Consider the following 57,671-nt stretch of genomic DNA (forward strand, 5'->3'; position numbering starts at 1 on the left):
GGAATTGGTAGACGCGCTAGCTTCAGGTGTTAGTGTCCTTACGGACGTGGGGGTTCAAGTCCCCCCCCTCGCACCAATTATCTTTACTTCCTTTCTTGTTTCTTCCTTGTTTTTTCATCCCTGATTCCAGTTCATTATCATCAGCATGACACCAGCAATAAGCGCCAGGCACGATGGTAGCAAAATGTAATGCCGTAACTGTTTGTGATACAGCATTACCGGCGTCAATACTAATCCCATCAGAATGACAATCCGCCACTGATCCGGCGATAAATCCGCATACATCAGCCCTGCAATCAGCAATCCCGGCAGCAACACTCCCCAACCACTGCCCAGCATACGTTGCAACATGGTTTCATCTCTTTCATTGATAATGATAACCAATATCATATGATAATTTTTATCATTTGCAAGCCAGAGAAATCCCTTGCTATCGGGTAAGCCTATCGCTAGGATTAGCAATCATTATCATTTAGATTACTATCCCGATTATGGCCTATCGTTCCGCACCGCTCTATGAAGATGTTATCTGGCGAACGCATCTCCAGCCGCAGGATGCTGGGCTTGCACAAGCAGTACGTGCGACGATCGCCGAACATCGTGAACATTTGCTCGAGTTTATCCGTCTGGATGAACCCGCCCCGCTTAACGCCATGACGCTGGCGCAATGGTCATCACCGAATGCGTTAAGTTCTCTGTTAGCTGTTTATTCCGATCATATCTACCGCAATCAACCAACGATGATCCGCGAGAATAAGCCGCTGATCTCCCTGTGGGCGCAATGGTACATCGGCCTGATGGTGCCGCCATTAATGCTGGCCCTGTTAACGCAGGAAAAAGCATTAGATGTGACGCCGGAACATTTCCACGTTGAGTTTCACGAAACCGGACGCGCCGCCTGTTTCTGGGTCGATGTGTATGAAGATAAAAACGCAACACCACATTCACCGCAGCAGCGAATGGAAACGTTAATTAGCAAGGCGCTTGTTCCGGTTGTGCAAGCATTAGAAGCGACTGGAGAAATTAACGGTAAACTTATCTGGAGTAATACCGGTTATTTGATCAACTGGTACCTCACTGAGATGAAGCAGCTGCTCGGCGAGGCGACAGTTGAATCGCTGCGCCATGCCCTCTTTTTTGAGAAAACGCTCACTACCGGTGAAGATAATCCACTCTGGCGTACCGTGGTGCTGCGCGACGGCCTGCTGGTGCGCCGCACTTGCTGCCAGCGTTATCGCTTACCGGATGTGCAGCAATGTGGTGACTGTACGCTGAAATAGAAAAATTTGCCGGGGAAGTAAACCCGGCATTAAGCGTATTAATAGGGGTGCAACACGTTACTTGCTTCGCAATGACGCATACATAACAGAATGTCTGCGGCCTCCAACAACCCTGCATCAGAACTGACGCCCAGTTTCGACATTACATTAAATTTATGCGCGCGGATCGTTTTGATATTGCGTTTAAGCTGCTCGGCAATTTGTGTCATTGAGTAGCCACGCGACATAAAGCGCAATATTTCTCTCTCCGTCGGGCTTAGCGTCCGGCTTTGGTTAATATACCACTGATTGTTCAATCGGTCGGTCGCCTGACGCACACCATTTAATGACAAAAAGAGTTCTTGATGAAAAATCTCCAGCGTCGACGCTTTACTTAATACACCGTCCAGCGGTGATGGCGACAATGAACCAATCAGCCGAGCTTCAATATCATCATCCGCAATAACTAAACGGCGGGTACGCGGAAACTTAATCGCCAGGTCAGTCAGGCTAGATAATCCCTCTCTGCGCTCATTTCTCATGGCAGAAAAAGAAAAAATGACTGCCGCAAATGAGATCCGCGACATGGCATCCTGAAATGACTCCTGACTGGTATAGGTATAGAGCTTATAAGGGTTACCCGCAAATTTTCTGAATAAACTCTCAATACCGATACTGCTCATGACGCATTTTTCTATGAGTGCGACATTTCTCTTCTTAATTCGGCTGTGTTCCATTCTGCGGCATCTCCATAAACAGAAGGCAAGTTAAGTTCTCTTGCACCCTGCGCGCTATTTATCCATGCATACATTTCAGCGTTGCTGTGAATTGCCAGTCGACGCATCGCACTGTTTTTTTGGGCGCTGATAGTTTTATTACTTTTCTTAAGCAATGAAGCTATCTGGTTGATGCCCCATCCTTTACCTAATAGCCGCAGTACTTTACGCTCTGAAAGAGTGAGAATAACGGAGCGATAGCTAAAATCATGCGTTTCAGTCATTGCCGGAGAGGTCAGCATGGCACTGATACGCTCTGCGTGCGTATTGCCAGAACGCACGGTCTTGACCAGATTCTCAATGGGTTCAACATCAGACAATAATGTCGCCGTAGGGCACATGAGCAGTTCTACCGCCTGGGAATACCAGGAGCGTGACACCATGAAAACCCAGTGAATTTCCCGATATTGTGAGATTAAAGAATAATAATGCTCACAAACAGAACGAGGATCTTCACTTTCACCGGCTAAATCTGCAATAACTAATCCGGAACGACGTAATTGTAATAAGGTAAGGTCCTCCGCAGAGGCGCTGGATATTATTTCATATTCAGGGAAGTGAGTCCTCATGACCTCTTTTAACCCTGCTTGCATAACAGGTATTTTACTGATAACAATTCCATTTTTGCAGCATCCTGGCAACATATTTCCTCCACATCCACTGTCTAAAAATCATGATGGTTTATTCAGGATATTCATTCCTTAAATGTTCCCAGCAAATTAATAGATTAAGCGAATAAATTATCCTTTGCATTCACTTTCATATCAGCATACTCCTGCTGCACAATAACTCCACTGCATGTGTCAGAAGGTTAGCATCAAATGATAACCTGGTGAAATAGCCTGGAGACATTTAAAATATCTACATTAAGTTGTTAGAAATACTTAATGAAAAACAGAATCCTCATTCATTTAATTTATAATTAAAAAATATTTCTTCTCGCAAAATAAAAAATCACACAATCAATATTTATTCAATAAAATCTGATAGTTTTATCTTTTTTAAACCCTAAAAAAGCACTCAGTTATCGATAATCCCGATTCGTAAAAACCAGACCATACATTCATTATACCGATAATATTCACGTTATAATTTGTTTACAGCTTGAGATTATTCGCTTTTTACCACCGAACCTCTCCCGATAACCAGGATTAATCAGCGCAATTTTGATCTTAACCTGCCGCAAAACAACCGCGCTTCATGATACAAATGGATTCTCATAATTTGAACAATACGCAGCGCGTCTATGACAAAGGGCGAGTTATGCAAACTGAGCAACAGCGAGCCGTGACACGGCTTTGTATCCAGTGCGGATTATTTCTTTTGCAACATGGTGCGGAAAGCGCGTTGGTCGATGAACTTTCCTCACGACTGGGTCGGGCGTTGGGAATGGACAGCGTCGAAAGTTCTATCTCTTCGAACGCCATCGTGCTGACAACCATTAAAGATGGGCAATGCCTGACATCGACACGTAAAAATCACGATCGCGGCATTAATATGCATGTGGTGACTGAAGTCCAGCACATTGTGATTCTGACGGAGCATCATCTGCTGGATTACAAAGGCGTAGAGAAAAGATTTAGCCAAATTCGGCCATTACGTTACCCGCGATGGCTGGTAGCCTTGATGGTCGGCCTTTCTTGCGCCTGTTTCTGTAAACTCAATAACGGTGGCTGGGACGGTGCCGTCATCACCTTCTTTGCCAGTACGGCCGCGATGTATATCCGCCAGCTGCTGGCACAACGTCATCTTCATCCACAGATCAACTTTTGCCTCACCGCTTTCGCCGCCACCACCATTTCCGGTTTGCTTTTGCAACTTCCCACTTTCAGTAATACCCCCACCATTGCGATGGCCGCCAGCGTTCTCTTGCTGGTGCCGGGCTTTCCGTTGATTAATGCCGTCGCCGATATGTTTAAAGGCCACATCAATACCGGACTGGCACGCTGGGCGATCGCCAGTCTGCTGACACTGGCTACCTGCGTCGGCGTGGTGATGGCACTGACAATTTGGGGGCTACGCGGATGGGTGTGATCGAATTTCTGTTAGCGTTGGCGCAGGATATGATCCTCGCCGCCATTCCAGCGGTCGGCTTTGCGATGGTGTTCAACGTTCCCGTTCGGGCGTTACGCTGGTGTGCGCTGCTTGGTGCGATAGGTCATGGTTCCCGAATGATCTTAATGACCAGCGGGCTGAATATTGAATGGTCAACCTTTATGGCCTCTATGCTGGTCGGCACCATTGGTATTCAATGGTCGCGCTGGTATCTGGCACATCCGAAAGTGTTTACCGTGGCGGCTGTTATCCCCATGTTTCCGGGCATCTCTGCTTATACTGCAATGATTTCGGCGGTAAAAATCAGCCAGCTAGGTTACAGCGAACCGTTGATGATTACCCTGTTAACCAACTTTCTTACAGCTTCATCGATTGTTGGTGCATTATCCATCGGCCTTTCCATTCCTGGATTATGGTTGTACCGCAAACGCCCTCGCGTATAAAATTGCCTCACTTAAAGCACGCGGATGAGAGACAGCCTCCTCTCCTCCGTGTGTTACTATAAAAGTTATCTCCCTTCTCGTTCATCGTTCCATATTTGAGAAACAGTATGTCTTCCAGAGTTTTGACCCCGGACGTCGTTGGTATTGACGCCCTGGTACACGATCACCAAACCGTTCTGGCAAAAGCTGAAGGCGGTGTGGTTGCCGTATTTGCTAACAATGCCCCGGCGTTTTATGCCGTCACGCCTGCGCGCCTGGCTGAACTGCTGGCGCTGGAAGAAAAGCTGGCGCGTCCAGGAAGCGATGTCGCTCTGGACGATCAACTCTATCAGGAACCGCAAGCCGCTCCCGTTGCTGTACCCATGGGGAAATTCGCCATGTATCCGGACTGGCAACCCGATGCCGACTTTATCCGCCTGGCGGCGCTATGGGGCGTGGCGCTAAAAGAGCCGGTGACCACCGAAGAACTGGCCTCATTCATTGCCTACTGGCAGGCGGAAGGTAAAGTCTTTCACCATGTACAGTGGCAACAAAAACTGGCGCGCAGCCTGCAAATCGGCCGTGCCAGCAACGGCGGACTGCCGAAACGAGATGTGAATACGGTCAGCGAACCTGACAGCCAAATTCCACCAGGATTCAGAGGGTAACGATGAAAAACGTTGGCGACCTGATGCAACGCCTGCAAAAAATGATGCCTGCCCATATCAAACCTGCGTTTAAAACGGGTGAAGAACTACTGGCCTGGCAGAAAGAACAAGGGGCAATCCGCTCCGCCGCTCTCGAACGTGAAAACCGGGCGATGAAAATGCAGCGCACCTTTAACCGCTCCGGTATTCGTCCACTGCATCAGAACTGCTCCTTTGAGAACTATCGCGTTGAGTGTGAAGGGCAGATGAATGCGTTAAGCAAAGCACGCCAGTATGTCGAAGAGTTTGACGGCAACATCGCCAGCTTCATCTTTTCTGGCAAGCCAGGAACCGGCAAAAACCATCTGGCGGCGGCAATCTGCAACGAGCTACTGCTACGCGGTAAATCCGTATTGATCATCACCGTGGCCGATATTATGTCGGCGATGAAAGATACCTTCAGGAATAGCGGTACCAGCGAAGAACAACTGCTTAACGATCTGAGCAACGTTGATCTGCTGGTGATCGATGAGATCGGTGTGCAGACCGAATCGAAATACGAAAAAGTGATCATCAACCAGATCGTCGATCGCCGCTCTTCTTCCAAACGCCCAACCGGGATGCTGACCAACAGTAATATGGAAGAGATGACCAAGTTGCTGGGCGAACGCGTGATGGACCGTATGCGCCTGGGCAACAGTTTGTGGGTGATCTTCAACTGGGATAGCTACCGTAGCCGGGTAACGGGTAAAGAGTATTAATCCCAATTTCTGGCGGTATACTGCGACACAATTCCACCTTGAGTAATGATGATGAAAACTGTTAAACATCTTCTGTGCTGTGCCATTGCTGCCAGCGCATTAATTTCCACCGGGGTGCATGCTGCGTCCTGGAAAGATGCGCTCTCCAGCGCCGCCAGCGAACTTGGCAACCAAAACAGCACGACACAAGAAGGCGGTTGGTCACTCGCTTCATTAACTAGCTTGCTTAGCAGCGGGAACCAGGCCTTAAGCGCAGATAACATGAACAATGCCGCAGGCATACTGCAATACTGCGCGAAGCAGAAGTTGGCTTCGGTAACCGATGCCGAAAACATCAAGAACCAGGTGCTGGAAAAGCTGGGCCTGAACAGTGAAGAGCAAAAAGAAGACACCAACTATCTGGATGGCATTCAGGGTTTGCTGAAAACCAAAGATGGTCAGCAACTCAATCTGGATAACATCGGAACGACTCCGCTGGCAGAAAAGGTGAAAACCAAGGCCTGTGATCTGGTGTTAAAGCAGGGGCTAAACTTCATTTCCTGATCCGCGAAACGCCGCGTTTTAGCTGTTACCCGGCTGACGCGGCTCTCTCCTGCCCTTTTCCCTGCTCCTGGACGGTTTTCCCCCTGTTACACGGGAAGCGACCGTAATCAAAAAAGTCTGTTTATAAACTAATTCCTAACAACATCGCATTTTTTTGACACTAGAATTGCAGCAATATGGCGACGCCATTACATTGTGCTTCTCAAAAAGCTTAAACGTTGGCTAAACGGCCCGGTTTAGTGAGGATCGCCCGTTGTCAGAACTACTCTCTTTCGCCCTTTTTCTCGCCTCTGTGCTGATTTACGCATGGAAAGCGGGACGTAACACCTGGTGGTTTGCAGCCACGTTAACGGTGCTGGGGCTATTTGTCGTTTTAAATATCACCCTGTTTGCCAGCGACTATTTTACTGGTGATGGTATTAACGACGCGGTTCTCTATACCTTAACCAACAGCCTGACCGGTGCTGGTGTCAGCAAATACATTCTGCCGGGTATCGGCATTGTGCTGGGGCTGACGGCGGTGTTCGGTGCTCTGGGCTGGATCCTGCGCCGTCGTCGTCATCATCCGCACCATTTTGGTTACAGCCTGCTGGCACTCTTACTGGCGCTGGGTTCAGTGGATGCCAGCCCGGCATTTCGTCAGATAACGGAACTGGTGAAATCCCAGTCACGCGACGGCGACCCGGACTTCGCGGCTTATTATAAAGAGCCGTCGAAAACTATCCCTGACCCGAAACTCAACCTGGTTTATATCTACGGCGAAAGCCTCGAGCGGACCTATTTTGATAACGAAGCTTTCCCGGATCTCACGCCTGAACTGGGCGCGTTGAAAAATGAAGGCCTGGATTTCAGCCATACGCAGCAGCTGCCGGGAACGGATTACACGATTGCAGGCATGGTGGCTTCTCAGTGCGGCATTCCGCTGTTTGCTCCCTTTGAAGGCAACGCCTCCGCTTCTGTTTCCAGCTTCTTCCCACAGAACATCTGCCTGGGCGATATCCTGAAGAACTCGGGTTATCAGAACTATTTCGTGCAGGGCGCGAATCTGCGTTTTGCCGGTAAAGATGTGTTCCTGAAGTCGCACGGCTTCGACCATTTATATGGCTCAGAAGAGCTGAAAAGCGTGGTGGCAGACCCACACTATCGCAACGACTGGGGATTCTACGACGATACCGTTCTCGATGAAGCGTGGAAAAAGTTTGAAGAGCTTTCCCGCTCTGGCCAGCGATTCTCACTGTTTACCCTGACAGTCGATACCCATCACCCGGATGGTTTTATCTCGCGTACCTGTAACCGCAAAAAATATGATTTTGACGGTAAGCCGAATCAGTCATTCAGTGCGGTAAGTTGCAGCCAGGAGAATATCGCGGCGTTTATCAACAAAATCAAAGCGTCACCGTGGTTTAAAGATACCGTTATCGTCGTCTCATCTGACCATTTAGCGATGAACAACACGGCGTGGAAATACCTCAATAAGCAAGATCGCAATAATCTGTTTTTCGTCATTCGTGGCGACAAGCCGCAGCAAGAAACGCTGGCGGTGAAGCGTAATACGATGGATAACGGCGCGACGGTGCTGGACATTCTCGGTGGCGATAACTATCTCGGACTTGGTCGTAGCAGTTTATCCGGGCAGTCAATGTCGGAAATCTTCCTCAATATCAAAGAGAAAACGTTGGCGTGGAAGCCGGATATCATCCGCCTGTGGAAATTCCCTAAAGAGATGAAAGAGTTCACCATCGACCAGCAGAAAAACATGATTGCCTTCTCAGGTAGCCATTTCCGTTTGCCGCTGCTGTTGCGGGTTTCAGACAAACGCGTGGAACCGCTGCCGGAAAGTGAATACTCAGCACCGCTGCGTTTCCAGTTGGCCGATTTTGCTCCACGCGACAATTTCGTCTGGGTTGACCGTTGCTATAAGATGGCACAACTCTGGGCTCCGGAACTGGCACTTTCCACCGACTGGTGTGTCTCGCAAGGGCAGCTTGGCGGTCAGCAAATTGTCCAGCATGTTGATAAAACAACATGGAAGGGCAAAACGGCATTTAAAGATACGGTCATCGACATGGCGCGTTACAAAGGCAATGTCGATACGCTGAAGATTGTTGATAACGATATTCGCTACAAAGCCGACAGTTTCATCTTTAACGTCGCCGGTGCGCCAGAAGAGGTGAAACAGTTTAGCGGGATTTCTCGTCCGGAGTCGTGGGGCCGCTGGTCCAACGCACAGTTGGGCGACGAAGTAAAAATCGAGTACAAGCATCCGCTGCCGAAGAAATTTGACCTGGTGATTACCGCCAAAGCATACGGCAATAATGCCAGCCGCCCTATTCCGGTACGCGTAGGCAATGAAGAACAAACCCTTGTGCTGGGCAATGAAGTAACCACCACTACGCTGCATTTCGATAACCCAACCGATGCTGACACGCTGGTGATTGTGCCACCTGAACCCGTCTCAACCAACGAAGGGAATATCCTCGGACACTCGCCGCGTAAGCTTGGTATCGGCATGGTGGAAATTAAAGTGGTGGAACGTGAAGGGTAATTCCTGACTGATTTGTAGGTCGCATAAGGTGCGACCTACACACCTTCTCCGGCTCACAACACATTATTAAGAAACAAAAAAAACAGCGCCCAACACTTCCCCGGACGCTGCATGGCAACTTTAATAATCTCGCCTTATAAGAAAGTAATTACACCCTTAATCAACTCACGGTTGTTAATCACATCGCGCTCATAGGTTTCTGCCAGCGTGGCGAACGGATAGCGATGGGTTAACATCATGTCGGCAGTGATTTTTCCTTCCGCCATCAGTCGACCGACTTTAGCGAAATCTTCCGGCGTGGCGTTGCGGCTGCCCATCATCGTCGTTTCTTTTTTATGGAATTCCGGATCGGAGAACTGCAACTCACCTTTAAACAGACCGACAAACACCACCGTGCCGCCGTGACGAATCAGATTCACGGTGTTATTCATTGCATGTTGATTACCTGTCGCGTCGATCACTTTCTGCGCCAGCGAACCACCAAACTGCGCCCGCAGCTGCGCGTCAAAATCTTCGGCTGACGGGTCCAGCACGGGCAACTCCAGACGCGTTGCCACATGTTCTCGGCGTGCCGGACTGGTATCCGCCACCACCACCTGTGCGCCATCAGCTTTAGCGATTGCCGCCGCGCCCAGACCAATTGGCCCCGCCCCGACCACCAGCACCTGCTCGCCGGGAGCAATAGCCGCACGACGCACCGCATGAGCGCTAATAGCGAAAGGTTCAATCAATGCTGCCGCCTGCGGGTCAATACCGTCTGCGGGCAAAATGTTCGCCACCGGCACGCTCAAATACTCACTAAAACCACCATCCTGATGCACACCAATAACTGAAATTTTTTCACAGCAATTGGTGCGACCGCTTTTACATGCCGGGCATTGCTGACAGGCAACATAAGGGATCACAGCAACTTGCTGACCATTTTTAAGATCAGCAATATTTTTACCCAGCCCAACAATCTCCCCACATATTTCATGGCCTAAAACGCGTGGATAACTAAAAAATGGTTGATTTCCACCCCAGGCATGAATATCGGTACCGCAAATCCCGACAGACTTAATTTTTATTAATGCTTCATTGTCACCCGGAATAGGTATCTCGCGTTGTTTCCAGACTAATTCTTTCGGCTGCTGGCAAATTAAAACATTCATCGTAGACATGATTCGGCTCTCCATTTTTTGTTGCCTTAGATATCAATGAAAATGAAAAATGGCAGCGGAACGGAAAATCTGTTTTGTGAAAACACACGCATAAAAATGTTTTAAATCGGGTTTTAATGGACTCACAAGGAGGAAAATATGAGTCGCTCACAAAATTTACGCCACAATGTGATTAACCAGGTCATTGATGATATGGCACGAGGTCATATCCCTTCGCCACTTCCATCGCAAAGTGCGCTGGCAGAAATGTACAACATCAGCCGCACCACAGTGCGTCATATTCTCAGCCACTTACGCGAATGCGGCGTCTTGACGCAGGTTGGAAACGACTATGTTATTGCGCGTAAACCTGACCATGATGACGGTTTCGCCTGTACTACCGCTTCAATGAGTGAACAAAACAAAGTGTTTGAGCAGGCTTTTTTTACGATGATAAACCAGCGCCAGTTACGCCCAGGAGAAACTTTTTCTGAACTGCAACTGGCTCGGGCCGCGGGTGTCAGCCCGGTTGTAGTAAGAGAATATCTTTTAAAATTCGGTCGTTATAATCTTATTCAGAGCGAAAAGCGCGGCCAGTGGAGCATGAAGCAATTCGATCAATCCTACGCCGAGCAGCTGTTTGAGCTACGCGAAATGCTCGAAACTCATTCACTTCAGCACTTTCTCAACCTGCCTGATCATGATCCCCGCTGGCTGCAGGCGAAAACCATGCTCGAACGTCATCGACTACTGCGTGACAACATCGGCAATAGCTTTCGCATGTTCTCGCAACTTGACAGAGATTTTCACTCCTTACTGCTTTCAGCTGCCGATAATATCTTTTTTGATCAATCGCTTGAGATCATCTCAGTCATCTTTCATTTTCACTATCAATGGGACGAAAGCGATCTTAAACAGCGCAATATCATTGCCGTCGATGAGCATATGACCATTCTCAGCGCTCTGATTTGCCGCAGTGACCTGGATGCCACCCTTGCGCTCCGTAACCATTTGAATTCAGCTAAACAATCAATGATTCGATCCATTAATGAGAACACGCGTTATGCTCATTAAGTACGGATTAAAAACAGCAAACTATTAGCGGGTGCACGGTTTTATCAAAAGATAAATACCGGAAAATTCCCGCTTACCTATGCTCACAATCAGTCGACTAAAAATGTTTTTGTGAGCGGTAGTAAAGTCCTAAAACTTTCACCTGCCGTTAATGTCAACCTTGCGTAATGCACAATTACGTAAACAATTAAAATTATAAATACAGGAGTCCGGCGTGGAAAAAGAAAATATCACCCTCGATCCGCGTTCTTCATTTACTCCATCTTCGTCGGCAGATATTCCCGTGCCACCAGATGGATTAGTTCAACGCAGTACCCGAATTAAACGCATTCAAACCACCGCCATGTTGTTATTATTTTTTGCGGCGGTAATCAATTATCTCGACCGCAGTTCACTGTCGGTAGCAAATTTAACGATTCGTGAAGAATTGGGATTAAGTGCCACCGAAATCGGCGCTTTGCTCTCCGTGTTTTCACTCGCTTACGGGATTGCGCAACTTCCTTGCGGCCCACTATTGGATCGTAAAGGCCCGCGCCTGATGCTGGGACTGGGGATGTTCTTCTGGTCACTGTTCCAGGCAATGTCTGGCATGGTGCACAGCTTTACGCAGTTCGTGTTGGTGCGTATCGGTATGGGAATTGGTGAAGCGCCGATGAACCCATGCGGTGTAAAAGTCATTAACGACTGGTTCAACATCAAAGAGCGCGGACGCCCGATGGGCTTCTTCAACGCAGCTTCTACCATTGGCGTTGCCGTAAGCCCACCGATTCTGGCGGCGATGATGCTGGTGATGGGCTGGCGCGGGATGTTTATTACCATTGGTGTACTGGGGATTTTTCTCGCCATTGGCTGGTATATGCTCTATCGCAACCGCGAGCACGTAGAACTGACTGCCGTTGAACAAGCTTATCTCAATGCAGGTAGCGTCAATGCCCGCCGTGATCCGCTCAGTTTTGCCGAATGGCGCAGCCTGTTCCGTAACCGCACAATGTGGGGAATGATGCTCGGATTCAGTGGCATCAACTACACTGCGTGGCTGTATCTGGCCTGGCTTCCTGGTTACCTGCAAACAGCCTATAACCTGGATTTAAAAAGCACAGGATTGATGGCGGCTATCCCTTTCCTGTTTGGGGCTGCCGGGATGCTGGTCAACGGTTACGTTACCGACTGGCTGGTCAAAGGGGGAATGGCTCCGATTAAAAGCCGTAAGATCTGCATTATTGCCGGGATGTTCTGTTCTGCCGCCTTTACGCTGGTCGTACCGCAAGCGACAACATCCATGACAGCGGTTCTGCTGATTGGCATGGCACTGTTCTGCATTCACTTTGCCGGAACATCCTGCTGGGGATTGATCCACGTCGCTGTCGCTTCTCGCATGACTGCATCGGTGGGCAGTATCCAGAACTTTGCCAGCTTCATCTGCGCTTCTTTCGCGCCGATCATTACTGGTTTTATTGTCGATACCACCCACTCATTCCGTCTGGCGCTAATCATCTGCGGTTGCGTCACCGCGGCGGGTGCACTGGCATACATCTTCCTGGTTCGTCAGCCGATCAACGACCCACGTAAAGATTAATTTCCCTATGCCCGATAACATTTTGCTTATCGGGCATTTTTATGGCGATTAAAACGTTTCCCAGTTCTCTCCGCTATCTGCCACTGCCACTTTGCGCGGCGCAGATGGCGTCACAGTTTTTACTACTGCCGATGCTTCGCGCTGGCGTTGCTGCTCTTGCTGAATCCGGAACACTGCCACAGCTTCGGTCAGGCGACTGGCCTGCTCCTCCAGCGCGGCGGCGGCAGCGGCAGATTCTTCCACCAGCGCAGCGTTCTGTTGGGTTACCCGGTCCATCTCAGCAACCGCTAAGCCAACCTGATCGATACCACGGCTCTGCTCATCAGAAGCAGAAGCAATTTCGCCCATAATGTCCGTCACGCGGGTCACAGCGCTGACAATCTCCGCCATTGTTTCCCCGGCGCTTTCGACCAGCGTAGAGCCAACATCCACTTTCCCCACCGAGTCTTCAATCAGGCTTTTAATTTCGCGAGCCGCCTGGGCGCTACGCTGGGCCAGATTACGCACTTCTCCCGCAACCACCGCAAAACCGCGCCCTTGCTCACCCGCACGCGCTGCTTCAACCGCCGCGTTCAAAGCCAGAATATTGGTCTGGAAGGCAATGCCGTCAATTACGCTGATAATATCGGCGATTTTCTGCGAGCTGGTGGAGATATCGCGCATGGTCTGCACCACGTTATCCACCACTTTGCCGCCACGTTGCGCCGTTTCGGAAGCACTTAACGCCAGGTGGCTGGCCTGACGCGCATTTTCGGCGTTCTGCTTCACCGTTGCGGTCAGTTGCTCCATGCTGGCTGCCGTCTCTTCCAGCGAAGCGGCCTGTTGCTCGGTGCGCGAAGAGAGATCGTTATTGCCGGTGGCGATTTCGCTGGCACCGCTATAGATAGCATTGGCCCCGTTGCGCACATCACCGACGGTACGCATCAGCTCTCCCTGCATATGGCGCAAACTCTCTGCCAGTTGCCCCATCTCATTAGAACCATCCACCTCAATCGGTTTCACCAGATCGCCACCTGCAATATGACGAATGCTGTCAATCAGGCGATTCATTGGCGCTACCAACGAGGCTTTAATACCGAACCAGACGGCGAAGATGACCGCCAGTACGACGATCATCACGCCCACCAGAATCCACATCGCCTGGCTGTAGGAGGCATTATTATCGCTGACGGCGATATCATAGAGCCGATCGTTTTGCTCCATGTAAGCCACATACTGCTTCTCGAAACCGTCCTGATATCCCTGAGTCGGCTGATCAAAGAATTCGTTGATTTTGCCTGCACCTAACAGTTGGATCAGTTCCGCCAGCGCATTGTGATAAATATCGTAATTACGTTTGATCTCTGCCGCTGCGGCGGTGCTCTGACGCGGGTCACGCGGCAATGCTTCGTAATCCGCCCAGTTTTTTTCCGCCTGTTTCAGCGAAATACTGGCACTCTGCATCAGCTCGGCAACGGTTGAACCGCTACCAATATTGTTCTGATCCATCATGTAGCGGATACCCGCGCGGTTGAGGGTGTTACGCGTCTGCAACAACGCGACCCAGCTGCCATTCAGCGTGGATTGCTGCTGGCGAATGGTTTGTAAAACAGTGAAATTTTCTTTGTCATTCTTTAAGGCATTAAAGAACAGACCGCCTGATGTCAGTTGTAAAAGGCCAAAAACGGCCAAAACCAGCAGTAAGCTGGTCACGATCTTGATACGTTTTAACATGGTTTCTCTTTCCACTAGACAGATACACTGGTTGTCGGCCTGGTGGTGGAAAACTTTATGCTGTGGAAAAGCGTCGGCACTGCTTTTGTTGCAGCAAACTTGCGTTTTTTGTGAGGGTCACACTCTATAGCGGCAGTTTATGGTACAAAGTATCAATCTTCTTCGAACCAGTGATACTCCTATGGCTTATAGCATCGATATCATCTCCTGCATTACCGAACGATTTATGGCGTTAACAGCCACTGAAAAGCGTATCGCACAATTTATTCTTGATGACGTCTCTGCCGCAGTAGAGTTGCCAATTGCTGAGCTGGCACGGTTAACGCAAACCAGTCAGGCGTCGGTGACGCGTTTTGCCCGTGCACTGGGGTGCAAAGATGTCCGCGAGTTGAAAGTCAAACTGGCGCAGTCACTGGCTGTCGGGCAGCGGTTTATTCTCGATGTACCGGATCTTGACGGTGTTCAGGGGATCTACGAAGCGATTATTAGCGTGCTGGAAACGCATCGTCGTTCGCTGGATATGAATGCCATCAGCCAGGCTGTAAGCTGGTTAAGTCAGGCGCGGCAAATTCTTGCGTTAGGAACTGGCGGCGGTTCCACTATCTGTTCACAGGAGATTCAGTACCGTTTATTCCGTCTGGGGCTACCGGTGGTCAGTCAGAATGATGCCCTGATGATGAGAATGATGTGCTCGGCAGTGATGCCGCAGGATGTGGTGATTGTGCTGTCGCTGGGCGGTTATACACCGGAAATCATCGAAAGTGCGGCAATCGCCCGTCAGTATGGCGCGCGTGTTATTGCCATTACGCCAGCACAAACACCGCTGGCGGAACAGGTGGATCTGGTATTGCCGTTACTGGTTCAGGAAAGTGATTACATCTTTAAGCCCACCCCTTCCCGCTACGCGATGTTAGCCATGGTCGATGTACTGGCAACAGAACTGGCAATGGCAAATAAAGCGCAGGCGAAAGATCGCCTGCGGCGGATAAAACTGGTGTTAGACAGCCACCGTGGGGGCGCTAACCGCCAGCCACTTGGCGATTAGCATTGTCGGTTATGCTTCTTCAGGTTTGGTGATCACGACACTCTGGTTTTCACGCTCATTGGTGATAATAGCCAAAGCTTCTTCCCGGCTGACCTGACTTGCTGGCGTTACCAACGTCACCAGTACGCCAGCGACCAGGCTGCCCAGCACTGACGGAATACACGGGTTACCCCAGTAAGCCAGCCAGTCGGCATTCATCAGCACCACAATTGACATCACCATACCGCTCACTAACGCCGCCAGCGCGCCCTGCCAGTTAAAGCGTAGCCAGAAGCGACCGAGAATCGAGCAGATAAACAGCCCGGACATCAGCATCGAAATCATTTTGGTAATGTAGCTGATGATGTCATTAGAGGTCAGAGCAAAGACCAGCGCCAGGCCAATAACAAAGGTCAACATCCAGCGTGAGTAAGTAATGGCCTTGTCCTCCGGCGGCATTCTGCCGGTAATCATGGTGTAGACGTCGCGCATCATAATCGCCACTGCCGCAATGGCATCAGAACTGGCAGAAGACATGGTGGCAGAAAGCCCGGCAATCAGCACCACCAGCCCAAGAATGGCAGGTAAGAAGCTGGTCGCGAACAAGAAGGCATAGTTACTGTTTTCCAGATTCGGGTTCATGGTGAACGCCGCCATGCCGATAATGGCAGGCAGAATCGAGAAGAACAGATACAACACGCCAGTAATAACAAATGAACGCCGTACAGAGGGAACGTCTTTTCCCGAGTAAATACGCTGGCGATAAGATGGTGTGGCCAGTACGCCGACACCAATAACCAGCGCCAGCGAAAGCGCAGGCAGCACGCCCATTTTATCAATCGCAAACAGGCTCATCGCTTTTGGGTCCATCGCCTGTTCAATCGCACTCCAGCCACCAACGTGAACAACGGCAAGAATAGCCATTAATATAAAGCCAAAGAACAGAATTAGGGCCTGAATAGTATCTGTCCACACTACCGCCGAATAACCGCCGATAATAACGTAAATCGCAAAAGCTAAGGCAATAATTAATTTTGCCACCGTAAGATCAATACCTGTCGCCCAGGCAAGATACATACTGCCACCTAATATATGCGCTCCCAGCCAGCCAATAGAGGCAATAAATATCATCAGGCCGACAATATTTTTAATTAAATGGCTGCCGCCAGTATAATAAGATATTTCTTCACTCATGGTCATAAAACGTAATTTACGTACCGGTGCAAACAGCCACGCCACCAGTAATATACCTACGGCCCCACCGACGCCATAAAGCATTCCGGCCCAGCCATTGCTGTAGCCAAAGCCCACTGCGCCCATACTGGAACCCGTGCCAACCATCGTGGCAACGGTTGACCCCAGCGTCAGAAACAGCGGCAGCGAACGCCCGCCCAACAGAAAATCTTCTCCGCTTTTCTGATTACGAGAAACAAACCAACCAAGCCAAATCATGGCGATGGCATAAATAATAAAGCCGACTAAAAAGATATGACTGTTCATAATTCACATCCTGCCAGTAGAGAGAGAATAATGTAAGAGTTCCCGGAGTGCTGAATGTATTCAGCACTCAATTGCGGTCTGTTTTTTTAATTCTTAAATTTATTAGCGGGTCGCGTTATAACAGGTCACATCGACTTCGACTTTACAATCGACAACCAGATCAGCCACACAACAAATACGTGCAGGCGGATTCTCGCCAAAAAATTCTCTGAATACTTTATTAAATGACTGGAAATAGCGGGCGTCGGTCAGGATCACTTTCACGTGAACCACATCCGCCAGGCTATAACCGGCTTCAGTCATGATGTCGACACAGTTTTGGATCGCCAGTCGTGACTGTTCAACGATTCCGCCTTCTACCACTTCACCGTTTTTCATGGGTGTTTGCCCGGAGACGTACAGCCAGCCGCCCGCCTCAACCGCCCTGGCAAAAGGCAAATGCTGCCCGCCAGTGCCTGTTCCACCTTCCGTACCGTAACGTTTAATGCTCATATTCACTCCTTAATGTGAGGTCTGCCGGCGCAGGAAGCGTCCCGCACGGCCTGTAATATGTTTATCGCGACCATAGCTCATAACGCCGTTCACCATCACCGCCTCAATGCCATCTGCCGGGCGTTTGGGATCAGAAAAGCTGGCAACATCACGAATGGTTTGTGGATCGAACAACACCAGGTCCGCAAAATAACCGACTTTCACCAGTCCACGCTGGGGCAGGCGAAAACGGCTGGCAGAAAGCCCGGTCATTTTGTGGATAGCCGTGGTCAGTGGGAATAAGCCTTCATCACGGCAATAGTGGCCCAGCACACGAGGGAAGGCGCCCCATAAACGTGGATGCGGCATGGGATCATTGGGCAGGCCGTCAGAGCCAATCATACTGACCGGATAACTCAACACTCGGCGGACGTCGCGCTCGTCCATGTTGTAATAGATAGCCCCGGCAGGCATTAGCAGCTTCGCGGCCTCCAGCATACTCATCTGCCAGTCGATGGCGATTTGCGCCAGTGTTTTCCCGGCCTGCTGCGGATGTGTTTGTGACCAGGTGATCATAATATCGAATTCGTCGGTGACTTGTTTGAGATCCAGCGTTGAAGAGCTGGCTGAGTAAGGGTAGACATCGCAGCCAATTTCCTGGTGTTGACGCATTTGGTCAAAAAAGGCCAACGTTTCTTTTGTCCGCCCCCAGTTTTTCGCCCCGGCGCATTTATGATGGGAAACCACGACAGGCACTTTGCCATGACGCCCAATACGAAACGCCTCATCCAGGGCATCGAGAATCGGTTCAAATTCAGAACGCAGGTGGGTGGTATAAACGCCCTTCTCACCGGCTAATTCTTCCGCCAGCGCCATGACTTCTTCGGTAGTCGCCTGAAATGCTGTGGCATAGGCCAGCCCGGAACTTAACCCCAGCGCCCCCTGACTCAACGCCAGACGTAAGTCGGCGCGCATGGCGGCAATTTCATCCGCCGTCGCCGGGCGAAACAGGTCGTCCATATGGTTATTACGCAGCGCCGTATGACCAATCAGCGTGCCAACGTTCAGTGACGGCCTGGCTGCTTCCACTGCCTGGGCATAGCTTTCAACGGTAGGATAAATAAAGTGCTCCGCTTCCCCCAACAGATTCATCGGGTCAGGAACTTCACCTTTCATTTTCGCCGACGCCGCACTGATCCCGCAGTTACCGACAATCACCGTAGTGATCCCCTGACTGATCTTTGGCAGATATTCCGGGATGCGAATAACGTTGATATCGTCATGGGTATGAACGTCGATAAACCCTGGTGCCAGCACCCGCCCTTCCCCGTCAATGACCTGCTGCGCCGTAGCGTTAAGCGCAGGGGCAATATCGACAATCCGATCACCTGTTATTGCCACGTCACCGCGAAATTCAGGGCCGCCGCTACCGTCGATAACGGTCACATTTTTGATTAACCAGTCAACCTGCATGTTCGTCACTCCATTTCTGCAATGGTGACAAGTTAACCATTTACAAGGACGAAAAACAGTGGAAAACTACGCAAAACCCAGATGATTTTCTGATACTTTTATTCATAAACTATAAGATAAATAAACTAAATATTTATATTTCATTTAGTTACAAATGATACTCACATCCGATACGGTGAAAAACTTAAAAGGTAAATGTTATGAAATACCACTCAGAACCTCTGGTTCCCCATAAATCGGCCCTGATGCAAATGCCCGCAAATCTCCTTGCCGAAGATGTCTGTTTACCTGCCGCGATCATTAAAAAGCAGGCCCTGGAGAACAACATTACGTGGATGCAGCGTTATGCTGACGCGCGCGGCGTTTCGCTGGCACCGCACGGTAAAACCACCATGACGCCGTGGATTTTTCAGGCGCAGCAGGCAGCTGGTGCCTGGGCAATAGGTGTCGGTAGCGCATGGCAGGCTGGTGCGGCAATGGCGAGCGGTATTCAGCGAGTGCTGATGGTTAACCAGCTGGTCGGCAAGGCGAATATGCAGTTGATTGCCCAGTTGCAACGACATTACCCGACGGTCGATTTTATCTGCTGTATCGACAGCATTGAGAACGCCCGCGCTTTGTCTGCCTTTTTTGCCAGTCAGCAACAGACACTGAACGTGATGATTGAGTTGGGTGTCCCCGGCGGACGCTGTGGCTGCCGCTCAACGGATGCCGCACTGGCACTGGCTAAACAGGCGGCCCAATTACCAGGGCTACGTCTGCGCGGGCTTGAGTTATATGAAGGTGTTTTACACGGTGACGATCCACAACCGCAGGTAGAAGCACTGCTGCGGGATGCCGCACAACTGGCCTGTGATATGGCAAGTCTGGTTGATGGCGAATTTATTCTCACCGGAGCAGGCACGGTCTGGTATGACGTGGTGTGCAATATCTGGCTGGCGGCAGAAAAGCCTGATAACTGCCGCATTGTTATTCGCCCTGGCTGCTACATCACTCACGACACCGGGATCTACGACGCGGCACAACAACAGTTGCTTGCCCGCGATCCTGTGGCCTGCGATCTGGCAGGCGATCTCACATCTGCGCTGGAACTGGTCGCCATGGTGCAATCGGTGCCGGAAGCTGATCGTGCGGTGGTAAATTTTGGTAAGCGTGATTGCGCCTTCGACGCCGGACTGCCGCAACCAGTCGCCCACTACCGCAACGGCAAATCACTGGCATTTGATCCACAGGCGATTCGCAGTACAGGCATTATGGATCAGCACTGCATGTTGCAACTGTCAGCTAATAGCGACGTGCAAGTGGGGGATATTCTGGTGTTTGGCACATCGCATCCGTGCCTGACCTTCGACAAATGGAAAGCGTTGTTATTGACTGATGACGACTACAACGTACTGGCGGAATTAGACACTCTCTTCTAAGAATACCCCTTCGGTTAATTATCGAAGGGGCATTTTTATTGTGATCTCAATCACATATCCACCCGACGAATAATTCTTGCCCAACCGCTCACCGCCATTCCTGACCGCTTACGTCCCAAATATAACCACTCAGTTATTTACCTTACTTTACGCGCGCGTAACTCTGGCAACATCACTGCAGGATAGCGGTCAATTTACCTCCTCAAACGCAACGCAAACCTAGAACGGCTTCGGCCAACTATTAATCAATACATGCCAGGTTTTACTATGGATACTAAAAAGATATTCAAGCACATACCCTGGGTGATTCTTGGAATCATCGGTGCATTCTGCCTCGCGGTAGTTGCATTACGTCGGGGGGAGCACGTCAGCGCCCTGTGGATCGTGGTCGCCTCTGTGTCGGTGTATCTGGTGGCTTATCGCTACTACAGTCTGTACATCGCCCAGAAGGTGATGAAACTCGACCCCACGCGCGCGACGCCTGCGGTTATTAACAATGACGGTCTGAACTATGTTCCGACCAACCGTTACGTGTTGTTTGGTCACCACTTCGCCGCTATCGCCGGTGCGGGTCCGCTGGTTGGTCCGGTTCTCGCCGCGCAGATGGGTTACCTGCCTGGCACACTGTGGCTGCTGGCGGGGGTAGTGCTGGCCGGTGCGGTACAGGACTTTATGGTGCTGTTTATCTCTTCTCGCCGTAACGGCGCATCTCTCGGTGAGATGATCAAAGAAGAGATGGGGCCAGTACCGGGGACTATCGCGCTGTTTGGCTGTTTCTTAATCATGATCATCATCCTCGCCGTTCTGGCGCTGATTGTGGTTAAAGCCCTGGCCGAAAGTCCGTGGGGGGTCTTCACCGTTTGCTCAACCGTACCGATTGCGCTGTTCATGGGTATCTACATGCGCTTTATCCGTCCGGGGCGTGTAGGTGAAGTCTCTGTTATTGGTATCGTGCTGCTGGTTGCCTCTATCTACTTCGGTGGCGTGATTGCTCACGATCCGTACTGGGGTCCGGCACTGACCTTTAAAGACACCACAATTACCTTCGCACTGATTGGCTATGCGTTTGTTTCCGCACTGCTGCCGGTGTGGCTGATCCTCGCACCGCGCGACTATCTGGCAACCTTCCTGAAAATCGGCGTTATCGTCGGCCTGGCGCTGGGTATCGTGGTGCTGAACCCGGAACTGAAAATGCCTGCGATGACCCAGTACATTGACGGTACTGGCCCGTTGTGGAAAGGCGCTCTGTTCCCGTTCCTGTTCATCACCATCGCCTGTGGTGCGGTATCTGGCTTCCACGCGCTGATCTCTTCCGGTACAACGCCGAAATTGCTGGCTAACGAAACCGACGCGCGTTTCATTGGCTACGGCGCAATGCTGATGGAGTCCTTCGTGGCGATTATGGCGCTGGTTGCTGCGTCCATCATCGAACCGGGTCTTTACTTCGCGATGAATACCCCGCCTGCGGGCCTTGGCATCACCATGCCTAACCTGCATGAAATGGGTGGCGAGAACGCGCCGATCATCATGGCGCAGCTGAAAGACGTTACCGCACACGCGGCAGCGACTGTCAGCTCCTGGGGCTTCGTGATTTCGCCAGAGCAGATCCTGCAAACCGCGAAAGACATTGGTGAGCCTTCTGTCCTGAACCGTGCAGGTGGTGCGCCGACGCTGGCGGTAGGTATCGCTCACGTGTTCCACAAAGTGCTGCCGATGGCTGACATGGGCTTCTGGTATCACTTCGGTATTCTGTTCGAAGCCCTGTTCATCCTGACCGCGCTGGATGCGGGTACCCGTTCTGGCCGCTTTATGCTGCAAGACCTGCTGGGTAACTTCATCCCGTTCCTGAAAAAAACCGACTCTCTGGTTGCCGGCATCATCGGTACTGCGGGCTGTGTGGGTCTGTGGGGCTACCTGCTGTATCAGGGCGTGGTCGATCCGCTGGGCGGCGTTAAGAGCCTGTGGCCGCTGTTCGGTATCTCCAACCAGATGCTGGCAGCCGTAGCGCTGGTACTGGGCACCGTTGTGCTGATTAAGATGAAGCGCACCCAATACATCTGGGTGACTGTTGTTCCGGCTGTATGGCTGCTTATCTGCACCACCTGGGCGCTGGGCCTGAAACTGTTCAGCACCAACCCGCAGATGGAAGGCTTCTTCTACATGGCAAGCCAGTACAAAGAGAAGATTGCTAACGGTACTGACCTGACGGCACAGCAGATTGCCAACATGAACCACATCGTTGTGAACAACTACACCAACGCGGGTCTGAGTATTCTGTTCCTGATTGTGGTGTACAGCATCATCTTCTACGGTTTCAAAACCTGGCTGAAGGTGCGTAACAGCGACAAACGTACTGACAAAGAAACTCCGTACGTTCCAATCCCGGAAGGCGGCGTGAAGATCTCTTCGCACCACTAACCGTGTTTAGCCCCGCTTCGGCGGGGCTTTGTTCTTATCAGAGTGAACTATGTTTGGTAACTTAGGACAGGCAAAAAAATATCTCGGCCAGGCGGCGAAGATGTTGATTGGCATTCCAGACTACGACAACTACGTCGAGCATATGAAGACCAACCATCCCGACAAGCCGTACATGAGCTATGAAGAATTCTTCCGCGAACGCCAGAACGCGCGCTACGGCGGCGATGGTAAAGGCGGTATGCGCTGTTGTTAATGGAGAGAGCATGAACCCGATTGCAGTTACCCTACTCACCGGTTTTTTAGGCGCAGGCAAAACCACCCTGCTGCGCCATATTCTTAATGAACAGCACGGCTACAAGATTGCCGTGATTGAAAACGAATTCGGCGAAGTCTCCGTTGATGATCAACTGATTGGCGACCGCGCCACGCAGATCAAAACGCTGACCAACGGCTGCATCTGTTGTTCGCGCTCCAACGAGCTGGAGGACGCGCTACTCGACCTGCTGGATAATCTCGACAAGGGCAATATTCAGTTCGATCGTCTGGTCATTGAATGCACCGGCATGGCCGATCCCGGCCCGATTATTCAGACCTTTTTCTCCCATGAGATTTTATGCCAGCGTTACCTGCTGGACGGCGTGATTGCGCTGGTGGATGCGGTACATGCCGATGAGCAGATGAACCAGTTCACCATCGCCCAGTCACAGGTTGGCTACGCCGACCGCATTCTGCTGACCAAAACCGACGTCGCAGGCGAAGCAGAAAAACTGCGTGAACGCCTGGCACGCATCAACGCCCGCGCACCGGTCTACACCGTCACCCACGGCGACATCGATCTGGGCCTGCTGTTCAACACCAACGGTTTTATGCTGGAAGAAAACGTCGTCAGCACCAAACCGCGTTTCCACTTTATCGCGGATAAACAAAACGATATTTCGTCGATTGTGGTAGAACTGGATTACCCGGTAGATATCAGCGAAGTTTCCCGCGTGATGGAAAACCTGCTGCTGGAGTCGGCGGATAAACTGCTGCGTTACAAAGGGATGCTATGGATTGACGGCGAACCAAATCGCCTGCTGCTCCAGGGCGTCCAGCGCCTCTACAGCGCCGACTGGGACCGCCCGTGGGGCGATGAAAAACCGCATAGCACGATGGTGTTTATCGGGATTCAGCTGCCGGAGGAAGAGATTCGGGCTGCGTTTGCGGGGTTGAGGAAGTAAAATTTCACATTTTTCTTAAGCCGGAAGATATATATACCCCACCGGCTTAAGAAAGTGCAATTCTCTTATGAAACATCACGAAATACACAGGTAAGTTCTTTAGGACTTGCTTTCCATATATGGTCAAAGCCACTCGACAGCATGACTTCTATTTTTCCTTCCGGACTTTCAATTAGTAAATAGCGATCATGGCAGTTTGTATATTTGGGATTTGTAGTGATTTGCACACTCCATTCAGGATGGATACAATGAACAAAATTACTATTTATTTTACTTCCGTTTTGGACTGCAGCGACACCTACTGCGATTTCTGAAAATTCAATAACAAGCTCTTTTCTAGGTAGTACGGAATGAAATAAGCTGCATGTATTCTCCCAATTCTGTGCAAAGTAATTATCGCATATAATTACTTTTTTTGCATTGCAACATAGCATTTCCAGATACTTTTTTAAATATATTCTATTATCTGTAGGGCTTAATGTAACGGTAACTTGATTATTAACCATACCTTTTTTATAATGTACAAAGGGAAGTGATAAATTATCATTCTCAGTAAGGATTATTTTCAACAACGATTTAGATGCTAAAGTAACAAGATCATCATCACTTTCAGGCTGACTTGCTAACATAGATAAATATTGTCGATATTCTAACTCCGGCATCTTCAATCCTAAATTTCTTGCCTCAATCCATTGCCTTTTGTTAGTTAAATAAGGTAGTACTAGTTTTTTATGTAATCTCTTCACCTTATTCTTATCATCCATATTTTCATATGCAACTAATAAAGATGTATCAAGAACCATTTGATAAGACATTTCTTTACCTCATCTTCATCAAATCATCTAAGGTTGCATCAAAAAAACCTAAAGGGAATCCCGTAACATTCTCTTGCAGATCGGTAAATTTCCCACCTTCATTAACTCTCATCGAGATAAAATCTTTATCCACATCAGGTTTATAATGTACAGAAATATCCTCAGAAGTTATAACATCTTCATAAACCAAATACGCAAGTTTATTGATTAAATGTTCACAATGCGTTTCTACAATAATCTGGATACCCTTACTTGCTACAAATGCTAAAAAAATTGCCAAATGAGACTGCGCTTTCGGATGCAATTGAATTTCGGGATTTTCTAGCAAAATAAGATCGCCTTTTTTTGCCATCAAACAAATAATCAAAACCTTTGCAATATAACTCATCCCAGCCCCAAGATTAAGAGGAGAAACATTTCCTTCAAGCTCTTTTAAGGTAAAAGCGACCTTAATCTGGTCACCAACTTTTTCAGTAACTAATTCAGACGTCGTTCCTGTAATCAGTTTCAACCAATAAGATAATTGATATGCAAGTGTTGTAGATTCGTGAACTTTCACCAGATATTCAGGTACTGGCAAATGTTTCATTTTATCAAATGTTGAAAACAAGAATTCTCCTGCAACACCTACTCGACGTTCTGCGGTGGGCACAAATTCTTGTGCCCCCAAGCGGTTGGCATTCAGATAGAGCAACTCAGGTTCACTACCAGGCACTCTTGGCTCGTATTGATATCCCAGACGACTATCAATTTCGATATTTTCTGAGTTGAGCGTTAACGAATGAGAATTTTTTTCTGTATCCTGGACTGTTATAACAATAGATTTTGCGTTATTTTTTTTATTTCTAATAACAGGAAAATCAGCTAGAAATCGGATAACTTCTTCCATACTATACTGATTAACAGAAGCGCTATTTTTAATTAGTAACATCAATGCCTGAATAACGCTGGATTTACCAGAAGAGTTAGTTCCAGTTAAAATGGTCAGTGGTGATAACACCAGACTTGTTGAGCCTAAACTTTTAAATCCTTGAATGTTAATATTTGTAAGCATTTTTAATCCTTTCCATTATTTCCTTCGCAAAATCAAAACGCATATTTACATATTGTGTTGTATCAATTGCACCAGAAAAAATACCAATCTCATCAAAATTATACTTGTATTGTTCAATAAGCTGTTTTAATTCAATATTTTTTGATAAAAATTCAAAACTTATCTGACTGAATACCATAACTAACACTTCGAATAATCCCATATTCACTGGTCGCCTTTTAGCACCTGATTTTGTTGAAAATCTAAATGCTTCTGAACCCAACGCTTTATAGACATTAGTCATACCAGTTATACAAGCATCTTCAACTTCTTCCAGTAACTCATCATCAGCTTTTGTATTAATGAATTTCATCGCAGATGCTAAAAAAGCATCAATATCAGACCTAAATTCAACACCTGGCATTTGATTTGTTACAAGCAAATAAAATCCTACGAACCGCAAAACCAGATATCTGTCTCGCATACGCTCAGATTTTACGCCATTACCTGTTGCAAGCCTGAAAGACTCGTGTTCAGCGAGATCCTTAATTAACTTTGTGGCCTTGCCTTGATAAAGAGCATGCCGCATTTCCTGTTTATTTAGATTAATACCACTTCGATTTACACGCTCAAAAATATTAAATTTCACATATTCAGGTGTTGGGGGTTGAATCACATAAGAATGTAACTGGCAATCTTCAAGCTTTGCTTGTAATAATGGAGGAATATCAGAAAATTTTTTTCCTCTCAAGTCAGGCAACATAGATAAATCAGTTAAAGAAAATTCATTGTTAACATAGCGTTTCAATGCAGATATTCGTTGTTTGCCATCAATGATTTGCCTGACACCATTTTCATCCTCAAAAAGATAAATTAATGGAATAGGAATCCCCATTAAAATAGATTCAATTAATTCTGACTGGTGTTTTCTATCCCAGACAAGTTTACGCTGAAAATCTGGAGCAAGAACCAGTTGCCCACGAGCTTCGCGACGGAGTAATTCGAAAACACTGGATTGCTCTTTTGCAATTCGAACCTCAGTATCTGTCCCCATTTGATGCGGATGAGATGTTAACTCAAGCTCTTCTTGATCTTCGAGTTCAATGCTGTCGTTTTCTACATCCGCATTACTCATGGTAAAATTACCTTTAAAAATTTATCGAATTATTTATTCATAAAAATAGGGCGCTGAATCAAAATTTCAGCCCCTTAATCAACATGAATTATACCCTAACTTCCTTCTTGACTGCGACCTTCACTGCACCATTATGCGAGTTATCTCCAGAACATAATGCTCTCATACCGCCCTAAGTCATAGCCAGGCTATTGATTTTATGTACAATCAGAATCGTCCTGATAAAAGCGAGAATACCCCATGGCGGAACTGAACCTAAGTAACCTGACGGAAGCAGACATCATTACCAAATGCGTTATGCCAGCCATTCTCAATGCAGGCTGGGACAACACAACGCAAATCAGACAGGAGGTCAAACTCCGGGACGGTAAAGTCATCGTACGTGGTAAAGTTGCGGCACGCAGAACGGTAAAATCTGCTGACATCGTGCTGTATCACAAACCAGGCATTCCCTTAGCCGTGATTGAAGCAAAAGCCAACAAACATGAAATTGGCAAAGGGATGCAACAGGGCATTGAATATGCGCGCCTGCTGGACGTTCCTTTTGTTTTTGCCACCAACGGGGATGGCTTTATCTTCCGCGATGCCACCGCAGCCGAAGGTGAATGCCTTGAAAAGCAAATAACGCTGGATGACTTCCCCTCCCCCGCTGAACTCTGGCAAAAATTCTGCCTCTGGAAAGGATACACACAAGCTCAGCTTCCGGTGATTACTCAGGACTATTACGACGATGGCAGCGGTAAATCGCCACGTTATTACCAGCTTCAGGCAATCAACAAAACCATTGAAGCCGTCTCCAACGGGCAAAACCGCGTTCTGTTGGTCATGGCGACCGGAACAGGGAAAACCTATACCGCATTCCAGATCATCTGGCGCCTGTGGAAATCAAAAAATAAAAAACGCATTCTGTTCCTTGCCGATCGCAACATTCTGGTCGACCAAACCAAAAATAATGATTTCCAGCCATTTGGTACGGCAATGACCAAAGTCAGCGGACGCACCATTGATCCCGCTTATGAAATTCACCTCGCGCTCTATCAGGCTATAACTGGCCCGGAGGAAGACCAAAAAGCGTTTAAACAAGTCGCACCAGATTTCTTCGATCTGATAGTCATCGACGAATGCCATCGCGGCAGCGCATCCGAAGACAGCGCCTGGCGAGAGATCCTTGATTATTTCAGTTCCGCCACCCAAATTGGCTTAACCGCCACGCCAAAAGAGACGCATGAAGTCTCCAGCACGGATTACTTCGGCGATCCGGTTTACGTCTACTCGCTAAAAGAAGGGATCGAAGACGGCTTCCTCGCCCCTTATAAAGTTGTCCGTGTTGATATTGATGTTGATCTGCAAGGCTGGCGCCCAACCAAAGGGCAAACTGACTTAAACGGCGAAGTGATCGACGATCGTATCTATAACCAGAAAGATTTCGATCGCACGATGGTAATCGACGAACGCACAGAACTGGTTGCCAGAACCATTACCGACTACCTCAAGCGCACCAATCCGATGGATAAAACCATCGTCTTCTGTAACGACATCGATCATGCAGAACGTATGCGCCGCGCCCTGGTTAATCTCAACTCGGAGCAGGTGAAAAAGAACGACAAATACGTCATGAAAATCACCGGCGATGATGAAATTGGCAAAGCTCAGTTGGATAACTTCATCAACCCGAAAAAACCGTACCCGGTTATCGCGACCACTTCAGAGCTGATGACCACCGGTGTGGATGCTAAAACCTGCAAACTGGTAGTACTGGACCAGAACATCCAGTCGATGACCAAATTCAAGCAGATTATCGGTCGTGGTACACGCATCGACGAACGTTACGGCAAACTCTGGTTTACCATCCTCGACTTTAAAAAAGCCACCGAACTGTTTGCCGATGAGCGTTTCGATGGCATTCCCGAAAAAGTCATGGATACCACACCAGAGGATATCACCGATCCAGAATCTGATTTTGAAGAGAAACTCGAAGAAATCAGCGAACATGACGACGAACAGGTAACGGGCGTTGATGAACCGCCTGCGCCACCATACCAGGTTACCGATACCGATGATGTCGGCCCACTTCCGGAAGAAGACGAGAAGAAAATCCGCAAGTTTCACGTCAACGGTGTCGCGGTGGGCGTTATTGCGCAGCGTGTTCAGTATTACGATGCCGACGGTAAACTGGTTACCGAATCTTTTAAAGATTACACCCGCAAAACACTGCTCAAAGAATATGCCTCGCTGGATGACTTTACCCGCAAGTGGCAGGACGCCGATCGCAAAGAAGCGATCATTCACGAGCTGGAGCAACAGGGGATCATCTGGGAAGTACTGGCAGAAGAAGTCGGTAAAGATCTCGACCCGTTCGACATGCTTTGCCACGTAGTGTATGGTCAGCCGCCGTTAACCCGCAAAGAGCGCGCCGAGAACGTGCGCAAGCGGAACTACTTCACAAAATACTCTGAAGCAGCGCAAGCCGTGCTCGATAATCTGCTGGATAAATACGCCGATGCGGGCGTACAGGAGATCGAAAGTATTCAGGTGCTGAAACTTAAACCATTCGACAGCATGGGCACTTTACCGGAGATTATTAAAACCGGATTTGGCGACCGTAACGGGTATAATCAGGCGCTCAGCGAGCTGGAAAACGAAATCTACCAATTACCGCCCCGCTCTGCTTAACAACTCTCTTTTGCGCCTTCTGCAACCATCATGTTGCAGAAGGCCTTGTTTTTCATGGAATACAACATGTCTATCAGCTCAGTAATCAAATCATTACAAGATATTATGCGCAAAGATGCCGGTGTGGATGGCGATGCGCAGCGTCTCGGTCAGCTCTCCTGGCTGCTGTTTTTGAAAATCTTCGATGCCCAGGAAGAGGCGCTGGAACTGGAGCAGGATAACTATCAATATCCGATCCCACAGCGTTATTTGTGGCGCAGTTGGGCCGCCAACGCGCAGGGCATTACCGGTGATTCCCTGCTGGAATTCGTTAATGATGATCTGTTCCCGGCGTTGAAAAACCTCACTGCGCCTATCGATAAAAACCCACGCGGCTACGTGGTGAAGCAGGCGTTCAGCGATGCCTATAACTATATGAAAAACGGTACGCTACTGCGTCAGGTGATCAACAAGCTGAACGAAATTGACTTTACCAGCGCCAGCGAACGCCATCTGTTTGGTGATATTTACGAACAGATCCTTAAAGATCTGCAATCTGCGGGCAATGCTGGCGAATTCTATACTCCACGCGCCGTCACTCGCTTTATGGTGGATCGCGTTGATCCGAAACTCGGCGAATCCATTATGGACCCGGCCTGCGGTACGGGCGGTTTTCTTGCCTGCGCATTTGATCATGTAAAGAACAAATACGTGAAGAGCGTCGCCGATCATCAGACTCTGCAACAACAGATCCACGGTGTCGAGAAAAAACAGCTTCCGCACCTGCTGGCGACCACCAATATGCTGCTGCACGGCATTGAAGTACCGGTACAAATTCGTCACGACAACACCCTGAATAAACCGCTTTCCTCCTGGGATGAGCAACTGGATGTGATTGTTACCAACCCGCCATTTGGTGGCACGGAAGAAGACGGTATTGAGAAGAACTTTCCGGCAGAGATGCAAACCCGCGAAACGGCGGATCTGTTCCTGCAACTGATTGTGGAAGTACTGGCGAAAAACGGTCGCGCGGCGGTGGTATTGCCGGATGGCACACTATTTGGCGAAGGCGTTAAAACCAAAATCAAAAAACTGCTTACCGAAGAGTGCAACCTGCATACCATCGTGCGTTTACCGAATGGGGTGTTTAACCCCTATACCGGCATTAAAACCAACCTGTTGTTCTTTACCAAAGGTCAGCCAACCAAAGAGATTTGGTTCTATGAGCATCCGTATCCGGCGGGCGTGAAAAATTACAGTAAAACCAAGCCGATGAAGTTTGAAGAGTTTCAGGCGGAGATCGACTGGTGGGGGAACGAGGCCGATGGTTTTGCCAGCCGCGTCGAGAATGAGCAGGCGTGGAAAGTCAGCATTGATGACGTGATTGCGCGTAACTTCAATCTGGATATTAAAAACCCACATCAGGCGGAAACCGTTAGCCATGATCCGGACGAGCTGTTAGCGCAGTATGCAAAGCAGCAGGCGGAGATCCAGACGCTGCGTAATCAACTGCGCGATATTCTTGGCGCTGCGCTGTCTGGCAAGGAGGTTAACTGATGAGTGTGGAAAAGCTGATCGTTGATCATATGGAAACCTGGACCTCGGCGTTGCAAACCCGTTCCACCGCCGGGCGCGGCAGTTCCGGAAAAATTGATTTATATGGCATTAAGAAATTACGTGAGCTGATTCTGGAACTGGCTGTGCGCGGTAAACTGGTGCCGCAGGATCCGAATGATGAACCGGCGTCGGAGCTGCTGAAGCGTAATGAAGAACGGAAAAAAGAATTAGCGCGCAATAATGGTATGAAAACCACAGCAAGCACTAATATCCATGGAAATGAATATTATATCGATACCCCCGAAAAGTGGTCATGGATAAGACTTGGTAATTTAGCTAAATTCATCGATTACCGAGGGAAAACACCACATAAAAAAGAAAATGGTATAAGGCTTATAACAGCAAAAAATATCAGAAAGGGCTGTATTGATCTCAATCCAGAAGAATTCATATCTGAAGAAGATTACATATCATGGATGACAAGAGGCTTTCCTAAATGTGGTGATATTTTATTCACAACTGAAGCACCACTGGGGAATGCAGCGATTATTGATTTAGACGGAAAGTTCGCTCTTGCTCAACGTTCTATCTGTTTTCAATGGCATACTCCAGAGATAAGCCCTTTTATGCTTATTCAAATCCTGGCGATCCCCTTCCAGTCACAACTAAGTGACAAATCTACAGGCATGACCGCAACAGGAATAAAAGCGTCTAAGTTAAAAGAGATCCCTGTTATTTTACCACCTTACCAAGAACAAATACGTATTGTATCCAAAGTACAGGAGTTCATGTCCCTATGTGACCAACTGGAACAGCAATCCCTGACCACTCTGGACGCACATCAGCAACTGGTTGAAACCCTGTTGGGAACGCTTACAGACAGCCAAAACGCCGAGGAACTGGCTGAAAACTGGGCGCGTATTAGCGAGCATTTCGACACCCTATTTACCACCGAAGCCAGCGTGGATGCGTTAAAACAGACCATTCTGCAACTGGCCGTAATGGGCAAACTTGTGCCGCATGATCCGAATGACGAACCAGCCTCTGAACTGCTCAAACGAATTGCGCAGGAAAAAGCTCAACTGGTGAAAGAAGGAAAAATAAAAAAACAAAAACCGTTGCCGCCGATTAGCGATGAGGAAAAACCTTTTGAACTGCCGGAAGGGTGGGAATGGATTAGACTAGGAAATATTGGTGAAGTTAAAGGGGGCGGAACCCCAAGTAAAAACAATCCTGATTTTTGGAAAGGTAATATTCCATGGGTTTCACCAAAGGATATGAAGGTTAATTACATCTCCAAAAGTCAACTAAATATTTCAAAAGAGGCTGTATTGGAGAGTTCAGTACATCTAATTCCTGAAAATAGTCTTATTTTTGTTGTCCGAGGCATGATTTTAGCCCATACATTCCCCGTAGCAATAACAAAAAAAGAAGTCACTATTAATCAAGATATGAAAGCCATATCAACTAATCAATTAAATACTGATTTTTTAATTTACTTACTTAAAGCAAACGAGACTCGAGTAATATGCTTAGTTGACCGCTCCTCTCATGGCACATGTAAACTTGTTTCAGATAAACTTTTCAATTTGGTTTTACCGTTGCCTCCATTAGAAGAACAATTTCGTATTACAGAACGAATAAATATGCTATTAGCTTATTGTGATAGATTGAAAAATTATATAAATCTAAAAAAACAAACCCAACTGCACCTTGCAGATGCACTCACTGACGCGGCGATAAACTAATTTTCTCGCCCTCATAAAACCAATAAAGCGGCTAAATAGCCGCTTTATTCACATCACCAAAAATTATATTTTACGCTAATTTTCATCTTATTTTCATTAATTTTTAGCTGGACTTTCCCCATATTTACTGATGATATGTCCAGGTATTTAGCGCGGTGCGAATGTGCGCCAACACACCCGCACCGCTCATCACAATCCCTATTTCACGAGAATAGTAATCATGACTGACACGCATTCTATTGCACAACCGTTCGAAGCAGAAGTCTCCCCGGCAAATAACCGTCAATTAACCGTGAGTTATGCGAGCCGCTACCCGGATTACAGCCGTATTCCCGCCATCACTCTGAAAGGTCAGTGGCTGGAAACCGCCGGTTTTACCACCGGCACGGCGGTAGATGTCAAAGTGATGGAAGGCTGTATTGTCCTCACCGCCCAACCACCCGCCGCCGAGGAGAGCGAACTGATGCAGTCACTGCGCCAGGTGTGCAAACTGTCAGCGCGTAAACAGAAGCAGGTGCAGGAGTTTATTGGGGTGATTGCCGGTAAACAGAAAGTCGCCTGATACATTGACCCGGTAGCGCCAGTGCTACCGGGTATTATTCGCCACGTTATACCAACGCGCTCTCCATCTGTTTTTCAAATGCCTGACGGATTAATCCCATAATGTAAGGAAGTTGTGCGAGGTCGCTGAAACCAATTTCTACATCGCCATTGCCCCAGCGCCCAACATTTGTCACATCTTTGGCAATACCTTTCGGATCGACCAGTTCATGAAACTGCATATTAAGCGACAATCGCAGTCGGCTTTTTTGCGGCACAACATCAACAAAATTCGTTTCCGCTTTAAACGCAATATAGAGCTTCAATACTTCCTGCGTGATCCCTGCGTCCAGGCGCAAAACTTCATCGCTAAGATGATCGAATAACACCCGGCTATGCGAACCATCAGCAAGAAAAGGATAATCACTCAGGCTGTAACTGGTTTTGTTTTCCGGCTGCCCCCGATAAACAGCTAAAACCTCTTCAGGAAGAGAAGGCGCTTGCCAGACCTGAACCGCGAGATCGGCCAGACGATCGGCTCGGGCGTGAATGGCAGCTTCATCCCATTTTTCGCACTGTCCAAGACCGATATTCAAATAAAGCGGGCTATGCTTAAAGCCGTCTTCAATATCGCGTTTTTCCGCGAAAGGTCTGTCACTGTAGCGGGAGTTATAGCGCGTTAAAGTGAGATTCCCCAACGTATGCAACAATTCTTTATGAATACGCTGCCAGTCGCTTCCCAGCTCTTCGCGCCATTTAGCCGACAAATTTTCGTTCTGCGGCATAATGTGCTCAATCGTAAACTCTTCCACGCGCTCTCTGCGTTTATTGTTTTCCAGTCGTCGTAACCAGTAACTGCGACTGCGGAAGTTATAGAGATCGCGAACTTTTAATTCCCGTTTAAATTCATCATCGTTGGGGAAACGACGATATGAAGGTAGATTCAGAAAATGTACCTGAATACTTTCCAGATAATTTTCTTTATTAATAACTTTATAAAAAGTGGCAAACGTCTTGTTAAGAGAATTTGTTGGAATCGCACATACTGCACGGCGGAAAACATAAGATTCAATTAAACGAATTATGCTCAGGAAATCTTCACGAGACAAAACGCCATTTTTATAGTCATGATAAAGCGCCAGTAAGAAAGGATACGCCACATCGACTTTTAACTCGCGCAAATCCTGAAAAGCCGTAGCAAGCGATTTGTCACTTTCTTTTCCCAATGCCATTGCACAGTAATACTCCGCGTAGATGTGAATATCTTCAACCAGCCGATCTACGCCTTTTTCAGCAACACTCTGGCTACGGGCATGGAGTTTAAAAGCCTCATAGACTTCATCTGTCCGAGGGATCTCCCCCGTTTTTACCGTCAGATAATGACGCATAAAACTGTCAAAATATTCGCTGTAACCTTGCTGACCAAAGGCGACTTCCATGGGTCGCCAGTGATCTTCATACAACCGGGTTTGATGCTCTGGTTCGAGACCCATCAGAATAAAATTGCGCACCAGATCGGCCTGACTTAACGCCTTACCGGTGGAGTTCATACTTTCAAAAATCAGTTGCGGATTATCCTGACCACGATTAAGCGCCACATCGACAATTAATAACTTTGCTAACCCACGACATAAGGGGATCAAGTCATCACCGAGTTTGGCAATTTGTTCATCAAAGAAAGTAAAGTTTTCCATTATTCGATGGGAATAGTTTTCTGGCATTGGTCTTTGTTTTATTAACGCCAGCAAACTGTCTTTATCAGTCTCGGTAAGCAGTAATTTAAATCCTTTCTCGCCGGACTCATAAGGATTGAGCAAATAATAACCACTTCCTTGTGAAGGTTATAGAGAAATCCGGTTTATCTGCGATGAATTGCCCCCTCACTCCACATCCTCCCTGCGTAACCCAATATCCCTCAACCGTTCATCACTCATCTGCTGTAACACGCGTCGGGTCTGCATTTGCCGCCGCCAACGCCTCACCGCCTGCCAGAGTTGCACCAGGCCGATAAACGGCGCTTTAGCTCTGTTTTCGTGAAATTCCATCTGCTGCCTCCTCATCTTTCAGAGGCTTCATCATCCGTCTTCTGGCAGTTCATAATACAGATGCAAATATTACTTTTATTTAACATACAGACAGGTTAAAACAACATCTGCATCCGGTTTTTTAGCCTCATCTGTACCGGTTTTTCTCTCTGTATGGTCCACATAAGGAATACAGCATGACGCGTTATCAACATCTGGCGACTCTACTTGCCGAGCGGATTGAGCAAGGGCTGTATCGTCACGGGGAGAAATTGCCGTCGGTGCGCAGCTTAAGTCGGGAGCACGGCGTCAGCATCAGCACCGTGCAGCAGGCATATCAGACGCTGGAGACAATGAAGCTCATCACTCCGCAGCCGCGTTCGGGTTATTTTGTCGCACAACGTAAAGCCCAGCCGCCAGTACCGCCGATGACGCGTCCGGTGCAGCGCCCGGTGGAAATTACCCAGTGGGATCAGGTGCTGGATATGCTGGAGGCGCATAGCGACAGTTCCATTGTTCCGTTAAGCAAAAGCACGCCGGATGTCGAAACGCCCAGCTTGAAACCGCTGTGGCGGGAGCTAAGCCGGGTGGTGCAGCATAATCTGCAAACCGTTCTCGGTTATGACTTGTTAGCCGGTCAGCGAGTATTGCGAGAGCAGATTGCCCGCCTGATGCTCGACAGCGGCTCGGTGGTCACCGCCGATGACATCATCATCACCAGCGGCTGCCATAACTCGATGTCGATGGCGTTAATGGCGGTGTGTAAACCGGGCGATATTGTCGCGGTCGAATCCCCCTGTTATTACGGTTCAATGCAGATGCTGCGCGGCATGGGCGTGAAAGTGATTGAAATCCCAACCGATCCAGAAACAGGCATCAGCGTTGAGGCGCTGGAACTGGCGCTGGAACAGTGGCCAATTAAAGGCATCATTCTGGTGCCAAACTGTAATAATCCGCTGGGATTTATTATGCCGGACGCGCGCAAACGGGCCGTTCTCTCTCTCGCTCAGCGTCATGATATTGTGATTTTTGAAGATGATGTCTACGGCGAACTGGCAACGGAGTATCCGCGCCCGCGGACCATTCATTCATGGGATATCGACGGGCGAGTGCTGTTGTGCAGCTCGTTCAGTAAAAGTATTGCACCTGGCCTGCGCGTGGGTTGGGTCGCACCGGGGCGTTATCACGATAAACTGCTGCATATGAAATACGCCATCAGCAGCTTTAATGTACCGTCCACGCAAATGGCGGCGGCAACGTTTGTGCTGGAAGGTCATTATCATCGCCATATCCGGCGGATGCGGCAGAATTATCAGCGCAATTTGGCGCTTTATACCTGCTGGATACGGGAATATTTTCCCTGCGAAATCTGTATTACGCGCCCGAAAGGCGGATTTTTACTGTGGGTAGAATTGCCTGAACAGGTCGATATGGTCTGCGTCGCGCGGCAGCTGTACCGCATGAAAATCCAGGTGGCGGCAGGCTCGATTTTCTCGGCTTCCGGCAAATACCGTAATTGCCTGCGCATCAACTGCGCTTTACCGCTCAGCGAAACCTATCGCGAAGCACTGAAGCAAATTGGCGAGGCCGTGTATCGGGCAATGGAATGAATTCGAAATAGTGGCGAAGCGCCTGATTTCCTCTCACGAATCGCGTGTGACTCGTTTTATCTTTGCTGGGTCATCGCCACGTTCCAGCCTGAATTAGGCAAAGTGCGCTTTGTTCATGCCGGATGCGGCGTGAACGCCTTATCCTGCCTACAAACCGCGCAAATTCAATAGATTGTAGAGAAAATGTAGGTCTGATAAGCGTAGCGCATCAGGCTGCTTTGCGTTTGTCATCCGTCTCTGATTAGTACTCGATCCATGGATCACGCTTGCTTTCAGGCAAGGGCTGATCTAATGCCTGCATTTGCTCTGCCGAAAGTCCGGTATATCGTTGTATCCATTCAGGATCGGCCCCATTCTGCAACAACAATCGGAGGAGGCTCCGTTCCCCTTCTACTTTCCCTTCTTTCCTCCCCCTCTCCCTTCCCAACAGCCATCCATCATTATGAATTCGCTCTGCAATTGTCATTATTCGCTCCCTGTGGTGTGGCATTCGCCTGGTAAGTTCGCTGATAAACGCCTTAAAACGCGCTTCATCGCCAGTCAGTAAAATGTAATTTAACAGCGCAGTTATCTGGCTGTCATTAGCGCACCCTGTAACCAGTAATACTACCAGTTGATCAATAAGCCCCATTAGATCGCGCTGGCGAATATGCTTTTGGATCAACTCCAACAGGGCGACTCTGCGATGCTGCACAATCTCGTCATCCGGCACGATAGTGATATCCACCAGCGGGAACGCGGCGTTATAAAGCTTCCGTGCGGTTGTCGGGTCGGCAAATTCGTCCAGCCAGCACAAAGACCAGGGATAAGGACTACGGCTACCGTGATAAAACAGCATCGGAATGACCAGCGGTAGCGGTCGGCGTTTATCATGCTCTATATGGCGCTGCATCACCGCCATGGAATAGCGCATCAGCCGAAAAGCCATGTGAATATCCTCACGGCTCTGATGTTCAATCACCACATAGATATAGCCATTTCCTTTACGGGTCTTTACCGACCACAGAATATCGGAATGTAGCGCCCGTAATTTTTCATCGACAAAGCTGGCGGATTCCAGTTTTAAGGTGTCGAGATCGCACAGTTCACGTAAATCTTTAGGTAAATGGATCTCCATAAAATCCCGCGCAGTGTCAGGGTGCGTGAGAAAGGTTTTAAATAATGCATCATGCGGCGTGCTGGTCGTGAAGTTTGTCATGGCGATCCGTCACCTGTAGTTAAGATGGCCTGACTTTAGCGACTAACAAAACCATTCTCACCCGGCAATTTCCCATTCCCCGAGGTGCTTTCCAGGCTATTTTTATTCTTCTGCAAACGATACATTTTTCCGGAAACAGGCTCGCATTTTACATTTCCTGTACCCGGCAGATATTCCCCTTTCCACCGCGCTCTTTTGATTAACCGCAAATTTTAATTACACTTAAGGTGTATATTTTCTATGCAATCCATCAATTCAAGAGGTGTAATGTGCTGATGACTATTTGTAATCGTTATACATTCTGACCCAAAGTCAGAAAGTATTTCTCTGTCTGTGTGTTCACAGGCAGTGTGGTTGATTACATGAAATTCAGTACATTTGCAGTCTCGTTGCCCTTCTCGCCTGCCTTTCGTCATTACCGACGGTATTGAATTTCGTTTTCCCCGTTGGGGTTCTCCGGACAAGGAGTTGTTTGTTATGCCACGTTTTTTTGCCCGCCATGCCGCCACGCTGTTTTTCCCGATGGCGTTGATTTTGTATGACTTTGCCGCGTATCTGTCGACGGATCTGATCCAGCCTGGGATCATTAATGTGGTCCGTGATTTTAACGCCGATGTCAGTCTGGCCCCGGCTGCCGTCAGTCTCTATCTCGCTGGCGGTATGGCGTTACAGTGGCTGCTGGGGCCGCTTTCCGACAGAATTGGCCGCAGGCCGGTGCTGATTACCGGGGCGCTAATTTTTACCCTTGCCTGCGCCGCGACAATGTTCACAACGTCTATGACACAGTTTCTTATCGCGCGTGCAATTCAGGGCACCAGTATCTGTTTTATTGCCACCGTTGGTTATGTCACGGTGCAGGAGGCGTTCGGGCAGACAAAAGGGATCAAGTTGATGGCGATTATCACCTCCATCGTACTGATTGCGCCAATTATCGGCCCGCTTTCCGGCGCAGCTCTGATGCACTTTGTGCACTGGAAAGTCCTTTTTGCCATCATTGCGATTATGGGTTTTATCTCATTTGTTGGCTTACTGCTGGCGATGCCAGAGACAGTGAAGCGCGGCGCGGTTCCGTTTAGCGCCAAAAGCGTCTTGCGCGATTTTCGTAATGTCTTTTGCAATCGGCTGTTCCTCTTTGGCGCAGCAACCATCTCTTTAAGCTATATCCCGATGATGAGTTGGGTGGCTGTCTCGCCGGTGATCCTTATCGATGCAGGCGGCTTAACAACTTCGCAGTTCGCCTGGACACAGGTTCCGGTGTTCGGCGCGGTGATTGTTGCGAATGCCATCGTGGCGCGTTTCGTTAAAGATCCGACCGAACCGCGGTTTATCTGGCGTGCCGTACCCATTCAACTGGTCGGCCTCTCGCTGTTGATTATCGGCAATCTGCTGTCGCCGCACGTCTGGCTGTGGTCGGTGCTGGGCACCAGTCTGTATGCTTTCGGGATTGGTTTGATTTTCCCGACCTTATTCCGCTTTACGCTGTTTTCCAATAACTTACCGAAAGGGACCGTCTCCGCATCGCTAAATATGGTGATCCTGATGGTGATGTCGGTCTCGGTCGAAATCGGCCGCTGGCTGTGGTTTAACGGCGGTCGCTTGCCGTTTCATCTGTTAGCCGTTGTGGCGGGCGTTATCGTCGTTTTCACCCTGGCGGGATTGCTCAATCGCGTGCGCCAACATCAGGCTGCCGAGCTGGTGGAGGAGCGGTGATTTTTGCGCGATCCTGCCGTCAGGCTCTATTCTTAACGTTATGAATAAACTCATCGAACTCAGACGCGCCAAAAGGTTGGCGCTCTCTTTACTGCTTATCGCCGCTGCTACCTTTGTCGTTACGCTGTTTTTGCCGCCCAATTTTTGGGTGAGCGGCGTGAAGGCGATTGCTGAAGCGGCGATGGTCGGCGCGCTGGCTGACTGGTTTGCGGTGGTGGCGCTATTTCGCCGCGTGCCGATTCCGATCATTTCTCGTCATACGGCGATTATCCCGCGTAATAAAGACAGGATTGGTGAAAATCTCGGCCAGTTCGTGCAGGAAAAATTTCTCGATACCCAGTCGCTGGTGGCATTGATTCGGCGTCATGAACCAGCGTTATTGATCGGTAACTGGTTTAGTCAGCCGGAGAACGCCCGCCGCGTCGGTCAACATCTGCTGCAGATCATGAGTGGTTTTCTTGAACTGACCGATGATGCGCGTATTCAACGCCTGCTTAAGCGCGCAGTCCATCGGGCGATTGATAAGGTCGATCTTTCTGGCACCAGTGCACTGATGCTGGAAAGCATGACTAAAAACGATCGCCATCAGGTGCTGCTGGATACGCTGATCGCACAGTTGATCGCCCTGCTTCAGCGCGATAAATCGCGCAAGTTTATCGCCCAGCAAATTGTTCGCTGGCTGGAGAGCGAGCATCCGCTAAAAGCCAAAATTTTGCCCACTGAATGGCTGGGCGAACATAGCGCGGAGTTAGTTTCTGACGCGGTGAATTCTTTGCTTGATGATATTAGTCGCGATCGTGCGCATCAGATCCGCCATGCGTTTGATCGCGCCACCTTCGCCCTGATCGACAAGCTGAAAAACGATCCGGAAATGGCAGCGCGAGCCGATGCCGTAAAAAGCTATCTGAAAGAAGATGAAGCTTTTAACCGCTATCTCAGTGAATTGTGGGGGGATTTACGGGAATGGCTGAAAGCGGATATCAACAGCGAAGATTCTCGTGTGAAAGAACGTATCGCACGAGCGGGTCAATGGTTTGGCGAAACGTTAATTGCCGATGATGCCTTGCGGGCGTCGTTAAATAGTCATCTGGAACAAGCCGCGCACCGCGTTGCGCCTGAGTTTTCCGCATTCCTGACGCGCCACATCAGCGATACGGTAAAAAGCTGGGATGCCAGGGATATGTCGCGGCAAATCGAGTTAAATATCGGCAAAGATCTGCAGTTTATTCGTGTTAACGGTACGCTGGTTGGCGGATGTATTGGGCTGATTTTATATTTGCTGTCGCAGCTCCCGGCCTTGTTTCCCCTCGGCAATTTTTAGAAATCCATGAAAAACTAAGTGGCTAACCGCGAGAGAGATCAAATAAACCACACTAAAAGAATGGTAATAATGTGGCCTCTTTTCATTATCTCCCGTGGTACGGGGAAGGAAAATCATGTCACTTGTCACCGATCTACCCGCTATTTTCGATCAGTTCTCTGAAGCTCGCCAGAAAGGCTTTCTCACCGTCATGGATCTCAAGGAGCGCGGCATTCCGCTGGTTGGTACCTACTGTACTTTTATGCCGCAAGAGATCCCAATGGCAGCCGGTGCGGTTGTGGTTTCACTCTGTTCCACCTCTGATGAAACCATTGAAGAAGCGGAAAAAGACCTGCCGCGCAATCTCTGCCCGCTGATTAAAAGCAGCTATGGCTTCGGCAAAACCGATAAATGCCCCTACTTCTACTTTTCCGATCTGGTGGTGGGTGAAACCACCTGCGACGGCAAAAAGAAAATGTATGAATACATGGCAGAGTTTAAGCCCGTTCATGTGATGCAATTGCCCAACAGCATTAAGGACGATGCCTCGCGTGCATTATGGAAAGCTGAGATGCTGCGCTTACAAAAAGCGGTAGAAGAACGTTTTGGGCACGAGATTAGCGAAGATGCATTGCGCGACTCCATTGCGCTGAAAAACCGCGAACGTCGCGCACTGGCCAATTTTTATCATCTTGGGCAGTTAAATCCTCCAGCGCTTAGCGGCAGCGACATTCTGAAAGTGGTCTACGGCGCAACCTTCCGTTTTGAAAAAGAAGCGTTGATCAATGAACTGGATGCAATGACCGCCCGCGTTCGTCAGCAGTGGGAAGAAGGCCAGCGACTGGACCCGCGTCCACGCATTTTAATCACCGGCTGCCCAATTGGCGGCGCAGCAGAGAAAGTGGTGCGCGCGATTGAAGAGAATGGCGGCTGGGTTGTCGGTTATGAAAACTGCACCGGGGCGAAAGCGACCGAGCAATGCGTGGCAGAAACGGGCGATGTCTACGACGCGCTGGCGGATAAATATCTGGCGATTGGCTGCTCCTGTGTTTCGCCGAACGATCAGCGCCTGCAAATGCTCAGCCAGATGGTTGAAGAATATCAGGTCGATGGCGTAGTTGATGTGATTTTGCAGGCGTGCCATACCTACGCGGTGGAATCGCTGGCGATTAAACGTCATGTGCGTCAGCAGCACAACATTCCTTATATCGCTATTGAAACAGACTACTCCACCTCAGATGTCGGGCAGCTCAGCACCCGTGTCGCGGCCTTTATTGAGATGCTGTAAGGAGTGACAGTGGCATATTCGATTGGCATTGATTCCGGCTCAACCGCCACCAAAGGGATCTTACTGGCAGACGGCGTGATTACGCGCCGTTTCCTCGTTCCAACACCCTTTCGCCCGGCAACAGCAATTACTGAAGCCTGGGAAACTCTGCGCGAAGGGTTAGAAACAACGCCGTTTCTGACGCTCACCGGCTACGGGCGGCAACTGGTGGATTTTGCCGATAAACAGGTGACGGAAATCTCCTGTCACGGGCTGGGCGCACGTTTTCTTGCGCCAGCAACGCGCGGGGTAATCGACATCGGTGGTCAGGACAGCAAAGTGATTCAGCTTGATGACGACGGTAACCTGTGCGATTTCCTGATGAATGACAAATGCGCGGCGGGCACCGGGCGTTTCCTGGAGGTGATCTCGCGCACGCTTGGCACCAGCGTCGAGCAACTCGACAGCATTACCGAAAATGTCACGCCGCACGCCATCACGAGTATGTGTACGGTGTTTGCCGAATCAGAAGTGATCAGCCTGCGCTCAGCGGGCGTCGCGCCAGAAGCGATTCTCGCTGGAGTGATTAACGCGATGGCGCGGCGGAGTGCCAATTTCATTGCTCGTCTCTCCTGTGAAGCGCCGATTCTGTTTACTGGTGGCGTTAGTCATTGCCAGACGTTTGCCCGGATGTTGGAAACTCACCTGGGAATGCCGGTAAATACCCATCCTGATGCGCAATTTGCTGGCGCAATTGGCGCAGCGGTAATTGGTCAACGAGTGAGAAAACGCCGATGAAAGAGTTTTTATTTTTATTTCACTCCACGGTCGGCGTCATACAAACCCGCAAGGCGTTGCAGGCAGCGGGCATGACTTTTCGCGTCAGCGATATTCCCCGTGATTTACGCGGCGGCTGCGGGTTATGTATTTGGCTGACCTGTCTGCCCGGCGAGGAAATACAATGGGTGATCCCTGGGCAGACCGAAGCGATATATTGCCAGCAGGGCAGCAACTGGCAGTGCGTGGTGCATTACGACTCAGAAGCGTCAACCAGGCAATAAGATCTTTAAATATAACGCCAGGATATTTGGCTGCACATAATCCTGCATGAAGGAAGTTGTATTAAATATCTCGCCTGCTGTGAAATATTTCCCATCCACAAAATGAGCGATTTTTGATAGCACCTTGCTATTGCGCGTCTAAAATACAATAAACATTATATTATACTTAAAACATAATTATGCATAGAGAAATAAAATGATTACCGGGTGTGGTAATGATAAAGATAAGTTTCAGTGTGAAGCTTATCTTTACCCCCCATGATTATTTTATATTTAGAAGAACATTTCACAATTCAAGGATAAAAATATGGGCTCCACATTTAACATATACGGCGATATTCTTCCAACACTCGACATGTATTCGGGACTAAAACCTTGCCATAAAAAAAGCAACCAACCATTTGACATTAACACGGAAATTGAAACCATACAAAAACAAATTAATTATGATATAAATCATTTGAATGATGGTTTTATTAAGCGTGTACTGAATGTTTTTATTCACCTTATCTCTAATCCCGACAATCTCGAATTAACCTTAAATCGATATTCATCAACAACAGAACAAATCATCGCCAAAACCAAAAGAAATGGTTTAAATGAGTTTGAAATTAACGATCTAAAAATAATATTTAATCGACAAGATGATAATGAAAGCGTATTAACTGTTTACCACAAAGATATAAGTCATAGTTGCAATGTTAAAACCGAGCAACTGCAGCAGTTTATTAAAATAATGGAACAAAAAGCGCAACTACCAATCTATATTGACAAGAACAATTTGAAAGAGAGCATTTTCTCTGTTTTGCGAAATGACCCACAGCACGTAGAAAAAGAGCAATACCTTCCCTTTGATAAGTTTTTAACACATGCCTGCAAAAGTTCAAATTCATTTGAAGTGAAATTAGATGCCACTCATCAATATCGACATCTGAATAACTTCATGATTTCTTTTGACCCAGTAGAAAGTCAATTAACCATACGGGATAATAATAACGAGACTGAAACTATCTCGTTGACAAACTTACAATGGGAAAATGTGCTGCAATACTACAGAGAAAATCACCAGCAGCCAAATATATCAGGATCACGAAATCTCACGGATAATAGAGATAAAATAAAAAATACAATATCCACCTCTGAAATTATAGAGTGCGCCTCTCCTGAAATAAGAAGTAGCGTCCTGAACGATCTTTATAGCATTGCTAATTTCCTCCCGGACAATAATCTGACACCAAATGAGAGCTGGAAAAGATTTTGTCATACATGTGAGCGCTTTTACGTTGCTCAGAAGAGTATCACTGGAGATAAGAGTGAACGCCTTACGCGAAAACTCTCTATCTCTGACGCAGAAATTACAATGACCTTCACGATAGGTGATGTTGTTATCAATACTATTAGCACTGCTATTCCTAAAGATTCAACGGGTCAACGGTGTATCAAAGGGTTGAATTTAGCGGGAATGGATTTAACCGGCATAGACTTGTCTAAAATGGCTCTAAGGAATGTCAATTTTAATGGCAGCATTCTTAGAAAAGCGGATTTCTCCGGTACGATCTGTGAAGGCGTGGATTTTACAGATTGTGATCTGCGTAATGCAAAATTCGAAAATGCCACATTAGAAAATAATGATTTTCGTAAAGTTCGCCACTTGACTTATGTAAATTTCAAAAACGCAAATCTACGAAACTGTAACTTCAGCGGAAAAGTTCTCACTGGCGTTAATTTTACTGGAAGTGACCTTAGTAATGCTTATCTTGAACACATAGATTTCACATCAGTCATTCTATATGAAACATCTGCAACATCTGCAACATCTGCAACATCTGCAACATCTGATACTTCTAAAATACCTGAAATACCTGGAGCACCTAAAATACCTGCAACACCTCGAATACCTGGTACACCTAAAGTAATTCTTACTGGAGCAATACTAAATTATTCCGATCTATCGGATAAAGATCTTTCAGAATATGATCTTACTGGTACTGTCTGCATGTTTACCAATTTTACAAACGCTAATTTAACAAAATGCAAACTGTTTAATACAAACTTTTCTGCTGCAACATTTAACAATACTAATTTCACTGGTACAGAAGGTTCTAATATTCTATTTAACCATGCATGGTTGTTCAATACGATATTTATAGATACAATTTTTAAAAATGCCTGTTTTTTCAATGCCAAAGTGAATAATGTTTCTCTTAAGAGTGCATATCTTTACAATGATAATATCGATAAAAAAGCCAATGACAGTACCGATAAACAAGACAAGAACAGTACCGAGCAACAGGACAGTAACAGTTTTAATCAAGCCCGTTTAAAGAAAGAAGTGAATAGCAGTTTTTCCATTCCGGGTTTAACGTCTTATCAGCCAACGTATATAGTTGACGAATAGTTCAATAATCACCCAAACAGAGTGAGTATGGCAGAGGATATAAATTGTTAACCGCCTCATCTATCATTCATGGATGAGGCGCATTTATCAGTCGATGTAAGCTGAAAATGTTCCGCCATCCAAAGACAAACGCCGCAACTCCCCTGCGGCGTTTACTATTTCATCGCCCCGCGTTAAGAATTCATTAAGCTTCATCCGTATACTCCTTATCTGTCGCACTGAATTTGACGAGAAAAAAGCAATAATAAGGAGCAACAAGTTGAAAAAGCGCATCACCTTTATCGTTTTTCTTTGCGCCATCGTGGCGGTAAGCCTGTTTTTTGTGCAATCCTGCGTCCGTAAAAGCCAGCATGTCGCAGGGTTTCAGAATTATCAGGCCACTATCGATGGTAAAGAGATTACAGGAGTAACTAAAAATATCTCCTCACTGACCTGGTCTGCGCAGAGCAATACCTTGTTTAGCACTATCAACAAACCTGCAACCATCGTTGAAATGACGACCGAGGGCGATCTGATCCGCACCATTCCGCTCGATTTCGTTAAGGATCTCGAGACGATTGAATACATTGGTGATAATAAATTTGTCATCAGTGATGAACGTGATTATGCCATTTATGTGATTTCACTTAACGCTGATTCGGAAGTGAGCATCCTCAAAAAAATTAAAATCCCATTGCAGGAAACGCCAACCAACTGTGGCTTTGAAGGGCTGGCTTATTCCTCTCAGGACCATACCTTCTGGTTTTTTAAAGAGAAAAATCCGATAGAGGTCTACAAAGTTACCGGGCTATTGCGTAGCGATGAGTTGCATATCAGCAAAGATAAAGCGTTGCAGCGTCAGTTTACTTTGGATGATGTTTCTGGCGCGGAATTTAACCCACAAAAAAATACGTTGCTGGTGTTGTCACATGAGTCACGCGCCCTGCAGGAAGTGACCGTGACAGGTGACGTTATCGGCGAAATGTCGTTAACCAAAGGCAGGTATGGCCTTTCACACAATATCAAGCAGGCGGAAGGGATAGCGATGGATGCCAGTGGCAACATCTATATCGTTGGCGAACCCAATCTTTTTTATCGCTTTACGTCGACAAAATCACAATAACAGTCTGGCAGGCTCGCCTTTTTTGTTATTAAATTGTTAACTCAATTAATACAAATCAGGCAGAACATGAATTCGACATCGCATCCTGTAGAACGTTTTTCTTTCAGCACCGCGTTATTCGGGATGCTGGTTCTGACCTTAGGTATGGGTTTAGGCCGCTTTCTCTATACGCCTATGCTGCCAGTCATGCTAGCGGAAGGCGAGTTTTCCTTTAGCGAACTCTCGTGGATCGCCAGTGGTAACTATGCCGGGTATCTGGCGGGGAGCCTGCTGTTTTCATTCGGCGCGTTTCATTTGCCCTCACGCCTGCGCCCATTCCTGTTAACTTCCGCCCTCGCAACTGGATTATTAATCCTCGCGATGGCGTGGTTGCCGCCGTTTCTTCTGGTTTTCATCATTCGCTTTCTGGCAGGGGTCGCCAGCGCCGGGATGTTGATTTTCGGCTCGACGCTTATCATGCAACATACCCGCCATCCCTTTGTTCTTGCGGCGCTATTTTCTGGCGTTGGCGTCGGTATTGCTCTGGGTAATGAATATGTACTGGCAGGCCTGCATTTTTCCCTCTCTTCACAAACGTTGTGGCAAGGTGCCGGGGCACTTTCTGCCATAATATTGCTTGTTCTGGCGCTGCTCATTCCGTCGAAGAAACATATTATCGCGCCAGCGCCATTGGCAAAAATCGCGCAACAACCCATGAGCTGGTGGTTACTGGCGATTTTGTATGGTCTGGCGGGTTTTGGTTATATCATCGTCGCCACCTACCTGCCGCTCATGGCGAAAGACGCGGGCCAGCCTGTGCTGACGGCTCACCTTTGGACACTGGTTGGCTTGTCGATTGTCCCAGGTTGTTTTGGCTGGCTATGGGCAGCCAAACGGTGGGGAGCATTACCTTGCCTGACCGCAAATTTGCTGGTGCAGGCTGTCTGCGTGCTGTTAACCCTCGCCAGTAGCTCTCCTTTATTACTCATCATCAGCAGTATTGGTTTTGGCGGCACCTTTATGGGGACGACCTCGCTGGTGATGACCATCGCCCGCCAGCTTAGCGTGCCGGGAAATCTTAACCTTTTGGGCTTTGTGACACTCATTTATGGTATCGGGCAAATTCTTGGCCCGGTGCTGACCAGCATGCTCGGCAACGGAACGTCGGCGCTCGCCAGTGCCACGCTCTGTGGCGCAGCTGCGCTATTTATCGCAGCGTTAATCTGCGGGATGCAAATATTCAAAATACATACGAATTACTCTTAGTTGATTTAATGAATTTAACTTTTCAGTACAGCACGTAAAATAACTAAAACCCCCTTGTTCTTTGGCGGTGCTCAGCCACCGCCACTATTATTCATGGTTTAGCAAATTTACGGCTAATTCATTATTTCTGGTCATATTATAGTCAGGATCGTTTTATACCTCCGTGCTAGAAAAAACACGTTTAATTCTGTTTTTTCACGGAAGGTCACTATGGCTTCGACAAATGCGCAGCAAATAAAAAATAATGATCAAAACTCTTTATGCGGTCTGGGTGACAAAATACGCCGCCTGGCCGCCGGAGTTTGTTTATTCACACAAATTTTTTTCCCCGTCATGGTGACGGCACAAAATGTGGTACACGCTAAACCCCAGATGACAGTTTCATCTCCTCCCCCTCTTACAGAAAATAAAACCGTACCTTACACGCTTGGCGCGCTGGAATCAGCGCAAAGTGTTGCTGACCGGTTTGGTATTTCACTGGAAGAGCTTCGTCGTCTTAATCAGTTTCGTACTTTTGCCCGCGGCTTTGATAACGTGCGTCAGGGTGAAGAACTGGATGTTCCGGCAACAACCTCGCAGAGAAGTCATGAGCTACAAAATGCCGTATCACCGGCGAATGCCGAAAACACTCTGGAGAATCAAATAGCCAGTACTTCACAGCGAGTTGGCACTCTGCTTTCACAAGATATGAATAGTGAGCAGGCGAGCAGCATGGCGCGTGGTTGGGCGTCTTCAGAAGCCTCTGGCACGATGACTGATTGGTTAAATGACTTTGGCACCGCGAAAATCTCTCTGGGCGTGGATGAAGATTTTAGCCTGAAAAATTCGGAATTCGACTTCCTGCATCCATGGTATGACACACCCGATTATCTGCTCTTCAGCCAGCATACTCTTCACCGAACGGACGATCGCACCCAGATCAACACCGGTTTAGGCTGGCGTTACTTCACCCCCAGTTGGATGTCAGGCATCAACCTGTTTTTTGATCACGACCTGAGCCGCTATCACTCCCGCGCGGGACTTGGCGCAGAATACTGGCGTGACTATCTGAAGTTGAGCAGCAATGCTTATATCGGCCTGACCGGCTGGCGTAGCGCACCAGAATTGGATAATGACTACGAAGCCCGCCCGGCTAACGGCTGGGATTTACGCGCAGAAGGCTGGTTACCTGCCTGGCCGCATCTGGGTGGAAAACTGGTCTATGAACAATACTATGGCGATGAAGTGGCGCTGTTTGACAAGAATGATCGTCAAAGTAATCCCCATGCTATTACCGCAGGCCTCAACTATACCCCCTTCCCGCTTCTGACTCTCAGTGCAGAACAGCGTCAGGGGAAACAAGGTGAAAATGACTCACGGTTTGCCGTTGATCTGACCTGGCAACCCAGCAGCTCAATGCAGAAACAGCTTAACCCGGACGAAGTGGCCGGACGGCGCAGTCTGGCCGGTAGTCGTTATGACCTGATTGATCGCAACAACAACATCGTTCTGGAATACCGCAAGAAAGAGCTTATCCGCCTGAGTCTGCTGGACCCAGTGAAAGGGAAATCGGGAGAAATAAAACCGCTGGTTTCCTCGCTACAGACCAAATATGCCCTGAAAGGCTATAAAATCGACGCTGCTGCGCTGGAATCTGCTGGAGGAAAAGTCAGCACTTCCGGAAAAGATATCACGGTCACGCTGCCTGGTTACCGCTTCACTAACACCCCGGAAACCGATAATACGTGGCCGATAGACGTTACCGCTGAGGATGTAAAAGGTAATCTGTCACATCGTGAGCAAAGCATGGTCGTCATCCAGGCTCCGGCATTAAGCCAGAAAGATTCTCTGTTATCCGTTAATCCGCTAACCCTGGCAGCAGATAAAAAATCGACTACCACATTGACTGTGACTGCGCACGATTCCGACGGTACCCCGGTTCCGGGGCTGGCACTGCAAACCCGCAGTGAAGGTGTTCAGGATATCACTCTGTCTGACTGGACAGATAACGGGGATGGTAGCTACACACAGATGCTGACTGCAGGAACGACTTCAGGTTCAGTAACACTGACACCGCAACTTAACGGTGAGAGTGCGGTAAAAGAATCCATCGTCGTTAATATCGTCCCTGTTGTCTCATCCCGCGACCATTCTTCAATATCCATAGATAACATATTGTATTATGCCGGAGACGACATCAAAGTCAGGGTAGAACTGAAAGACGACAAAAATAAACCGGTTGAATATCAAGAAGACGCGTTGGTAAAAGCCGTCACTGTCGAGAACAGCAAACCTGGCGCCACGGTTGTCTGGCACGAAGAGCATCCGGGCGTTTATGCAGCGAATTATCCGGCCCATAAGCAAGGAGCAGCCCTGAGGGCACAACTTAGCCTTCACAACTGGAATACTCCTCTGCAATCGCATATTTATAATATCGAAGCAAACCAGAATAAGGCTCACGTCGCCACATTATCCGCAACGAATAATGACGTTTACGCCGATAAAAAGACGTTTAATACCATCACTATTAACGTCACTGATGAGAGTGATAATCCCCTGAGAAATCATCAGGTCACCTTTAAGAATGAGAAAGGAAGCGCGGAATTTGTAGAACCGACGCAGCAAAATACTGATGCACATGGTGTTGCCACAATCAACATGATAAGTCAGGTTGCGGAAGAAAATACGATTAGCGCTACGCTGCCAAATGGTTCTACTCAACGGGTAACTGCGAAATTTGTTAGCGATTCGAATACGCCAAAACTCAAACAACTGGTTGCCGCGCCAGATACCATTAGTGCTGGTAATAGCCAGGGTAGTACCCTGACCGCCACCGTCACAGACTTTCATAACAACCCGTTAAAAGATATGAAAGTGAATTTTGTGGCACCAACTGACTCGCAACTGGACAACACGACCGCCACAACTGACCAGTCCGGGATTGCGCGGGTGCACCTGACCAGTTCAAAAGCAGGTAACTATACCGTCGATGCCTCGCTTGAGGCGGATAAAAATATTCACCAGTCGGTTACGGTTACCGTGGTCCCAAACAGGGAACAATCGGTAATTATTTTGAATGCCGGATCGGGCAGTACGATTGCTAACAATACAGATACCGTTACCCTGACTGCCAGTGTGAAAGATGTTTATGGACACTCACTACCGGATGAGGATGTGAAATTTACCTTGCCAGCATCTATGACAGGGAACTTCACGCTAAGTAGTGACACCGCTCGCACCGATTCAAACGGCAATGCCGTGGTCACATTGCGAGGCACAAAAGCGGGTGAGTTTACAGTGACGGCGACACTGAGCAGAAATAATACCAGTGCTAATCAGCTAGTCTATTTTATTGGGGATACAAGCAGCGCGCAGCTCCAGCCGCTGACTGCCTCATTATATACCATAGTTGCTGGCAACAGTACGGGGAGTACCCTGACAGCAACGATCCTGGACGCTTACCAAAATCCGCTTAAAGACCAACAGGTCACTTTCCAGAGTAACGATGTCACACTAAGCGGAACAGAAGTCACCACCAATACGCAGGGTCAAGCGACGGTAATAATGACCAGCAATATTGCCGGACAACATAACGTAGTGGTGAGCCGGAAAGCGCAATCATCCGATAATAAAACGTTTAGTTTATCAGTGCTCCCGGATGAAAGTTCGGCGAAGATAATAAGTATAACCGGAGCCGAAAAAACGATAATGGTTGGCGAAAACATCACGCTACGAATACACGTACAGGATGCGTTTAATAACGTCATAGCCGGTCAACGCGTCAGATTAAGTGCGCTGCCAACCGCTAACATTACGATAGACGATACGGCTTACACCGATAATAACGGCTATGCGTACGTTAACCTTATCAGCACCCAGCCTGGGGTCTATCAGGTGACAGCATCGCTGGACAATAACAGTAGTCGTAAAGTTGACGTGAGTGTGGCAAAGGGCAAACTCGAGTTAACATCATCGAAGCCAGAAACCACGGTCCATAACAGTGAAGGTATTACACTGACCGCAACGGCAAGAAATATTCAGGGTGAATTGATGCCGGGGCAAATTATCACCTTTAGCGTAACACCTGATGGTGCAACGCTAAGCAATACAGGGGAAATCCTGACTGATCAGTCAGGTCAGGCCAAAGTGACGCTGACCAGTGACAAAGTCAATGTATATACCGTTACGGCCACAATGGGCAAAGACGTTCCCGTTCAGAGCCAGGTGACGGTTGCGGTTAAGGCTGATGCTACAACGGCACATGTTGTGAGTGTAGTGGCTTCTCCTGACACCATAATCGCCGACGGGGTTGATAGCAGCACCATCACTTCACGAGTAGAAGATGATTATGGATTCCCGGTTGAAGGTGTCGACGTTAGTTACAGCTTAGACACCAAAGGCAGCCCGGTGATTAATAATCCAACTACGCGTACCGATCAGTCCGGGCAAGTCACGGCGACAATAACAGGTACATTGGCAGAAGCTCTAATTGTCAATGTTCAGGTCCCTGGCACAGTCCACAAATCCGCAGCCATTACATTGATTCCTGGTACGGCAGATGAAAGTAAATCAACATTGAAATCTAGCGTTAGCTCTTTTATGGCTGACTTCCAGGAGAGCGCGACACTTACGTTAATATTGCAAGACAAGTACGGTAACCCGATAGTGACGTCTGATCATCTGGAATTTGTCCAGTCAGGTGCCTACGTGAACCTCCTGAAGTTGAGCAATATTGATTACAGCCAAAGAAATTATGGCGAGTACACCGTCACTGTCACTGGCGGCGTAGAGGGCAGAGCGACTCTCATTCCTATGCTGAACGGTGTTCATCAAGCAAACTTAAGCATATCACTGGATCTTGTCCGCTCAATAAAAGACATGCACGGTCATGTAACAGTCAACAACCATACCTTCACAACGGCTACATTCCCCAGTGAAGGTTTTATAGGGGCGTACTACACACTTAATGATGACAACTTTGAAGCGGGTAAAACCGTTAGTGATTATATGTTCACAAGTTCACAGAGTTGGGTGTCTGTCGATGCTTCAGGTAAAGTTTCTTTCACAAATACCGGCGACCAAACTTCAGTCGTAATAAGCGCTGTTCCCAGACAAGGAGGTACAACCTACCAGACATTAATTAAGCTGAAAGGCTGGTGGGTGAATCATGGGAATCAAACCAATATCTGGCTAACTGCCAATGCGTTCTGCAACGCGAAAAGTGATGGATATAATCTTCCTGGCGTCGCACATTTAACGTCTGGCGAAAACAAACGCACGTTGGGATCGCTATATGGTGAGTGGGGGAACGTTGGGGAGTTTTCCAGTGATTCGCAATTTACCGCGGGTGCTTACTGGACCAATCAACAGGATGATTACAATAGACACGTCTATGTGCAGATGCTGACGGGCAGGATTGGAAGCGACGCAGATTCCAGCGCTCAACTAACTGCCTGCCGTAAATCACTTTAATTTCTGAAGTAGTTATTAAAGGATACCCTTTTGCGAGGGTATCCTTTCAGACTCATGACAAAAGCCAAATTGCCTGATGCGCTACGCTTATCAGGCTTACACTATCTCTCTAATATATTGAATTTTTATGCTTTTGTAGGGAGCGCAAGGCGTTTATGCCGCATCTGGCACGAGCAAACATTAATCAGCTCTTTTCTTCGGGCACTCAAGAAACTCAACAGCAACCGTTGATGTCAGCCAGACCCCGTTTTCCGCTTGCCAGAAAGGGATGCCTCGTTTCGCCATTTCCTGTGCTTTGACGGTTAAAATAACCGGCAATCCGTGTCTTGCTCCCACTTTGCGTGCCGTTGCTTCATCAGCAGAGAGATGCACGTAATGACGCTCTCCTGGAATCAGCCCTTGTTTTTTTATCTCGTCAAGAAAGCGGCTTGCCGTACCGTGGTAGAGAAACTGTGGCGGTGTTTTTTCGGCAAAGGCAATGGCGACCTGCGAAGTCGAATGCCCCTGAACCGCGCGAATGCACCTACTATCACTGGAATAACTAAAACGCTTTTTATCGCTGGTGGCGACAACGGTATCCAGTAATGCACGGGTTAACCGCTTACCTGCTTTTTGTGCACAAAGTATGAGCTTATCAATATCCGCCCATCCTTCACGGTCAAGTACGATACCAATCGCCTCCGGTTTATGTCGGAGAACAAAACTTAAAAACTTGCTTGTATCCGCCAGCTCTTTTTCGTTGTACTTTACCATCGCGTTTTCGTCCCTGGATTTTCCGTTTTTATTTACTCACGTCATTGTCACTGGATTTATGAATTTTCTGCAACGAAATCCTTCGCAGCATCTTGTTCAAACAGCGTAATTTTTCCGCTATGCAAAAAACGCATAGCCAGAAACATACTTGCATTTTCCCCATACCCACATGGCTGATAAGGTTTTTCAGCTCCAGGAATTTTCCTGGCTCAAGCAACACACAAACACAAAAAAACAATGGGGATTGTTATGACACAACAAGGGGATGCTGTAGCCGGGGAGCTGGCGACAGAAAAAGTGGGCATTAAAGGGTATCTGGCTTTTTTTCTTACCATAATCTTTTTTTCCGGTGTTTTTTCCGGGACAGACAGCTGGTGGCGCGTTTTTGATTTTTCCGTTCTGAACGGATCGTTTGGGCAACTGCCTGGTGCGAACGGAGCCACCACCTCGTTTCGCGGAGCGGGTGGCGCGGGGGCTAAAGATGGCTTTCTCTTTGCGCTGGAGCTGGCACCATCAGTCATTCTCTCTCTGGGGATTATTTCAATTACCGATGGTCTTGGTGGATTACGCGCCGCGCAGCAGTTAATGACACCTGTGCTAAAACCATTGTTGGGCATTCCAGGAATCTGCTCGCTGGCGCTGATCGCTAACCTACAAAACACCGATGCCGCCGCCGGTATGACCAAAGAGCTGGCGCAGGAAGGTGAAATTACCGAACGCGATAAAGTGATTTTCGCCGCATATCAAACCAGCGGTAGCGCCATCATCACCAACTACTTCTCTTCCGGCGTCGCGGTGTTTGCCTTTCTGGGCACGTCCGTAATCGTACCTTTAGCCGTCATCCTGGTGTTTAAATTTGTCGGAGCCAACATTTTGCGCGTCTGGCTTAACTTCGAAGAACGTCGCAACCCAACGCAAGGAGCGCAAGCATGACAACTCAGGTCCGCAAAAATGTCATGGATATGTTTATCGATGGCGCACGCCGTGGCTTTACTATCGCCACCACCAACCTGCTGCCGAACGTGGTGATGGCATTTGTCATCATTCAGGCGCTGAAAATTACCGGCCTGCTCGACTGGGTGGGGCATATCTGTGAACCCGTAATGGCGCTGTGGGGATTGCCCGGTGAAGCGGCAACCGTCCTTTTAGCCGCATTAATGAGTATGGGCGGCGCAGTCGGTGTTGCCGCCAGTCTGGCAACCGCCGGCGCATTAACCGGCCACGATGTCACTGTTTTACTGCCTGCAATGTATTTAATGGGCAACCCGGTGCAAAATGTCGGTCGCTGCCTGGGGACAGCCGAAGTGAATGCCAAATATTACCCGCACATCATTACGGTCTGCGTCATTAACGCATTGCTGTCGATCTGGGTTATGCAGCTTATTGTTTAACAAGGAGTTATCATGATTGATTATTCCGCAGCCGGTTTTACCCTGCTGCAGGGAGCGCATTTGTATGCGCCGGAAGATCGGGGAATTTGCGATGTCCTCGTCGCTAACGGCAAAATTATCGCAGTTGCCAGCAATATCCCTTCTGACATCGTACCTGACTGCATGGTCGTCGATCTCCGCGGGCAGATCCTCTGCCCTGGTTTTATTGATCAACACGTCCATTTGATTGGCGGTGGCGGAGAAGCTGGCCCCACTACGCGTACGCCGGAAGTGGCGTTAAGTCGTCTGACAGAAGCGGGCGTCACGTCAGTGGTTGGACTGCTGGGCACCGACTCTGTCTCTCGCCACCCGGAATCCCTGCTCGCCAAGACCCGTGCGCTCAATGAGGAAGGCATCAGCGCCTGGATGCTGACCGGCGCTTATCATGTACCTTCCCGCACCATTACAGGTTCCGTGGAAAAAGACGTGGCAATTATCGATCGCGTGATTGGCGTGAAATGCGCTATCTCTGATCACCGCTCTGCCGCACCGGACGTTTATCACCTGGCCAATATGGCGGCGGAATCCCGCGTTGGCGGTTTGCTCGGCGGTAAGCCTGGCGTCACTGTGTTCCACATGGGCGACAGCAAAAAGGCATTGCAGCCTATCTATGACCTGCTGGAAAACTGCGATGTTCCCATCAATAAGTTGCTGCCGACCCACGTTAACCGCAACGTACCGTTGTTTGAACAGGCGCTGGAGTTTGCGCGCAAAGGCGGTACCATCGACATCACCAGCAGCATTGACGAACCAGTCGCCCCTGCCGAAGGTATTGCCCGCGCCGTTCAGGCCGGTATTCCGCTGGCACGCGTCACCCTCAGCTCTGACGGCAACGGTAGCCAGCCGTTCTTCGATGACGAAGGGAATTTAACCCATATCGGTGTTGCAGGTTTTGAAACGTTGCTGGAAACCGTGCAGGTTCTGGTCAAAGACTATGATTTCAGTATCAGCGATGCCCTGCGCCCGCTCACCAGTAGCGTAGCCGGTTTCCTTAACCTGAGCGGGAAAGGCGAAATTCTGCCAGGCAATGACGCAGACTTACTGGTCATGACGCCAGAACTGCGCATTGAACAGGTATACGCCCGCGGCAAACTGATGGTTAAAGACGGCAAAGCCTGCGTGAAAGGAACGTTTGAAACGGCATAAACGGTTGTCAGCCGCCCGAATGGACGTAGAATGCCCGCAAGGGCGGCTGACAGAGTAAAACGTAATGGATGACTGTGGTGCGGTTTTGCATAATATTGAAACAAAATGGCTTTATGATTTTCTGACCCTGGAAAAATGCCGCAACTTTTCCCAGGCGGCAGTCAGTCGCAACGTCTCACAACCCGCATTTAGCCGTCGCATCCGCGCGCTGGAACAGGCAATTGGCGTTGAATTGTTTAACCGCCAGGTGACGCCTCTGCAACTCTCGGAACAAGGGAAAATCTTCCATTCGCAGATCCGCCATCTGCTGCAACAGTTAGAGAGCAACCTTGCAGAACTGCGTGGCGGCAGCGATTACGCGCAACGTAAAATCAAGGTAGCCGCTGCACACTCTCTTTCTCTCGGTCTTTTACCGTCAATTATCAGCCAGATGCCGCCGCTCTTTACCTGGGCGATTGA

The 57,671-nt window shown here is 48.5% G+C and carries 47 protein-coding genes (1 of these 47 running past the window's edge); 32 read left to right on the plus strand and 15 right to left on the minus strand.

The genetic code is table 11. The features are described from left to right. Positions 1 to 114 precede the first annotated feature (114 nt). The gene (locus tag BGE37_RS13500) at positions 115 to 351 is read right to left on the minus strand and encodes a DUF1435 domain-containing protein (RefSeq protein WP_123057334.1); all 237 of its coding nucleotides are present in this window, start codon (positions 349 to 351) and stop codon (positions 115 to 117) included. 140 nt (positions 352 to 491) lie between these two features. On the opposite strand from BGE37_RS13500, the gene fhuF reads away from it, so the two are divergent. Continuing rightward, complete coding sequence (fhuF, locus tag BGE37_RS13505) at positions 492 to 1,280, plus strand: siderophore-iron reductase FhuF (protein ID WP_032185840.1); 789 nt, start codon at positions 492 to 494, stop codon at positions 1,278 to 1,280. A 38-nt stretch (positions 1,281 to 1,318) separates the two neighbouring features. Here fhuF and bglJ read toward each other — a convergent pair whose 3' ends face one another. After that, positions 1,319 to 1,996: a DNA-binding transcriptional activator BglJ gene (gene bglJ / locus BGE37_RS13510; RefSeq protein WP_032185839.1), complete on the minus strand. Its 678-nt coding sequence runs from the start codon at positions 1,994 to 1,996 to the stop codon at positions 1,319 to 1,321. Next, positions 1,954 to 2,679: a helix-turn-helix domain-containing protein gene (locus BGE37_RS13515; protein WP_000936635.1), complete on the minus strand. Its 726-nt coding sequence runs from the start codon at positions 2,677 to 2,679 to the stop codon at positions 1,954 to 1,956. The genes bglJ and BGE37_RS13515 overlap by 43 nt, the downstream gene beginning before the upstream one ends. A 619-nt stretch (positions 2,680 to 3,298) precedes the next feature. On the opposite strand from BGE37_RS13515, the gene BGE37_RS13520 reads away from it, so the two are divergent. From BGE37_RS13520 to opgB, 6 genes are all read left to right on the plus strand, one after another. Then, positions 3,299 to 4,069: a threonine/serine ThrE exporter family protein gene (locus BGE37_RS13520; protein WP_032185838.1), complete on the plus strand. Its 771-nt coding sequence runs from the start codon at positions 3,299 to 3,301 to the stop codon at positions 4,067 to 4,069. Then, positions 4,060 to 4,533 (plus strand): threonine/serine exporter, encoded by a 474-nt coding sequence (locus tag BGE37_RS13525; protein WP_000538188.1) that lies wholly within the window; start codon positions 4,060 to 4,062, stop codon positions 4,531 to 4,533. Before BGE37_RS13520 ends, BGE37_RS13525 begins: the two co-directional genes overlap by 10 nt. A 107-nt stretch (positions 4,534 to 4,640) precedes the next feature. Next, positions 4,641 to 5,180, plus strand: a complete 540-nt coding sequence (dnaT, locus tag BGE37_RS13530) for a primosomal protein DnaT (protein WP_000098814.1) — start codon at positions 4,641 to 4,643, stop codon at positions 5,178 to 5,180. Between the two features lie 2 nt (positions 5,181 to 5,182). Beyond that, complete coding sequence (dnaC, locus tag BGE37_RS13535; RefSeq protein ID WP_000799911.1) at positions 5,183 to 5,920, plus strand: DNA replication protein DnaC; 738 nt, start codon at positions 5,183 to 5,185, stop codon at positions 5,918 to 5,920. Positions 5,921 to 5,968: 48 nt separating this feature from the next. Further along, positions 5,969 to 6,463, plus strand: coding sequence for a DUF2501 domain-containing protein YjjA (yjjA, locus tag BGE37_RS13540; protein WP_001361358.1), 495 nt, complete (start codon positions 5,969 to 5,971; stop codon positions 6,461 to 6,463). 253 nt (positions 6,464 to 6,716) lie between these two features. Continuing rightward, positions 6,717 to 9,008: a phosphatidylglycerol--membrane-oligosaccharide glycerophosphotransferase gene (gene opgB, locus BGE37_RS13545; RefSeq protein WP_001292659.1), complete on the plus strand. Its 2,292-nt coding sequence runs from the start codon at positions 6,717 to 6,719 to the stop codon at positions 9,006 to 9,008. Between the two features lie 134 nt (positions 9,009 to 9,142). On the opposite strand, the gene lgoD is transcribed toward opgB, so the two are convergent. Next, positions 9,143 to 10,168, minus strand: a complete 1,026-nt coding sequence (gene lgoD / locus BGE37_RS13550) for an L-galactonate oxidoreductase (protein ID WP_000106034.1) — start codon at positions 10,166 to 10,168, stop codon at positions 9,143 to 9,145. 138 nt (positions 10,169 to 10,306) lie between these two features. Here lgoD and BGE37_RS13555 point away from each other — a divergent pair, with 138 nt between their 5' ends. Together BGE37_RS13555 and BGE37_RS13560 are read left to right on the plus strand one after the other, a co-directional pair. After that, complete coding sequence (locus BGE37_RS13555; RefSeq protein WP_000091572.1) at positions 10,307 to 11,221, plus strand: GntR family transcriptional regulator; 915 nt, start codon at positions 10,307 to 10,309, stop codon at positions 11,219 to 11,221. 214 nt (positions 11,222 to 11,435) lie between these two features. Then, a complete protein-coding gene (locus BGE37_RS13560) occupies positions 11,436 to 12,797 on the plus strand; it encodes an MFS transporter (protein WP_000410144.1) in 1,362 nt (453 codons plus the stop codon). Positions 12,798 to 12,845: 48 nt separating this feature from the next. Here the strand turns inward: BGE37_RS13560 and tsr are convergent, their stop codons facing one another. Next, entirely contained in the window at positions 12,846 to 14,510 is a 1,665-nt protein-coding gene (gene tsr / locus BGE37_RS13565) for a methyl-accepting chemotaxis protein (RefSeq protein WP_000919558.1), read from the minus strand. A gap of 181 nt (positions 14,511 to 14,691) precedes the next feature. Between tsr and BGE37_RS13570 the strand changes: the two genes are divergently transcribed. Beyond that, positions 14,692 to 15,555 carry a MurR/RpiR family transcriptional regulator gene (locus BGE37_RS13570; RefSeq protein ID WP_000331734.1) on the plus strand — a complete coding sequence of 288 codons (864 nt, stop codon included), beginning with the start codon at positions 14,692 to 14,694 and terminating at the stop codon, positions 15,553 to 15,555. 9 nt (positions 15,556 to 15,564) lie between these two features. On the opposite strand, the gene BGE37_RS13575 is transcribed toward BGE37_RS13570, so the two are convergent. The 3 genes from BGE37_RS13575 to BGE37_RS13585 all read right to left on the minus strand — a co-directional run bounded on the left by BGE37_RS13575 (position 15,565) and on the right by BGE37_RS13585 (position 18,978). Beyond that, positions 15,565 to 17,034: a sodium:solute symporter family protein gene (locus BGE37_RS13575; protein WP_001084236.1), complete on the minus strand. Its 1,470-nt coding sequence runs from the start codon at positions 17,032 to 17,034 to the stop codon at positions 15,565 to 15,567. A 102-nt stretch (positions 17,035 to 17,136) separates the two neighbouring features. After that, on the minus strand, positions 17,137 to 17,526 hold the full coding sequence (locus tag BGE37_RS13580) for a RidA family protein (RefSeq protein WP_000023754.1): 390 nt from the start codon (positions 17,524 to 17,526) through the stop codon (positions 17,137 to 17,139). Between the two features lie 9 nt (positions 17,527 to 17,535). Further along, positions 17,536 to 18,978, minus strand: a complete 1,443-nt coding sequence (locus BGE37_RS13585; protein ID WP_105288094.1) for an N-acyl-D-amino-acid deacylase family protein — start codon at positions 18,976 to 18,978, stop codon at positions 17,536 to 17,538. A 200-nt stretch (positions 18,979 to 19,178) separates the two neighbouring features. On the opposite strand from BGE37_RS13585, the gene BGE37_RS13595 reads away from it, so the two are divergent. The 4 genes from BGE37_RS13595 to yjiA all read left to right on the plus strand — a co-directional run bounded on the left by BGE37_RS13595 (position 19,179) and on the right by yjiA (position 24,037). After that, on the plus strand, positions 19,179 to 20,399 hold the full coding sequence (locus tag BGE37_RS13595) for an amino acid deaminase (protein WP_105288095.1): 1,221 nt from the start codon (positions 19,179 to 19,181) through the stop codon (positions 20,397 to 20,399). A 267-nt stretch (positions 20,400 to 20,666) separates the two neighbouring features. Then, positions 20,667 to 22,817 (plus strand): pyruvate/proton symporter BtsT, encoded by a 2,151-nt coding sequence (btsT, locus tag BGE37_RS13605; RefSeq protein ID WP_001314407.1) that lies wholly within the window; start codon positions 20,667 to 20,669, stop codon positions 22,815 to 22,817. Positions 22,818 to 22,866: 49 nt separating this feature from the next. Next, a complete protein-coding gene (locus BGE37_RS13610) occupies positions 22,867 to 23,070 on the plus strand; it encodes a YbdD/YjiX family protein (protein WP_000467859.1) in 204 nt (67 codons plus the stop codon). 10 nt (positions 23,071 to 23,080) lie between these two features. Beyond that, a complete protein-coding gene (gene yjiA / locus BGE37_RS13615; protein WP_105288096.1) occupies positions 23,081 to 24,037 on the plus strand; it encodes a GTPase in 957 nt (318 codons plus the stop codon). Positions 24,038 to 24,102: 65 nt separating this feature from the next. On the opposite strand, the gene BGE37_RS13620 is transcribed toward yjiA, so the two are convergent. From BGE37_RS13620 to BGE37_RS13630, 3 genes are read right to left on the minus strand one after another with little or no spacing between them, the layout of a single operon-like run. After that, positions 24,103 to 24,852, minus strand: coding sequence for a hypothetical protein (locus tag BGE37_RS13620; RefSeq protein ID WP_105277256.1), 750 nt, complete (start codon positions 24,850 to 24,852; stop codon positions 24,103 to 24,105). A gap of 4 nt (positions 24,853 to 24,856) precedes the next feature. After that, positions 24,857 to 25,906, minus strand: a complete 1,050-nt coding sequence (locus BGE37_RS13625; protein WP_105277255.1) for an AAA family ATPase — start codon at positions 25,904 to 25,906, stop codon at positions 24,857 to 24,859. Next, entirely contained in the window at positions 25,890 to 27,020 is a 1,131-nt protein-coding gene (locus BGE37_RS13630) for a DUF262 domain-containing protein (protein WP_105277254.1), read from the minus strand. The genes BGE37_RS13625 and BGE37_RS13630 overlap by 17 nt, the downstream gene beginning before the upstream one ends. A 240-nt stretch (positions 27,021 to 27,260) precedes the next feature. Between BGE37_RS13630 and hsdR the strand changes: the two genes are divergently transcribed. From hsdR to symE, 4 genes are all read left to right on the plus strand, one after another. Then, positions 27,261 to 29,693 carry an EcoAI/FtnUII family type I restriction enzme subunit R gene (gene hsdR / locus BGE37_RS13635; RefSeq protein WP_105277253.1) on the plus strand — a complete coding sequence of 811 codons (2,433 nt, stop codon included), beginning with the start codon at positions 27,261 to 27,263 and terminating at the stop codon, positions 29,691 to 29,693. Between the two features lie 66 nt (positions 29,694 to 29,759). Beyond that, a complete protein-coding gene (locus tag BGE37_RS13640; RefSeq protein WP_001387312.1) occupies positions 29,760 to 31,229 on the plus strand; it encodes a type I restriction-modification system subunit M in 1,470 nt (489 codons plus the stop codon). Continuing rightward, positions 31,229 to 32,977, plus strand: coding sequence for a restriction endonuclease subunit S (locus BGE37_RS13645; RefSeq protein ID WP_105288097.1), 1,749 nt, complete (start codon positions 31,229 to 31,231; stop codon positions 32,975 to 32,977). The genes BGE37_RS13640 and BGE37_RS13645 overlap by 1 nt, the downstream gene beginning before the upstream one ends. A gap of 220 nt (positions 32,978 to 33,197) precedes the next feature. Next, the gene (gene symE / locus BGE37_RS13650) at positions 33,198 to 33,539 is read left to right on the plus strand and encodes an endoribonuclease SymE (protein WP_105288098.1); all 342 of its coding nucleotides are present in this window, start codon (positions 33,198 to 33,200) and stop codon (positions 33,537 to 33,539) included. Positions 33,540 to 33,585: 46 nt separating this feature from the next. Here symE and BGE37_RS13655 read toward each other — a convergent pair whose 3' ends face one another. Both BGE37_RS13655 and BGE37_RS25985 read right to left on the minus strand, forming a co-directional pair. Next, positions 33,586 to 34,749, minus strand: a complete 1,164-nt coding sequence (locus BGE37_RS13655; protein ID WP_105288099.1) for a GmrSD restriction endonuclease domain-containing protein — start codon at positions 34,747 to 34,749, stop codon at positions 33,586 to 33,588. A gap of 648 nt (positions 34,750 to 35,397) precedes the next feature. Further along, entirely contained in the window at positions 35,398 to 35,562 is a 165-nt protein-coding gene (locus tag BGE37_RS25985) for a DUF1127 domain-containing protein (RefSeq protein ID WP_000394281.1), read from the minus strand. Between the two features lie 176 nt (positions 35,563 to 35,738). Here BGE37_RS25985 and BGE37_RS13670 point away from each other — a divergent pair, with 176 nt between their 5' ends. Continuing rightward, positions 35,739 to 37,151 carry an aminotransferase-like domain-containing protein gene (locus tag BGE37_RS13670; RefSeq protein WP_088541486.1) on the plus strand — a complete coding sequence of 471 codons (1,413 nt, stop codon included), beginning with the start codon at positions 35,739 to 35,741 and terminating at the stop codon, positions 37,149 to 37,151. 241 nt (positions 37,152 to 37,392) lie between these two features. Here the strand turns inward: BGE37_RS13670 and BGE37_RS13675 are convergent, their stop codons facing one another. Then, entirely contained in the window at positions 37,393 to 38,349 is a 957-nt protein-coding gene (locus BGE37_RS13675; RefSeq protein WP_105288100.1) for an Rpn family recombination-promoting nuclease/putative transposase, read from the minus strand. Between the two features lie 477 nt (positions 38,350 to 38,826). On the opposite strand from BGE37_RS13675, the gene mdtM reads away from it, so the two are divergent. The 9 genes from mdtM to iatD all read left to right on the plus strand — a co-directional run bounded on the left by mdtM (position 38,827) and on the right by iatD (position 53,883). Next, positions 38,827 to 40,059, plus strand: a complete 1,233-nt coding sequence (gene mdtM, locus BGE37_RS13680) for a multidrug efflux MFS transporter MdtM (protein ID WP_105288101.1) — start codon at positions 38,827 to 38,829, stop codon at positions 40,057 to 40,059. Between the two features lie 40 nt (positions 40,060 to 40,099). Continuing rightward, a complete protein-coding gene (locus BGE37_RS13685) occupies positions 40,100 to 41,380 on the plus strand; it encodes a DUF445 domain-containing protein (RefSeq protein WP_001037418.1) in 1,281 nt (426 codons plus the stop codon). A gap of 115 nt (positions 41,381 to 41,495) precedes the next feature. Next, positions 41,496 to 42,647: a double-cubane-cluster-containing anaerobic reductase gene (locus BGE37_RS13690; protein WP_105288102.1), complete on the plus strand. Its 1,152-nt coding sequence runs from the start codon at positions 41,496 to 41,498 to the stop codon at positions 42,645 to 42,647. A 9-nt stretch (positions 42,648 to 42,656) separates the two neighbouring features. After that, the gene (yjiL, locus tag BGE37_RS13695) at positions 42,657 to 43,424 is read left to right on the plus strand and encodes a putative 2-hydroxyacyl-CoA dehydratase activator YjiL (protein ID WP_088144641.1); all 768 of its coding nucleotides are present in this window, start codon (positions 42,657 to 42,659) and stop codon (positions 43,422 to 43,424) included. Beyond that, complete coding sequence (locus BGE37_RS13700; protein WP_000657672.1) at positions 43,421 to 43,687, plus strand: DUF3343 domain-containing protein; 267 nt, start codon at positions 43,421 to 43,423, stop codon at positions 43,685 to 43,687. Before yjiL ends, BGE37_RS13700 begins: the two co-directional genes overlap by 4 nt. Before the next feature lie 307 nt (positions 43,688 to 43,994). Beyond that, positions 43,995 to 46,085, plus strand: coding sequence for a pentapeptide repeat-containing protein (locus tag BGE37_RS13705; RefSeq protein WP_105288103.1), 2,091 nt, complete (start codon positions 43,995 to 43,997; stop codon positions 46,083 to 46,085). Between the two features lie 259 nt (positions 46,086 to 46,344). After that, positions 46,345 to 47,187 (plus strand): SdiA-regulated domain-containing protein, encoded by an 843-nt coding sequence (locus tag BGE37_RS13715; RefSeq protein ID WP_123057330.1) that lies wholly within the window; start codon positions 46,345 to 46,347, stop codon positions 47,185 to 47,187. 66 nt (positions 47,188 to 47,253) lie between these two features. Next, complete coding sequence (locus tag BGE37_RS13720; protein ID WP_072651896.1) at positions 47,254 to 48,432, plus strand: MFS transporter; 1,179 nt, start codon at positions 47,254 to 47,256, stop codon at positions 48,430 to 48,432. A gap of 210 nt (positions 48,433 to 48,642) precedes the next feature. Further along, the gene (iatD, locus tag BGE37_RS13725; protein WP_105288104.1) at positions 48,643 to 53,883 is read left to right on the plus strand and encodes an inverse autotransporter IatD; all 5,241 of its coding nucleotides are present in this window, start codon (positions 48,643 to 48,645) and stop codon (positions 53,881 to 53,883) included. Positions 53,884 to 54,063: 180 nt separating this feature from the next. Here the strand turns inward: iatD and kptA are convergent, their stop codons facing one another. After that, positions 54,064 to 54,636 (minus strand): RNA 2'-phosphotransferase, encoded by a 573-nt coding sequence (gene kptA / locus BGE37_RS13730; protein WP_105288105.1) that lies wholly within the window; start codon positions 54,634 to 54,636, stop codon positions 54,064 to 54,066. Positions 54,637 to 54,885: 249 nt separating this feature from the next. Here kptA and BGE37_RS13740 point away from each other — a divergent pair, with 249 nt between their 5' ends. The 4 genes from BGE37_RS13740 to hypT form a co-directional block, all read left to right on the plus strand. Then, positions 54,886 to 55,569, plus strand: a complete 684-nt coding sequence (locus tag BGE37_RS13740) for a nucleoside recognition domain-containing protein (protein WP_001295597.1) — start codon at positions 54,886 to 54,888, stop codon at positions 55,567 to 55,569. Beyond that, positions 55,566 to 56,027 carry a YjiG family protein gene (locus BGE37_RS13745; protein ID WP_000211971.1) on the plus strand — a complete coding sequence of 154 codons (462 nt, stop codon included), beginning with the start codon at positions 55,566 to 55,568 and terminating at the stop codon, positions 56,025 to 56,027. Before BGE37_RS13740 ends, BGE37_RS13745 begins: the two co-directional genes overlap by 4 nt. 12 nt (positions 56,028 to 56,039) lie before the next feature. Further along, positions 56,040 to 57,212, plus strand: a complete 1,173-nt coding sequence (iadA, locus tag BGE37_RS13750) for a beta-aspartyl-peptidase (RefSeq protein ID WP_000568398.1) — start codon at positions 56,040 to 56,042, stop codon at positions 57,210 to 57,212. Between the two features lie 64 nt (positions 57,213 to 57,276). Next, positions 57,277 to 57,671 carry the beginning of a hypochlorite stress DNA-binding transcriptional regulator HypT gene (hypT, locus tag BGE37_RS13755; protein WP_000340767.1) on the plus strand. It continues 517 nt past the right edge of the window, so the window shows 395 of its 912 coding nt (coding positions 1-395); it begins with the start codon at positions 57,277 to 57,279; the stop codon falls past the right edge of the window.

The sequence above is a fragment of the Escherichia sp. MOD1-EC6300 genome, from assembly GCF_002965045.1.
Classification (GTDB): Bacteria; Pseudomonadota; Gammaproteobacteria; order Enterobacterales; family Enterobacteriaceae; genus Escherichia; species Escherichia coli_F.

Bases quoted from the DNA above. Each gene is read 5' to 3' on its own strand.
- BGE37_RS13500 (WP_123057334.1), bottom strand. From the start codon at position 351: ATGTTGCAACGTATGCTGGGCAGTGGTTGGGGAGTGTTGCTGCCGGGA.
- fhuF (WP_032185840.1), top strand. From the start codon at position 492: ATGGCCTATCGTTCCGCACCGCTCTATGAAGATGTTATCTGGCGAACG.
- bglJ (WP_032185839.1), bottom strand. From the start codon at position 1,996: ATGGAACACAGCCGAATTAAGAAGAGAAATGTCGCACTCATAGAAAAA.
- BGE37_RS13515 (WP_000936635.1), bottom strand. From the start codon at position 2,679: ATGTTGCCAGGATGCTGCAAAAATGGAATTGTTATCAGTAAAATACCT.
- BGE37_RS13520 (WP_032185838.1), top strand. From the start codon at position 3,299: ATGCAAACTGAGCAACAGCGAGCCGTGACACGGCTTTGTATCCAGTGC.
- BGE37_RS13525 (WP_000538188.1), top strand. From the start codon at position 4,060: ATGGGTGTGATCGAATTTCTGTTAGCGTTGGCGCAGGATATGATCCTC.
- dnaT (WP_000098814.1), top strand. From the start codon at position 4,641: ATGTCTTCCAGAGTTTTGACCCCGGACGTCGTTGGTATTGACGCCCTG.
- dnaC (WP_000799911.1), top strand. From the start codon at position 5,183: ATGAAAAACGTTGGCGACCTGATGCAACGCCTGCAAAAAATGATGCCT.
- yjjA (WP_001361358.1), top strand. From the start codon at position 5,969: ATGATGAAAACTGTTAAACATCTTCTGTGCTGTGCCATTGCTGCCAGC.
- lgoD (WP_000106034.1), bottom strand. From the start codon at position 10,168: ATGTCTACGATGAATGTTTTAATTTGCCAGCAGCCGAAAGAATTAGTC.
- BGE37_RS13555 (WP_000091572.1), top strand. From the start codon at position 10,307: ATGAGTCGCTCACAAAATTTACGCCACAATGTGATTAACCAGGTCATT.
- tsr (WP_000919558.1), bottom strand. From the start codon at position 14,510: ATGTTAAAACGTATCAAGATCGTGACCAGCTTACTGCTGGTTTTGGCC.
- BGE37_RS13570 (WP_000331734.1), top strand. From the start codon at position 14,692: ATGGCTTATAGCATCGATATCATCTCCTGCATTACCGAACGATTTATG.
- BGE37_RS13575 (WP_001084236.1), bottom strand. From the start codon at position 17,034: ATGAACAGTCATATCTTTTTAGTCGGCTTTATTATTTATGCCATCGCC.
- BGE37_RS13580 (WP_000023754.1), bottom strand. From the start codon at position 17,526: ATGAGCATTAAACGTTACGGTACGGAAGGTGGAACAGGCACTGGCGGG.
- BGE37_RS13585 (WP_105288094.1), bottom strand. From the start codon at position 18,978: ATGCAGGTTGACTGGTTAATCAAAAATGTGACCGTTATCGACGGTAGC.
- BGE37_RS13595 (WP_105288095.1), top strand. From the start codon at position 19,179: ATGAAATACCACTCAGAACCTCTGGTTCCCCATAAATCGGCCCTGATG.
- btsT (WP_001314407.1), top strand. From the start codon at position 20,667: ATGGATACTAAAAAGATATTCAAGCACATACCCTGGGTGATTCTTGGA.
- BGE37_RS13610 (WP_000467859.1), top strand. From the start codon at position 22,867: ATGTTTGGTAACTTAGGACAGGCAAAAAAATATCTCGGCCAGGCGGCG.
- yjiA (WP_105288096.1), top strand. From the start codon at position 23,081: ATGAACCCGATTGCAGTTACCCTACTCACCGGTTTTTTAGGCGCAGGC.
- BGE37_RS13620 (WP_105277256.1), bottom strand. From the start codon at position 24,852: ATGTCTTATCAAATGGTTCTTGATACATCTTTATTAGTTGCATATGAA.
- BGE37_RS13625 (WP_105277255.1), bottom strand. From the start codon at position 25,906: ATGCTTACAAATATTAACATTCAAGGATTTAAAAGTTTAGGCTCAACA.
- BGE37_RS13630 (WP_105277254.1), bottom strand. From the start codon at position 27,020: ATGAGTAATGCGGATGTAGAAAACGACAGCATTGAACTCGAAGATCAA.
- hsdR (WP_105277253.1), top strand. From the start codon at position 27,261: ATGGCGGAACTGAACCTAAGTAACCTGACGGAAGCAGACATCATTACC.
- BGE37_RS13640 (WP_001387312.1), top strand. From the start codon at position 29,760: ATGTCTATCAGCTCAGTAATCAAATCATTACAAGATATTATGCGCAAA.
- BGE37_RS13645 (WP_105288097.1), top strand. From the start codon at position 31,229: ATGAGTGTGGAAAAGCTGATCGTTGATCATATGGAAACCTGGACCTCG.
- symE (WP_105288098.1), top strand. From the start codon at position 33,198: ATGACTGACACGCATTCTATTGCACAACCGTTCGAAGCAGAAGTCTCC.
- BGE37_RS13655 (WP_105288099.1), bottom strand. From the start codon at position 34,749: ATGGCATTGGGAAAAGAAAGTGACAAATCGCTTGCTACGGCTTTTCAG.
- BGE37_RS25985 (WP_000394281.1), bottom strand. From the start codon at position 35,562: ATGGAATTTCACGAAAACAGAGCTAAAGCGCCGTTTATCGGCCTGGTG.
- BGE37_RS13670 (WP_088541486.1), top strand. From the start codon at position 35,739: ATGACGCGTTATCAACATCTGGCGACTCTACTTGCCGAGCGGATTGAG.
- BGE37_RS13675 (WP_105288100.1), bottom strand. From the start codon at position 38,349: ATGACAAACTTCACGACCAGCACGCCGCATGATGCATTATTTAAAACC.
- mdtM (WP_105288101.1), top strand. From the start codon at position 38,827: ATGCCACGTTTTTTTGCCCGCCATGCCGCCACGCTGTTTTTCCCGATG.
- BGE37_RS13685 (WP_001037418.1), top strand. From the start codon at position 40,100: ATGAATAAACTCATCGAACTCAGACGCGCCAAAAGGTTGGCGCTCTCT.
- BGE37_RS13690 (WP_105288102.1), top strand. From the start codon at position 41,496: ATGTCACTTGTCACCGATCTACCCGCTATTTTCGATCAGTTCTCTGAA.
- BGE37_RS13700 (WP_000657672.1), top strand. From the start codon at position 43,421: ATGAAAGAGTTTTTATTTTTATTTCACTCCACGGTCGGCGTCATACAA.
- BGE37_RS13705 (WP_105288103.1), top strand. From the start codon at position 43,995: ATGGGCTCCACATTTAACATATACGGCGATATTCTTCCAACACTCGAC.
- BGE37_RS13720 (WP_072651896.1), top strand. From the start codon at position 47,254: ATGAATTCGACATCGCATCCTGTAGAACGTTTTTCTTTCAGCACCGCG.
- iatD (WP_105288104.1), top strand. From the start codon at position 48,643: ATGGCTTCGACAAATGCGCAGCAAATAAAAAATAATGATCAAAACTCT.
- kptA (WP_105288105.1), bottom strand. From the start codon at position 54,636: ATGGTAAAGTACAACGAAAAAGAGCTGGCGGATACAAGCAAGTTTTTA.
- BGE37_RS13740 (WP_001295597.1), top strand. From the start codon at position 54,886: ATGACACAACAAGGGGATGCTGTAGCCGGGGAGCTGGCGACAGAAAAA.
- BGE37_RS13745 (WP_000211971.1), top strand. From the start codon at position 55,566: ATGACAACTCAGGTCCGCAAAAATGTCATGGATATGTTTATCGATGGC.
- iadA (WP_000568398.1), top strand. From the start codon at position 56,040: ATGATTGATTATTCCGCAGCCGGTTTTACCCTGCTGCAGGGAGCGCAT.